Source organism: Pseudomonas sp. 06C 126 (genome assembly GCF_001855215.1).
Classification (GTDB): Bacteria; Pseudomonadota; Gammaproteobacteria; order Pseudomonadales; family Pseudomonadaceae; genus Aquipseudomonas; species Aquipseudomonas proteolytica.
This window is the reverse complement of sequence record NZ_MIFU01000140.1, coordinates 112,998-170,668: the sequence shown is the minus strand read 5'-3', so window position 1 is coordinate 170,668 and position 57,671 is coordinate 112,998. Positions and strand designations below refer to the sequence as shown.

General features: G+C 62.2%; 53 protein-coding genes (1 of these 53 only partly in view). 37 read left to right on the top strand and 16 right to left on the bottom strand.

What is annotated here, in order from left to right; all coding sequences use genetic code 11:
• Positions 1-272: 272 nt before the first annotated feature.
• Entirely contained in the window at positions 273-1,256 is a 984-nt protein-coding gene (locus BHC62_RS26045) for a phosphate ABC transporter substrate-binding protein PstS (RefSeq protein ID WP_029289939.1), read from the bottom strand.
• A gap of 283 nt (positions 1,257-1,539) precedes the next feature.
• Positions 1,540-2,820 (bottom strand): MFS transporter, encoded by a 1,281-nt coding sequence (locus BHC62_RS26040; protein ID WP_169851367.1) that lies wholly within the window; start codon positions 2,818-2,820, stop codon positions 1,540-1,542.
• Positions 2,821-3,382: 562 nt separating this feature from the next.
• On the opposite strand from BHC62_RS26040, the gene BHC62_RS26035 reads away from it, so the two are divergent.
• Positions 3,383-3,787: an acyl-CoA thioesterase gene (locus BHC62_RS26035; protein ID WP_003176975.1), complete on the top strand. Its 405-nt coding sequence runs from the start codon at positions 3,383-3,385 to the stop codon at positions 3,785-3,787.
• A gap of 57 nt (positions 3,788-3,844) precedes the next feature.
• Entirely contained in the window at positions 3,845-4,732 is an 888-nt protein-coding gene (locus tag BHC62_RS26030) for a D-hexose-6-phosphate mutarotase (RefSeq protein ID WP_070996694.1), read from the top strand.
• Positions 4,733-4,848: 116 nt separating this feature from the next.
• Here the strand turns inward: BHC62_RS26030 and BHC62_RS26025 are convergent, their stop codons facing one another.
• The 5 genes from BHC62_RS26025 to BHC62_RS26005 all read right to left on the bottom strand — a co-directional run bounded on the left by BHC62_RS26025 (position 4,849) and on the right by BHC62_RS26005 (position 8,640).
• Positions 4,849-5,385, bottom strand: coding sequence for a DUF3299 domain-containing protein (locus BHC62_RS26025; RefSeq protein ID WP_029289947.1), 537 nt, complete (start codon positions 5,383-5,385; stop codon positions 4,849-4,851).
• Between the two features lie 79 nt (positions 5,386-5,464).
• A complete protein-coding gene (locus BHC62_RS26020) occupies positions 5,465-5,710 on the bottom strand; it encodes a GlsB/YeaQ/YmgE family stress response membrane protein (RefSeq protein WP_029289950.1) in 246 nt (81 codons plus the stop codon).
• Positions 5,711-5,810: 100 nt separating this feature from the next.
• Positions 5,811-6,896: a 5-(carboxyamino)imidazole ribonucleotide synthase gene (locus tag BHC62_RS26015; protein ID WP_029289952.1), complete on the bottom strand. Its 1,086-nt coding sequence runs from the start codon at positions 6,894-6,896 to the stop codon at positions 5,811-5,813.
• A 12-nt stretch (positions 6,897-6,908) separates the two neighbouring features.
• Positions 6,909-7,400, bottom strand: coding sequence for a 5-(carboxyamino)imidazole ribonucleotide mutase (gene purE / locus BHC62_RS26010; RefSeq protein ID WP_029289954.1), 492 nt, complete (start codon positions 7,398-7,400; stop codon positions 6,909-6,911).
• Between the two features lie 316 nt (positions 7,401-7,716).
• Positions 7,717-8,640 carry a LysR substrate-binding domain-containing protein gene (locus BHC62_RS26005; RefSeq protein WP_029289957.1) on the bottom strand — a complete coding sequence of 308 codons (924 nt, stop codon included), beginning with the start codon at positions 8,638-8,640 and terminating at the stop codon, positions 7,717-7,719.
• Between the two features lie 180 nt (positions 8,641-8,820).
• Here BHC62_RS26005 and aspA point away from each other — a divergent pair, with 180 nt between their 5' ends.
• The 26 genes from aspA (at position 8,821) to BHC62_RS25875 (ending at position 38,974) form a co-directional block, all read left to right on the top strand.
• Complete coding sequence (gene aspA / locus BHC62_RS26000) at positions 8,821-10,245, top strand: aspartate ammonia-lyase (protein ID WP_038444539.1); 1,425 nt, start codon at positions 8,821-8,823, stop codon at positions 10,243-10,245.
• A gap of 548 nt (positions 10,246-10,793) precedes the next feature.
• A complete protein-coding gene (locus BHC62_RS25995; RefSeq protein ID WP_050492657.1) occupies positions 10,794-11,630 on the top strand; it encodes an ABC transporter ATP-binding protein in 837 nt (278 codons plus the stop codon).
• A gap of 39 nt (positions 11,631-11,669) precedes the next feature.
• Positions 11,670-12,662 (top strand): ABC transporter substrate-binding protein, encoded by a 993-nt coding sequence (locus BHC62_RS25990; RefSeq protein ID WP_029289963.1) that lies wholly within the window; start codon positions 11,670-11,672, stop codon positions 12,660-12,662.
• A gap of 28 nt (positions 12,663-12,690) precedes the next feature.
• Positions 12,691-13,464: an ABC transporter permease gene (locus BHC62_RS25985; RefSeq protein ID WP_029289965.1), complete on the top strand. Its 774-nt coding sequence runs from the start codon at positions 12,691-12,693 to the stop codon at positions 13,462-13,464.
• Entirely contained in the window at positions 13,464-14,228 is a 765-nt protein-coding gene (locus tag BHC62_RS25980) for an SDR family oxidoreductase (RefSeq protein WP_371128936.1), read from the top strand. Before BHC62_RS25985 ends, BHC62_RS25980 begins: the two co-directional genes overlap by 1 nt.
• A 13-nt stretch (positions 14,229-14,241) precedes the next feature.
• Positions 14,242-14,781 (top strand): cupin domain-containing protein, encoded by a 540-nt coding sequence (locus tag BHC62_RS25975; protein ID WP_029289969.1) that lies wholly within the window; start codon positions 14,242-14,244, stop codon positions 14,779-14,781.
• 4 nt (positions 14,782-14,785) lie between these two features.
• A complete protein-coding gene (locus tag BHC62_RS25970; RefSeq protein ID WP_070996691.1) occupies positions 14,786-15,664 on the top strand; it encodes an alpha/beta fold hydrolase in 879 nt (292 codons plus the stop codon).
• Positions 15,661-16,494 (top strand): IclR family transcriptional regulator, encoded by an 834-nt coding sequence (locus BHC62_RS25965; RefSeq protein ID WP_029289973.1) that lies wholly within the window; start codon positions 15,661-15,663, stop codon positions 16,492-16,494. Before BHC62_RS25970 ends, BHC62_RS25965 begins: the two co-directional genes overlap by 4 nt.
• A gap of 1 nt (position 16,495) precedes the next feature.
• On the top strand, positions 16,496-17,293 hold the full coding sequence (locus tag BHC62_RS25960) for an SDR family oxidoreductase (protein ID WP_070996690.1): 798 nt from the start codon (positions 16,496-16,498) through the stop codon (positions 17,291-17,293).
• A complete protein-coding gene (locus BHC62_RS25955; RefSeq protein WP_070996688.1) occupies positions 17,286-18,968 on the top strand; it encodes a thiamine pyrophosphate-binding protein in 1,683 nt (560 codons plus the stop codon). Before BHC62_RS25960 ends, BHC62_RS25955 begins: the two co-directional genes overlap by 8 nt.
• Positions 18,969-18,978: 10 nt before the next feature.
• Positions 18,979-19,782, top strand: coding sequence for an aspartate dehydrogenase (locus BHC62_RS25950; RefSeq protein ID WP_070996686.1), 804 nt, complete (start codon positions 18,979-18,981; stop codon positions 19,780-19,782).
• Between the two features lie 10 nt (positions 19,783-19,792).
• Positions 19,793-21,286: an aldehyde dehydrogenase gene (locus BHC62_RS25945; protein WP_029289982.1), complete on the top strand. Its 1,494-nt coding sequence runs from the start codon at positions 19,793-19,795 to the stop codon at positions 21,284-21,286.
• On the top strand, positions 21,286-22,251 hold the full coding sequence (locus BHC62_RS25940; RefSeq protein ID WP_029289984.1) for a VOC family protein: 966 nt from the start codon (positions 21,286-21,288) through the stop codon (positions 22,249-22,251). Before BHC62_RS25945 ends, BHC62_RS25940 begins: the two co-directional genes overlap by 1 nt.
• A 13-nt stretch (positions 22,252-22,264) precedes the next feature.
• A complete protein-coding gene (locus BHC62_RS25935) occupies positions 22,265-23,407 on the top strand; it encodes an FAD-dependent monooxygenase (RefSeq protein ID WP_070996685.1) in 1,143 nt (380 codons plus the stop codon).
• Positions 23,408-23,409: 2 nt separating this feature from the next.
• Complete coding sequence (locus tag BHC62_RS25930) at positions 23,410-23,727, top strand: hypothetical protein (RefSeq protein WP_029289988.1); 318 nt, start codon at positions 23,410-23,412, stop codon at positions 23,725-23,727.
• Position 23,728: 1 nt separating this feature from the next.
• Entirely contained in the window at positions 23,729-23,956 is a 228-nt protein-coding gene (locus BHC62_RS25925; RefSeq protein WP_029289990.1) for a recombinase-like helix-turn-helix domain-containing protein, read from the top strand.
• 21 nt (positions 23,957-23,977) lie between these two features.
• A complete protein-coding gene (locus BHC62_RS25920) occupies positions 23,978-25,012 on the top strand; it encodes an aromatic ring-hydroxylating dioxygenase subunit alpha (protein WP_029289992.1) in 1,035 nt (344 codons plus the stop codon).
• A complete protein-coding gene (locus BHC62_RS25915; RefSeq protein WP_070996683.1) occupies positions 25,009-25,440 on the top strand; it encodes a Rid family hydrolase in 432 nt (143 codons plus the stop codon). The genes BHC62_RS25920 and BHC62_RS25915 overlap by 4 nt, the downstream gene beginning before the upstream one ends.
• Positions 25,433-26,392 (top strand): PDR/VanB family oxidoreductase, encoded by a 960-nt coding sequence (locus BHC62_RS25910; RefSeq protein WP_029289996.1) that lies wholly within the window; start codon positions 25,433-25,435, stop codon positions 26,390-26,392. The genes BHC62_RS25915 and BHC62_RS25910 overlap by 8 nt, the downstream gene beginning before the upstream one ends.
• A 439-nt stretch (positions 26,393-26,831) precedes the next feature.
• Complete coding sequence (locus BHC62_RS25905; protein ID WP_070996681.1) at positions 26,832-28,058, top strand: hypothetical protein; 1,227 nt, start codon at positions 26,832-26,834, stop codon at positions 28,056-28,058.
• A 367-nt stretch (positions 28,059-28,425) separates the two neighbouring features.
• Positions 28,426-29,877, top strand: a complete 1,452-nt coding sequence (locus BHC62_RS25900; RefSeq protein WP_029290000.1) for a sodium:alanine symporter family protein — start codon at positions 28,426-28,428, stop codon at positions 29,875-29,877.
• Between the two features lie 77 nt (positions 29,878-29,954).
• The gene (locus tag BHC62_RS25895; RefSeq protein WP_070996679.1) at positions 29,955-30,932 is read left to right on the top strand and encodes an asparaginase; all 978 of its coding nucleotides are present in this window, start codon (positions 29,955-29,957) and stop codon (positions 30,930-30,932) included.
• A 50-nt stretch (positions 30,933-30,982) separates the two neighbouring features.
• On the top strand, positions 30,983-31,975 hold the full coding sequence (locus tag BHC62_RS25890) for an AraC family transcriptional regulator (protein ID WP_029290004.1): 993 nt from the start codon (positions 30,983-30,985) through the stop codon (positions 31,973-31,975).
• A gap of 136 nt (positions 31,976-32,111) precedes the next feature.
• Positions 32,112-33,146, top strand: a complete 1,035-nt coding sequence (locus BHC62_RS25885) for a histone deacetylase family protein (protein ID WP_070996677.1) — start codon at positions 32,112-32,114, stop codon at positions 33,144-33,146.
• The gene (locus BHC62_RS25880; RefSeq protein WP_070996675.1) at positions 33,143-34,234 is read left to right on the top strand and encodes a polyamine ABC transporter substrate-binding protein; all 1,092 of its coding nucleotides are present in this window, start codon (positions 33,143-33,145) and stop codon (positions 34,232-34,234) included. The genes BHC62_RS25885 and BHC62_RS25880 overlap by 4 nt, the downstream gene beginning before the upstream one ends.
• A gap of 120 nt (positions 34,235-34,354) precedes the next feature.
• Entirely contained in the window at positions 34,355-38,974 is a 4,620-nt protein-coding gene (locus BHC62_RS25875; protein ID WP_070996674.1) for a dermonecrotic toxin domain-containing protein, read from the top strand.
• A gap of 3 nt (positions 38,975-38,977) precedes the next feature.
• Here BHC62_RS25875 and BHC62_RS25870 read toward each other — a convergent pair whose 3' ends face one another.
• Positions 38,978-40,504, bottom strand: a complete 1,527-nt coding sequence (locus BHC62_RS25870; RefSeq protein ID WP_070996672.1) for a PLP-dependent aminotransferase family protein — start codon at positions 40,502-40,504, stop codon at positions 38,978-38,980.
• A 101-nt stretch (positions 40,505-40,605) separates the two neighbouring features.
• Here BHC62_RS25870 and BHC62_RS25865 point away from each other — a divergent pair, with 101 nt between their 5' ends.
• The 3 genes from BHC62_RS25865 to BHC62_RS25855 are packed head-to-tail and all read left to right on the top strand — an operon-like array spanning position 40,606 to position 42,394.
• Complete coding sequence (locus BHC62_RS25865) at positions 40,606-41,253, top strand: FMN-binding negative transcriptional regulator (RefSeq protein WP_070996670.1); 648 nt, start codon at positions 40,606-40,608, stop codon at positions 41,251-41,253.
• Entirely contained in the window at positions 41,240-41,686 is a 447-nt protein-coding gene (locus tag BHC62_RS25860) for a GNAT family N-acetyltransferase (protein WP_070996668.1), read from the top strand. The genes BHC62_RS25865 and BHC62_RS25860 overlap by 14 nt, the downstream gene beginning before the upstream one ends.
• Positions 41,687-41,722: 36 nt before the next feature.
• Positions 41,723-42,394, top strand: a complete 672-nt coding sequence (locus BHC62_RS25855; protein ID WP_070996666.1) for a GNAT family N-acetyltransferase — start codon at positions 41,723-41,725, stop codon at positions 42,392-42,394.
• Between the two features lie 101 nt (positions 42,395-42,495).
• Here the strand turns inward: BHC62_RS25855 and BHC62_RS25850 are convergent, their stop codons facing one another.
• A complete protein-coding gene (locus tag BHC62_RS25850; protein ID WP_070996664.1) occupies positions 42,496-43,395 on the bottom strand; it encodes a homocysteine S-methyltransferase family protein in 900 nt (299 codons plus the stop codon).
• Between the two features lie 113 nt (positions 43,396-43,508).
• Here BHC62_RS25850 and BHC62_RS25845 point away from each other — a divergent pair, with 113 nt between their 5' ends.
• Together BHC62_RS25845 and BHC62_RS25840 are read left to right on the top strand one after the other, a co-directional pair.
• On the top strand, positions 43,509-44,330 hold the full coding sequence (locus tag BHC62_RS25845) for an ABC transporter substrate-binding protein (protein WP_070996663.1): 822 nt from the start codon (positions 43,509-43,511) through the stop codon (positions 44,328-44,330).
• A complete protein-coding gene (locus BHC62_RS25840) occupies positions 44,327-45,157 on the top strand; it encodes an amino acid ABC transporter permease (RefSeq protein WP_029290023.1) in 831 nt (276 codons plus the stop codon). The genes BHC62_RS25845 and BHC62_RS25840 overlap by 4 nt, the downstream gene beginning before the upstream one ends.
• A gap of 3 nt (positions 45,158-45,160) precedes the next feature.
• Here BHC62_RS25840 and BHC62_RS25835 read toward each other — a convergent pair whose 3' ends face one another.
• Positions 45,161-45,427 (bottom strand): helix-turn-helix domain-containing protein, encoded by a 267-nt coding sequence (locus BHC62_RS25835; RefSeq protein ID WP_371128935.1) that lies wholly within the window; start codon positions 45,425-45,427, stop codon positions 45,161-45,163.
• Positions 45,428-45,435: 8 nt separating this feature from the next.
• The gene (locus BHC62_RS25830) at positions 45,436-46,710 is read right to left on the bottom strand and encodes a type II toxin-antitoxin system HipA family toxin (protein WP_083335490.1); all 1,275 of its coding nucleotides are present in this window, start codon (positions 46,708-46,710) and stop codon (positions 45,436-45,438) included.
• Here BHC62_RS25830 and BHC62_RS28680 point away from each other — a divergent pair.
• Together BHC62_RS28680 and BHC62_RS25825 are read left to right on the top strand one after the other, a co-directional pair.
• On the top strand, positions 46,609-46,863 hold the full coding sequence (locus BHC62_RS28680) for a hypothetical protein (RefSeq protein ID WP_169389581.1): 255 nt from the start codon (positions 46,609-46,611) through the stop codon (positions 46,861-46,863). The genes BHC62_RS25830 and BHC62_RS28680 overlap by 102 nt on opposite strands.
• 188 nt (positions 46,864-47,051) lie before the next feature.
• Positions 47,052-48,320 carry an autotransporter domain-containing protein gene (locus BHC62_RS25825; RefSeq protein ID WP_070996659.1) on the top strand — a complete coding sequence of 423 codons (1,269 nt, stop codon included), beginning with the start codon at positions 47,052-47,054 and terminating at the stop codon, positions 48,318-48,320.
• Positions 48,321-48,386: 66 nt separating this feature from the next.
• Here the strand turns inward: BHC62_RS25825 and oadA are convergent, their stop codons facing one another.
• Complete coding sequence (gene oadA, locus BHC62_RS25820; RefSeq protein WP_029290033.1) at positions 48,387-50,195, bottom strand: sodium-extruding oxaloacetate decarboxylase subunit alpha; 1,809 nt, start codon at positions 50,193-50,195, stop codon at positions 48,387-48,389.
• 11 nt (positions 50,196-50,206) lie between these two features.
• Positions 50,207-51,622 carry an acetyl-CoA carboxylase biotin carboxylase subunit gene (locus BHC62_RS25815; protein WP_029290035.1) on the bottom strand — a complete coding sequence of 472 codons (1,416 nt, stop codon included), beginning with the start codon at positions 51,620-51,622 and terminating at the stop codon, positions 50,207-50,209.
• 195 nt (positions 51,623-51,817) lie between these two features.
• Here BHC62_RS25815 and BHC62_RS25810 point away from each other — a divergent pair, with 195 nt between their 5' ends.
• Positions 51,818-52,792: a LysR family transcriptional regulator gene (locus BHC62_RS25810; protein ID WP_070996657.1), complete on the top strand. Its 975-nt coding sequence runs from the start codon at positions 51,818-51,820 to the stop codon at positions 52,790-52,792.
• Here BHC62_RS25810 and BHC62_RS29155 read toward each other — a convergent pair.
• The 3 genes from BHC62_RS29155 to BHC62_RS25800 form a co-directional block, all read right to left on the bottom strand.
• Complete coding sequence (locus BHC62_RS29155) at positions 52,722-52,919, bottom strand: PA3496 family putative envelope integrity protein (protein ID WP_071610068.1); 198 nt, start codon at positions 52,917-52,919, stop codon at positions 52,722-52,724. The two genes, BHC62_RS25810 and BHC62_RS29155, sit on opposite strands and share 71 nt — an antisense overlap.
• A gap of 178 nt (positions 52,920-53,097) precedes the next feature.
• On the bottom strand, positions 53,098-53,964 hold the full coding sequence (gene hexR / locus BHC62_RS25805; protein ID WP_029290040.1) for a transcriptional regulator HexR: 867 nt from the start codon (positions 53,962-53,964) through the stop codon (positions 53,098-53,100).
• Between the two features lie 153 nt (positions 53,965-54,117).
• A complete protein-coding gene (locus BHC62_RS25800) occupies positions 54,118-57,000 on the bottom strand; it encodes an EAL domain-containing protein (protein ID WP_070996656.1) in 2,883 nt (960 codons plus the stop codon).
• 279 nt (positions 57,001-57,279) lie between these two features.
• Between BHC62_RS25800 and uvrD the strand changes: the two genes are divergently transcribed.
• A protein-coding gene (uvrD, locus tag BHC62_RS25795; protein WP_029290045.1) for a DNA helicase II crosses the window boundary here: on the top strand, positions 57,280-57,671 show its beginning. The gene runs 1,792 nt beyond the window's last position; the window shows 392 of its 2,184 coding nt (coding positions 1-392); the start codon lies at positions 57,280-57,282; the stop codon falls past the right edge of the window.

Sequence of the window (57,671 nt, the reverse complement as noted above, 5' to 3'; positions counted from 1 at the left end):
AGAAGTCGTCGTCATGGTGGAATTGGCCAGATCATTCATGCGCACACCCTAGCGATCCTGTATGACAGAAAGATGACAATGCAGTGACGCAAGAAATCCGCCGCATAGCAGGGCTGGCAGCGGACCGAAAAATTAGGAGTTCTGTAGGAGCGAGCTTGCTCGCGAAAAACGTCAAGGCACCGCGTTGACTCAGAGACGGCGCGTGATCGTTAACGCTTTTCGCGAGCAAGCTCGCTCCTACAGAAAAGGCCGGCTTTACCCGGCCCCGTAGCTTACTTGCCTTCTTTCAGACCCAGGTCAGCCAGTGTCTTTTCGACCACTTTAGCTGGCAGTGGGATGTAGCCGTCCTTGACTACAACTTCCTGGCCCTGCTTGGACAGAACCAGTTTCACGAACTCGGCTTCCAGCGGGGCCAGAGGCTTGTTCGGGGCTTTGTTGATGTACACGTAGAGGAAGCGCGACAGCGGGTACTTGCCGTTCAGGGCGTTCTCTTCGGTGTCTTCGACGAACTCGCCGCCTTCTTTCTTGGCCAGGGCCACGGTTTTCACGCTGGCTGTCTTGTAGCCGATGCCCGAGTAACCGATACCGTTGAGCGAAGAGCTGATGGACTGCACGACCGAAGCCGAGCCTGGCTGTTCGTTGACGTTAGGCTTGTAGTCACCTTTGCACAGGGCTTCTTCCTTGAAGTAGCCGTAGGTGCCGGATACCGAGTTACGACCGAACAGTTGCACTGGCTTGTTGGCCAGGTCACCGGTCACACCCAGGTCGCCCCAGGTCTTGACGTCAGCCTTGGCGCCGCACAGGCGAGTCGACGAGAACACGGCATCGACTTGAGCCATGGTCAGGTGCTTGATCGGGTTGTCTTTGTGTACGAATACAGCCAGGGCGTCCACGGCCACCGGGATAGCAGTCGGCTTGTAGCCGTACTTCTGCTCGAAAGCCTGCAGTTCGTTGTCCTTCATCTTGCGGCTCATCGGGCCCAGGTTAGCGGTGCCTTCGGTGAGTGCAGGCGGCGCGGTGGAAGAACCGGCGGCTTGAATCTGGATGTTGACGTTCGGGTATTCTTTTTTGTAGTTCTCGGCCCACAGAGTCATGAGGTTGGCCAGAGTATCGGAGCCGACACTGGACAGGTTGCCCGATACACCAGAGGTCTTGGTGTAGGGCTTGATCGCAGGGTCAACAGCGGCGACCGCGTTGGCAGTGGCTACGCCAGCAGCGACAAAAGTCATTGCCGCCATCAAACGCTTCAGTTTCATGCCTTACTCCTAGCAGATAGGGATAGTTGGATCGGGGCCAAGTATCGGTAGGCCGTGTGAACACTCTATGTCTGGAATATGACAATTAGATGAAAGGCCAGTATTGGCAGCGCAAGCGGATACGGGAGAGGAGCTGAGTAAATGCGGGGGCGAGGCGAGGAATTGCGGTAATTCAGAAACACTCTGTAAACGTTGACTGCCTACAACACCTTGCCGGCGATGGAGCCCTTGAGTCGTACGCTGACCAAGGGACGCCATCGCCGGCAAGCCGGCGCCTACAGGTTCAGCGCCCGCGCTTCCACAGGTACCCGCCCACGACCATCCCCATCACACAGAGGATGGCAACGTAGTAAGCCGGGCCCATCGGGCTTTCTTTCATCAGCAGCGATACCACCAGCGGCGTCAGACCACCGAACACGGCGTAGGCAACGTTGTAGGAAAACGACAGGCCGCTGAAACGCACTACCGGCGGGAAGGCCTTGACCATCACGTAGGGCACCACGCCAATGGTGCCGACAAACAAACCCGTCAAGGCATACAGCGGGAACAGCCAGTCCGGGTGATCCAGCAGGCTGTGATACAGCGTCCACGAGGTCGCGAGCAGCAACGCGCAACCGGCGACCAGCACACGGCCCGCACCAAAACGGTCAGCCAGCGCGCCGGACGCGATACAGCCAAAGCTCAAGGTGACGATCGCCAGGCTGTTGGCCTGCAACGACACCGTCGGGCTGAAGTGGTAGATGGTCTGCAGCACCGTCGGAGTCATCAGGATGACAACGACAATGCCGGCCGACAGCAGCCACGTCAGCAACATCGACAGCACGATGGCGCCACGGTGGTCGCGCAATACCGCACGCAACGGCAACTCGGCCGCCAGGGTCTTGCGCTGCTGCATCTCGGCGAAGATCGGCGTTTCGTGCAACCAACGGCGCAGGTACACCGAAAACAGGCCGAATACACCGCCCAACAGGAACGGAATCCGCCAGGCGTAATCGGAGACCTGCTCCGGGGTGTAGGCCGTATTGATCGCGGTGGCGACCAGCGAGCCCAGCAAAATCCCGCCGGTCAGGCCGCTGGTCAGGGTGCCGCAGGCGTAGCCGATATGCCGTGGCGGTACGTGCTCGGACACAAACACCCACGCCCCCGGCACTTCGCCACCAATCGCCGCGCCCTGGATCACGCGCATCAGCAGCAACAGGATCGGTGCCCACAGGCCAATCTGCGCATAGGTTGGCAGCAGGCCCATGATCAGGGTCGGTACGGCCATCATGAAGATGCTCAGGGTGAACATCTTCTTGCGCCCCAGCAGGTCGCCGAAGTGCGCCATGATGATCCCGCCCAGCGGCCGCGCCAGGTAGCCGGCGGCGAAGATGCCGAAGGTCTGCATCATGCGCAGCCATTCAGGCATGTCGGCGGGGAAGAACAGCTTCCCGACCACCGTGGCGAAGAACACGAAGATGATGAAGTCGTAGAACTCCAGCGCACCGCCCAGGGCGGACAGCGACAGGGTCTTGTAATCGTTGCGGTTCAGCGGGCGGGCGGGCGGCGCAATGCTTGAAGGCACTGTGGTCATGGCAAGGCTTCTCTTATTAGGTCAGATCAGGAATCCGCAACGGCTTGGGTTTGGCCCGGCAGGTCCGGCAAGATAGCAAATTGCCCGGAAAAGCACAGTCTAAACGCCTGCACGGCGGTTGGCGCCAACTCGCAAAGTCACCCCCTTGCGAGGCCCGCCCGTTCCCTCTTCGAATTATTGTCGGGGACCGAAAACGCCAACAAATACTGGGGCGCCGGGTTCAAAATAAACAATGGTCAAACCCCTCAAGTTGCATGACTGTTTTGGCCATTTTATTGACGCCTGCCAAACCCTGTAGATAGATGTACAAAATCAGGACCCGGTGGTCGTCGTGCAGGCTATCGACCGATATACTCCCCACCTTGCACCGGCATATCAGTGGAAGTTGCGCGAAAACGTCGTTGGCACCGGCCAGCCGATTTCGCAGAGTTTCCCTTAAGGCGCCTTTCGAAAAACGTGACGAACGTAGTATGTTCGGGGCTGAATCGTTTTTCCAAGACGGCTATTCACCGATTACATATTCCAAGAGTCACGGGTCAGAGGCACCCCCGGCATGATCGAACTCGAACAAGAAGATCCTATCCCGCAAGGCGATCTCGCCCTGCAAATCACCGCACTTCCCCGTGAAACCAACGGTTTCGGCGATATTTTCGGCGGCTGGCTGGTCGCGCAGATGGACCTGGCCGGCACGGCAATGGCCAGCAAGGTCGCCGGCGGCCGCGTGGCTACCGTGGCGATCGATCGCATGGCGTTCCTGGTTCCGGTGGCGGTGGGCGCGCAGTTGTCCTTCTACACCCAGGCCCTGGAAATCGGCCGCAGCTCGATCCAGATGATGGTCGAAGTGTGGAGCGATGACCCGCTGTCCAGCGAATGGCGCAAAGTCACCGAGGCGGTGTTTGTGTTCGTCGCCATTGATGGCAGCGGTCGCACCCGCTCGGTTCCGTCACGGGCGCGTTAAACCTCACGGCGGTTTGACGGTCCATTGCCCCATTGCCTGTCATTAAGAGAGCCCTGTATGCCTACGCCCCACGTTGAAACCGTGAAAATGGATGAGCTGGACTGCTGGCGCATCCGCCACAACGGCGCCGAAGTGCTGGTGGCCCAACAGGGTGCGCACGTCTTCAGTTACCAGCCGGCCGATGCAAAACCGGTGATCTGGCCCAACGACAAGGCGGTGTTCAAGCAAGGCAAAGGCATCCGTACCGGCGTGCCGGTGTGCTGGCCGTGGTTTGGTGTATTCGAGCGCAACCCGCAAAGCGTCAAGGCGATGCGCCAGAGCGACCAGCCGGCCGGCGCCCATGGCTTTGCGCGTACCGCCATCTGGACCTTGGTCGGCGTGCAAGACAATCGCGTTGAATTGGCGCTCATTGCGCCAGCGGGCGGTTTCCCTGGCTGGCCGCATCAGGTCGATCTGAACATGAGCCTGCTGCTGGACGAGCAACTGCATATCCGCCTGACCAGCCACAACCGTGGCACCCACACGGTGACGATCAGCCAGGCGCTGCACAGCTACTTCGCCGTCAGCGATGTGCGCAACGTGCAGGTCGAAGGCCTGGATGGGCTGGACTATATCGATACCGCCGACGGTTGGGCGACCAAGAAGCAATCGGGCCTCCTGCACTTCACTGCCGAGACCGACCGCATCTACCTCGACACCCCGGCCCAATTGAACATCGTGGATAACGACTGGCAGCGGCGTATCCAACTCACCAGCGAAGGGTCGAAATCGACGGTGATCTGGAACCCCTGGACTGAACGCGCCAAGGCTTTCGATGACATGGCCGACGATGGCTGGCAGGGCATGCTGTGCATCGAAACGGCCAATGTGCTGGACGATGCAGTGGCGCTGGCACCGGGTGCGAGCCACACCATGGGCGTGAGCATCGCCAGCCTGCCCCTGTAGACCCAATGTGGGAGCGGGCTTGCCCGCGATAGCGGTGGGTCAGTTAACGAAATGTCGACTGATACACCGCCATCGCGAGCAAGCCCGCTCCCACAGGGGGGGATTTGTGGCGCTGGTTACAGGTCTGACTCCTGCACCACCCGCACCACACCCGCATCCAGCGCATACGCCGCATCCGCCAGGTCGTTGTTGACCGTCTCCACCTTCAACGTGCCGGTGACCCACAACGGCGTGTAGATATCATCGAGCTTCAAACCCTTGGGATAGCGCACCAACACCAACTGGTTGGGCGGTGGCGGCGGCACGTGGATGCAGGCGCCCGGGTACGGCACCAGGAAGAACAGGGTACTGCGGCCCTTGGCATCGGTTTCCAGGGGCACCGGATAGCCACCCAGGCGGATGTGCTTGCCATTCATGGCGCCCACGGTCTTGGTCGAATACATCACGGCCGGCAAGCCCTTGCTCTGCTTCAAGCCACCCTTTTCGGTAAAGGTGCCCAGGGCCTCTGGGGAGTTGTGGTCGATATCCGGCATTTGTTCGAGGGCTTTCTGGTCTGACTTGGGCATCAGTTCCAGCCAGTCGGTTTCCGGCAGCTCAGCGGCGTGGGCCAGGCTTGAACCCAGCAAAAGGACAGTCAACAGGAGGCGGCGCATGAAGGTGGCTCGGCAAATAAGAACAGTGCCGGCATTCTAGCCCCCTGCGCCTGCGCAGCGCAGAGGGCTTGTCGCTAAATCACTTCTTTTTCAGCAGACCGTAGATCACCAGCAACACAATGGCACCTACCAACGCGCCAATGAAGCCTGCGCCCTGGCCTGCCTGGTAGATACCCAGCGCCTGGCCACCATAGGTCGCCGCCAGGGAGCCGGCGATACCCAGCAGGATGGTCATGATCCAGCCCATGCTGTCGTCGCCTGGTTTCAGGAAACGCGCCAGCAGGCCGACGATCAAACCGATAAAGATGGTCCCAATGATACCCATGGCATTTCCCTCTGAATGAAAGTTAGCTGAAGCCTAGTCAGACTTTGGCATCCTGCAATCAGAGGATGGCGGTCACCAATGGTTCCCGCCGCTCCACGGGTTATTGCGCGGCAATCAGCGCCTGGACCTTGGCGATTTGCGCATCAAGCGTCGCGCGGTCCTTGCAACGCAGGTTGGCGTGACCGACCTTGCGCCCGACCTTGAAAGCCTTGCCATAGTGATGCAGGTGGCAGTCATCAATCGCAATGACCTGGTCAACCGGCGGCACCACGCCAATGAAGTTGAGCATCGCGCTCTCGCCGACCTTGGCCGTGGAACCCAGTGGCAAGCCCGCTACCGCCCGCAGGTGGTTTTCGAACTGGCTGCACTCAGCGCCTTCGGTGGTCCAGTGCCCGGAGTTGTGCACGCGCGGGGCGATTTCGTTGGCCTTGAGGCCACCGTCGACTTCAAAGAACTCGAACGCCATCACGCCGACATAATCCAGTTGCTTCAATACGCGGCTGGAATAGTCTTCGGCCAGGGCCTGCAACGGGTGATCGGTGCTGGCCACGGACAACTTGAGGATGCCGCTGTCGTGGGTGTTGTGCACCAACGGGTAGAAGCGGGTTTCGCCATCACGGGCGCGTACGGCCACCAGCGAGACTTCGCCGGTGAACGGCACAAAGCCTTCCAGCAGGCAGGCGACGCTGCCCAGCTCGGCGAACGTGCCGACCACATCGGCTTCGGTGCGCAAGACTTTCTGGCCCTTGCCGTCATAACCCAGGGTGCGGGTTTTCAGCACAGCCGGCAGGCCGATGCTGGCGACGGCAGCATCCAGGTCCGCCTGGGACTGGATATCGGCGAACGCCGGGGTCGGAATGCCCAGGTCCTTGAACATGCTCTTTTCGAACCAGCGGTCACGGGCAATGCGCAGCGCTTCGGCGCTTGGGTACACCGGCACGAATTGCGAGAGGAACGCCACGGTTTCAGCCGGCACGCTCTCGAACTCGAAGGTCACCAGGTCGACTTCATCGGCCAGTTGGCGCAAGTGGTCTGGGTCGCTGTAGTCCGCCCGCAGGTGTTCGCCCAGGGCCGCCGCACAGGCGTCCGGCGCCGGATCAAGAAACGCGAAGTTCATCCCCAGCGGAGTGCCCGCCAAGGCCAGCATGCGACCCAGTTGGCCGCCACCGATTACACCGATTTTCATCAATCAACAACCTCAGGCGATGCGTGGGTCTGGATTGTCCAGGACGCTGTCAGTCTGTTCGGCGCGGAATTTCTTCAGGGCCGCGTGGAACTGTGGATGCTTGGCGCCCAGGATACTGGCAGCCAGCAATGCCGCGTTGATCGCACCAGCCTTGCCGATCGCCAGGGTCGCTACCGGAATCCCGGCGGGCATCTGCACGATGGACAACAGCGAATCCACGCCCGAGAGCATCGACGACTGCACCGGCACGCCGAGTACCGGCAAGTGGGTCTTGGCCGCACACATGCCCGGCAAGTGGGCGGCGCCACCGGCACCGGCGATAATCACCTCGATGCCACGGGATTCTGCTTCATCGGCATACTGGAACAGCAGGTCTGGCGTGCGGTGGGCAGAGACCACCTTCACTTCAAACGCAATGCCGAGCTTTTCCAGCATATCGGCGGTGTGGCTAAGGGTGGACCAATCGGACTTGGAGCCCATGATCACGCCAACCAATGCACTCATCGTCGTGCCTCTTCTCTCTGGGCGCCCGCAGGCGCGTCAAAAAACAACAAGCCACGCGGGAAATCCGGCGTGGCTTGTTGTACGAATTAAGGCCGGTTGGACCGGCCGAAGGCCGCGCAGTATACCGTAATAATGCAGATAAACAGCCCCTTGGGTGACCATCTGTCTTACACCTCAAACAGGCGGTTTTATTGACTTCCAGGTCAGCGAAAACACCACAAAATACTGTGGGAGCTGGCTTGCCTGCGATGGCGGAGGGTCAGTGCCTGAAATGTCAGCCGATACACCGCTATCGCAGGCAAGCCAACTCCCACATTTAACCGCGCTCAGCCGCCGGGGACTGCGCCGCGCCGCCTTCCAGCTTGCGCCACAACAACCGCACGTTGGCCTTGCGCACCAACGCGCAGCGATACAGGCGAATCTCCAGCGGCACATGCCACTGCGCCCCGCCGCACACAACCAGCTCGCCGCGCGCCAGTTCGGCGCGCACGCTCAACTGTGGCACCCAGGCAATTCCCAATCCTTCCAGGGCCATGCTTTTCAGGCTATCGGCCATCGCGGTTTCGTAAATCGTGGTGAAGCGCAGGGCACGTTGGCGCAAGAGCAGATTGACCGAGCGCCCGAGAAACGCACCCGCACTGTAGGCCAGCAGCGGCACACTGCCCTCGCCCTCCAGGTCAAACAACGGCTTGCCATCGGCATCGGCGGCGCATACCGGGAGCATTTCGGTGTTGCCCAGGTGCAACGACGGGAAAATGTCCGGGTCCATCTGCATCGCCGCATCCGGGTCGTAGAACGCCAGCATCAGGTCGCACCCGCCTTCGCGAAGGGCATGCACGGCGTCGCCGACGTTGGTGGCCACCAGACGTGTGGCGATGTTCAGCCCTTCGTTGCGCAATTGCGCGATCCAGCGTGGGAAAAAGCCCAACGCCAGGGAGTGAGCGGCAGCCACTTGCATGACTTCGCCCTGACCACCTTCCAAATGATGCAAATGGCGCAGTACTTCGCCCAATTGCTCGACCACCGTGCGCGCGGTGACCAAAAACAACTGCCCCGCCGCGGTCAGTTCGACGGGCGTGCGCGAACGGTTGACCAACGTCAGCCCCAGGGCCGCCTCGAGGCTGCGGATGCGTCGACTGAAGGCCGGCTGGGTGACGAAGCGCCGCTCCGCTGCCTGGGAGAAGCTGCGGGTGGCCGCCAGGGCGCTAAAGTCTTCCAGCCATTTGCTTTCAAGGTTCATCTGATTCTCCAGGGCATGCACCATTTTGGCACACACGCCCGCCATGATAACCGGGTCACATCAACATTATGCCGTTTGTGCATAGGCCAGTGCTTAATAGCATTGGCCCAAAAACTCCCACAAGCCTAGCATTCACAGCGTTCCGGCCTAGCCCGGGTCCATATCGAGATGATTTCCGTCATGTCCTCCGCTGCATCATTCCGCACAGAAAAAGACCTGCTTGGCGTACTTGAAGTACCTGCTCAAGCGTATTACGGCATCCAGACCCTGCGAGCTGTGAATAACTTCCGTCTCTCCGGCGTTCCGATTTCGCATTACCCGAAATTGGTGGTCGGTCTGGCAATGGTCAAGCAAGCCGCCGCAGATGCCAACCGCGAGTTGGGCCAGCTCAGCGAAGCCAAGCACGCTGCCATCAGCGAAGCCTGCGCCCGCCTGATCCGCGGTGACTTCCACGAAGAGTTCGTGGTGGACATGATTCAAGGCGGCGCTGGCACTTCAACCAACATGAATGCCAACGAAGTCATCGCCAACATCGCGTTGGAGGCCATGGGCCACAACAAGGGCGAATACCAATACCTGCACCCCAACAACGACGTGAACATGGCGCAGTCGACCAACGACGCCTACCCGACCGCGATCCGCCTGGGTCTGCTGTTGGGCCATGACGCGCTGCTGGCCAGCCTCGACAGCCTGATCCAGGCGTTCGCCGCCAAAGGTGTCGAGTTCGGCCACGTCCTGAAAATGGGCCGCACCCAACTGCAAGACGCCGTGCCGATGACCCTCGGCCAGGAATTCCGCGCCTTCGCCACCACCCTGGGTGAAGACCTGGCACGCCTCAAAACCCTGGCTCCGGAGCTGCTGACCGAAGTCAACCTGGGCGGCACCGCCATCGGTACCGGCATCAACGCCGACCCGCGCTACCAGGCCCTGGCCGTACAACGCCTGGCCACCATCAGCGGCCAGCCGCTGGTACCGGCGGCCGACCTGATCGAAGCCACCTCCGACATGGGCGCTTTCGTGCTGTTCTCCGGGATGCTCAAGCGCACGGCGGTGAAGCTGTCGAAGATCTGCAACGACCTGCGCCTGCTGTCCAGCGGCCCACGTACCGGGATCAACGAGATCAACCTGCCAGCGCGTCAGCCAGGCAGCTCGATCATGCCCGGCAAGGTCAACCCGGTGATCCCGGAAGCCGTGAACCAGGTAGCGTTCCAGGTCATCGGTAACGACCTGGCCCTGACCATGGCGGCCGAAGGCGGCCAGCTGCAACTGAACGTGATGGAGCCGCTGATCGCTTTCAAGATCTTCGACTCGATCCGCCTGCTGCAACGCGCCATGGACATGCTGCGCGAGCACTGCATCGTCGGCATCACCGCCAACGAAGCCCGCTGCCGCGAACTGGTGGAGCACTCCATCGGCCTGGTCACTGCGCTGAACCCGTACATCGGCTATGAAAACGCCACCCGCATCGCGCGTATCGCCCTTGAAAGCGGCCGCGGCGTGCTGGAGCTGGTGCGCGAAGAAGGCTTGCTCGACGACGCCATGCTCGACGACATCCTGCGCCCGGAAAACATGATTGCCCCGCGTCTGGTGCCTTTGAAGGCCTGAACGCATGTAGCACCGCTCACCAGGTTGAGGGACTAGACACCTCTCACCCTTTTGAGGGCTTGAAGACTTGCTCTTCAGGCCCTTTTTTTTGCCTTTTTTAACGCCTGCCCCCTGTAGGAGCGAGCTTGGCTCCGGGCGGCGTTCCGACGAAAAACCCGAGACCGCCGCGCTTATCCAGGAAGCCCGCGTTTTCGTTAACGTTCTTCGCGAGCAAGCTCGCTCCTACAACTACCTATATAGAAACGCACAGCTGCGTTTTATATATAAAACAAATAAGCCCCTTCGTAACTTCTCCGCGTTACCCGAAAAAGCACCGAGTTCTCGCAACTTCCCAAAACATGCCCGGGCAGTGTGCAATTTCGTGCCATATAAGAACCAACGTTTCATATATGAAACATTAAGCCTGCAACTATTTATATCCAAACAACTGATATCAAAAGACATTTACTAAAAAACTGTAGGAAATAACCCCCTGGCATTGTTCATGCACTAAACGGCGTATCACCTATAAAACAGACCAGAGAACCTACCTGATGGCTGTGAAAGAGATGTACGCCGTGACGCCCCAATGGAATAACCCCGCTCTCAAGGAAGAGCTGGAGCCGACTGAAATTGAATTTCGCAATGTCGGTAAATGTTTCCCGGCCAAGGGTAAAGCGGACGCGCCCTTCGCCATTCGCGAGGTGAACTTCAAGATTCGCCGGGGTGAAGTGGTGTCGATCATCGGCCCATCCGGTTGTGGCAAGAGCACCATTTTGAATATGGGCTCGGGCCTGTACCGGCCCAGCGAAGGTGAAGTGTTCGTCGGTGGCGAGCCGGTCACCGGGCCCGTGCCGCAGGTCGCGTTCATGTTGCAAAAGGATCTGCTGATGCCTTGGCGCAGCATCCGCCGCAACGTGGAGCTGGGCCTGGAGATCCAGGGCGTGCCCGCCGCCACTCGGCAGAAGGTGGCCCTGGACCTGCTCGACCGCTGCCACCTCAACGGTTACGCCGATCACTACCCGTTCCAGCTCTCCGGCGGCATGCGCCAGCGCGCCGCCCTGGCTCGCACCCTGGCCATCGACCCACAGGTGCTGTTCCTCGACGAGCCGTTCTCGGCCCTCGATGCCCAGACCAAGATGATCCTGCAACAGGACATGGCACGGATGCTGTTCGACGAAAAGAAGACCGCCCTGTTCATCACCCATGACCTGATCGAAGGCATCGCCATGTCCGACCGCTTGCTGGTCATGAGCGCGCGCCCCGGCACGATCATCGAAGAAATCAGCATTGACCTGCCGTTTCGCGACAACCCCCTGGAGCGCCGCAAGCTGCCGGAAATCGGCCCGCTGGTAGGCCGCCTGATGGAGTTGCTCCAGGTCGGCGCCGACACCGAACTGCACTGATCACCGCCCTCGCGGCCCCCAACCGATTCAGGAGTCCCCATGCTCAAGTCTCTGTTTCAACGTCTTTGCGCCCTCAGCCTGGGCCTCGGTATGGCCTGCGCCGCCCAGGCACAGCCGACCAAGGTCACTTACCTGCTGCCGGCGCCGCCCAACTCGCCCGCGTTCGCACCGTGGATCATCGCCAAAGAAAAGGGCTACTACACGGCCCAGGACCTGGACCTGACCTTTATCGCCGCCAAAGGTGGCGTGGACGTGGCCAAGCAGATCGGCGCCGGTAACGCGCTGATCGGCGGCGCCATCGGTGACACGCCGATCGTGGTGCGGGCCAATGGCATCCCGGTGCGCGCCGTGGCGGTGCTGGGTGACGGCGGGGTGACGATGATCGCCACCAATGCCAAGGACAACATCAACAGCATCAGCGACCTCAAGGGCAAGACCATGACGGTGATGTCGTACTCCGACACCACTTACTACGCCCTGCTCGCCTCGCTGCGCAAAGCCGGGCTGGGCAAGAACGATGTGGACATCCAGGCCGCCGGCCCCGCCGGGGTCTGGCAGCTGTTCTCCGCCAACAAGGCCCAGGCCATGGCCGGCGTACCGGACTGGGTGATCAACGCCCAGGAAGCCGGGGTGCAGATCAAGCTGATCCCCCAGGACCAGATCTTCGAAAGCATGGCCCAGGCGATTCTCGCCTCGGACGACGCCATCAAGAACCAGCCCCAGGTTGTGCGTGGCGTGGTGCAGGGCACCCTGCAAGGCATGCGCGACATCATCCAGGACCCGCGCGCCGCCGCCGTGACCTTCGCCAAGGCGGTACCGGCCTACGCCGGCAAGGAAGACTCGCTGGAGAAGATCTTCAAGCTCTACGTCGAACACGTCTACGCCAAGCAAGCCGTGCTCGGCCACATCGATCCGGAGCATCTGGACAAGGTGCGCCAGTTCTATGTCAGCGAAGGCATCGTCACCCAGGCGACCCCGCTTGAAGAGCTCTTCACCAACCAATTCGTCGACAGCCCGGTCGCCGCACAGTGAAGCACCGGGACATTGAGGTACGCACACGATGAAAAACAACAACTCCGTGCTCGGTAGCGTCGCGCTGCTGATCCTGTTCCTGGTGCTGTGGCAATGGGGTCCGGGCCTGCTCGGCATGCCCGAGTTCGTCATGCCCAAACTCAGCCGCGTGGCCCAGGAAAGCCTGGTGATGTGGCAAACCGGCGGCCTGCTGCAACACACCCTGATCACCGCCCTGGAGATCGTCGTCGGCTTCGCCCTCGGCGCCCTGCTGGGGGTGATGATCGGCGTATCACTGGGCCTGTCGCCGGCCGCCGAAGCCATGTTGTCGCCGTACATCCTGGCGTTGCAGATCGCCCCCAAAGTCGCCTTTGCGCCGCTGTTCGTGATGTGGCTGGGCTACACCATCTACCCGAAGATCCTGATCGCCATCCTGATTGTGTTTTTCCCGGTGATGATCAACGTGCTCTCGGCGATCCGCACCGTCGACCCGGACATGATCAACCTGGTACGCACCATGAACGCCAGCCGCTGGCAGATCTTCCGCCTGGTGGAGTTCCCGTCGGCCATGGCCGCGCTGTTTTCCGGCCTGCGCATCGCCTCGACCCTGGCGGTGATTGGCGTCACCGTCGGTGAGTTGGTGGGCGGCAACCAGGGCCTGGGCTTCTTGCTGGTGGACGCCGAGGGCCAGGGCAACACCGCCGGGGTGTTCGTCGCCATTGTGGCGCTGACCCTGATTGGGGTGATCGCCTACGGTGCGGTGGTGTGGGCGGAAAAACGCGTCCTGCACTACATGCCCAAAGCCATGTTGAGCACTCAATGATGAGCGGCCATGACCTTTTGCTTGCAGGCCGCCGCGTGCTGGTCACCGGTGGTGCCCGTGGCCTGGGCTATGCCTTTGCCCAGGCCATCGGCCAGGCCGGCGCCCGTGTGGTGATCGCCGATGTGCTGCACGAACGTGTGCAGCAGGCCGCCGCCGAATTACGGGCGCTGGGCCTGGACGTACAGGCCGTGACAGTGGACCTGGCGCAACCCGCATCGATCCAGGCCTGTATCGACGCGACGATCAGCCTGCTCGGCGGCCTCGACGGCCTGGTCAACAACGCCTCGATCACCAACTCCGGCGGCAAGAGCTGCGAAGAGCTGAGCATCGACACCTGGGACCAGGTGATGCAAGTCAACGTGCGCGGCACCTGGCTGATGACCACCGCCTGCCTGCCGGCCCTGCGCGACAGCGGTCAGGGCGCCATCGTCAACCTGGCCTCGGACACCCCGCTGTGGGGCGCGCCGAACCTGTTGGCGTATGTCGCCAGCAAAGGCGCAATCATCGCCATGACCCGCAGCCTGGCGCGGGAACTGGGCAGCGACAACATCACCGTCAACGCCATCGCCCCCGGCCTGGTGCTGGTGGAAGCCACCGCCTACGTGCCCGAGGCGCGCCACCGTTTTTACAACGACCAGCGGGCCCTGCAGCGCCCGCAATTGCCCGAAGACGTCAGCGGCGCCGTGCTGTTCGCGCTGTCCGACCTTGCCCGCTTTATCACTGGACAAACCCTGCCGGTCAACGGCGGGTTCGTCATGCCTTGATCTGGAGACTGTCATGACTGATCTATCTGCCCAAAACGACACCCCAAAAAGCTGGGATCGCCCTGCCGGCGCCAGCCTGGAAAGCTGGATGAGCACGCGTATCGCCCGCTACGAGACGCGCAAGTACGACTGGGATGCGCTGAAGTTCCAGGCCGACTACGACCCCAAGTTCCGCCGCGCGCAAATGCGCTACATCGGCACCGGCGGTACCGGCATCAGCACCGACATGAACACCATCCCGTCGGAGCACTTCACCTTTTCCACCATGGTCATCCCGGCCGGCCACGAGGGCCCGCCACACCTGCACATTGACGTCGAAGAAGTGTTCTTCGTGCTGCGCGGCAAACTCAAAGTGGTGCTGGAAAAGGACGGCGAACGCTTCGAAACCATCCTCACCGACCGCGACGTGATTTCCGTGCCGCCTGGCGTGTACCGCGAAGAGATCAACATCGGCGACGAAGACGCGCTGATGTGCGTGATGCTCGGCGCGAAAAAGCCGATCACCCCGACCTATCCGCCAGAGCACCCTCTGGCCTCGATCAAGCGCGGGTAAGCCCATGTTGCCAGGACTCACTCAAGCCGCGCCGACGGCCCACCTGCAAGCCCAACTGCAGCGCGATTTCCCCCAGCAGCTGGTCGCCTCAGCAGGTGGCCAGCAGGCCCTGCGTGTCTGTGGCACGGGGCCTGCGGTGGTGTTGCTGCACGGCATCGGCTCCGGGGCGGCGTCCTGGCTGCAGGTGGCACAGCATCTGGCGGCCCAGGCTCGGGTCATCGCCTGGGATGCACCGGGTTATGGCGACTCCAGCCCCCTGGAGTCGCAAGTGCCCAAGGCCGAGCAATACGCCGCGCGCCTGGTGCAGATGCTCGATGCGCTGCAGGTGGATGAGTGCGTGCTGGTCGGCCATTCCCTGGGCGCGCTGACCGCCCTGGCATTGGCCCGCAGTGCCCAGGCCAAACGCGTGAGCCGCCTGGTGCTGATCAGCCCCGCTCGCGGCTATGGCGCGCCCGAACGTAGCCCGCAGCGCAAGCAAGTACGCCAGCAACGCCTGGACAACCTGCAACGCCTGGGCATCGCCGGGCTGGCCGCACAACGCAGCGCGCACATGCTGTCACCCCGTGCCCAGCCCGAAGCACTGGCCTGGGTCCACTGGAACATGGCGCGCCTGAACCCGCTGGGTTATCGCCAGGCCATCGAATTGCTGTGCGGCGACGACCTGCTGCGCCACGGCCAACCGGCGATGCCCTGCGACGTGCATTGCGGCGAAGCCGACGCCATCACCACCCCCGACACCTGCCTGGGCGTGGCCAAGGCCCTGGGTGCCAGCTTCAACCTGATCGCCGACGCAGGCCATGCCAGCCCCATCGAACAACCGCTGGTGGTTGCCGGTCGCCTGGCCTACGCCCTCAAACAATCCCTGACAGGTAGAACCTTATGAACGACTCAGATCTGCTGAAGGATGCCCAGGACAAATACATCGTGCCGGGCCTGGAGCGCGGCTTGCTGCTGCTCTGCGAGTTCAGCCGGCGCAACCGCACCCTGACGGCGCCGGAGCTGGCACGGCGCCTGGCGCTGCCGCGCTCGACCATCTTCCGCCTGCTGACCACCCTGGAAACCATGGGCTTCGTCACCCGCAGCGGCAACGAATACCGCCTGGGCATGTCGGTGCTGCGCCTGGGCTTCGAGTACCTCGCGTCGCTGGAGCTGACCGAACTGGGGCAGCCACTGCTGGCGCGGTTGTGCGACCGGGTGAACTACCCCAGCAACCTGGTGGTGCGCGATGGACGTTCCATCGTGTACGTGGCCAAGGTCTCGCCGCCGTCGGTGTTCTCCAATGCGGTCAACGTCGGCACCCGGTTGCCGGCCCATGCCACGGTGCTGGGGCGCATCCTCCTCGAAGACCTGTCCCTGGCCGAACTGCGCGAGCTGTACCCCGAGGAGCATCTGGAACAGCACTCCCATTGCACACCCAAAACCGTGATGGAGCTGTTCGACTTGCTCCAGGCTGACCGCCAACGCGGTTTTGTCAGCGGCGAAGGATTCTTTGAGTCGGCGATTTCCACCGTCGCCGCCCCCGTACGCGACCAGAGCGGCGACATCGTGGCGGCCCTTGGCGTGACCATCCCCACCACGCAAATCGGTCATGTGAATTTTGAAGAGCTGTTGACCCAGGTCCGGCGCAGCGCCGACGAGTTGTCGCGCCTGCTCAACTACAACGGCGGCGCCCACAGCGGCCAGCCCCGCGTCACTGCCTTGATGAGAGATTGAGATGAGCCTTTATCCATTGCAGGGCCGCACCGCAATCGTCACCGGAGGCTCCTCGGGCATTGGCCTGGCGTGCGTCGAACTGCTGCTGGAAGCCGGCGCAGCCGTCGCGTTCTGCGGCCGCGATGCAGAGCGCCTGCAACGTGCCGAAAACGACCTGCGCCAACGTTTCCCCCAAGGCCACCTGCTGGCCCAGGTGTGCGATGTGCTCGATGGCGAAGCGGTCAACGCCTTTGCCAGCGCCAGCCAGGCCGCGCTTGGCGCCGCCAGCGTGCTGATCAACAACGCCGGGCAAGGCCGGGTCTCGACCTTTGCCGACACCACCGACAGCGCCTGGACCGAAGAACTGAACCTGAAGTTTTTTTCGGTGATCAACCCGGTCCGTGCCTTCAAGCCCCAGCTGCAAAACCAGGCCGACGCCGCCATCGTCTGCGTCAACTCACTGCTGGCCAGCCAGCCGGAGCCGCACATGGTCGCCACCTCGGCCGCCCGCGCCGGGATCAAGAACCTGGTGCGCTCGATGGCTACCGAATTCGCCCCCCAGGGCATCCGCGTCAACGGCATCCTGATTGGCCTGGTGGAATCGGGGCAATGGCGCCGGCGCTTCGAAGCGCGTGAAGAACGCGACCTCGACTGGGCGCAATGGACCGCCCGCCTGGCCCAACAAAAACATATTCCCCTGGGGCGCCTGGGCCTGCCGCTTGAAGCGGCCCGCGCGATCCTGTTTCTGGCCTCGCCTCTGTCGGCTTACACCACAGGCAGCCATATCGATGTATCCGGAGGCCTGTCCCGCCATGCGTAATGAAAACACTGTCACCGTGGGCGCTGCCATCACCGCCTTTCTCGAACAATGCGACGTCAAGGCTGCGTTTGGCGTGATCTCGATCCACAACATGCCAATCCTCGATGCCTTCGCCGTGCGCGGCAACATCCGCTTTGTCATGGCCCGGGGTGAAGCCGGCGCCGCCAACATGGCCGATGCCTATGCCCGCACCACCGGAGGCCTGGGCGTGTGCCTGACCTCCACCGGCACCGCCGCCGGCAATGCCGCTGGCGCCATGGTTGAAGCACAGACCGCCGGCACGCCGCTGCTGCACATCACCGGGCAGATCGAGACGCCGTACCTGGACCAGGAGCTGGCCTATATCCACGAAGCCCGCGACCAGTTGAACATGCTCAAGGCGGTGTCCAAGGCCGCCTTCCGCGTGCGCAGCGTCGAGACCGCCATCAGCACCCTCAAGCTCGCGGTGCAGACCGCCCTCACCGCCCCCACCGGCCCGGTCAGCGTCGAGATCCCGATCGACATCCAGTCGACCTTTATCCCGATGCCCACCGACCTGTCGCCGCTGCCGATCCCGGTCGCCGTGCCACCGCCGGAAGCCCTCGACCTGGTGGCCGCGCGCCTGGCCAATGCCAAGCGCCCAATGCTCTGGCTCGGTGGCGGCGCACGGCATGCCGGGCCGCAGGTCAAACGCCTGCTGGCGATGGGTGTGGGCGTGATCACGTCGACCCAGGGCCGTGGCGTGGTCAATGAAGACGACGAGCGTTGCCTGGGGGCCTTTTCGCAAAACAAGCGGGTCGAGCAGTTCCTGCAAACCTGCGATGCCCTGCTGATCGCCGGCTCACGCCTGCGCAGCAACGAGACCTTCAAGTACGCGCTCAAGCTGCCGCAGAACACCCTGCGCATCGACGCCAACCCGGCCATCGAAGGCCGCAGCTATGCCAGCGAACTGTTTATCTGCGGCGATGCAGCCCTGGCCCTGGCCGGCTTGGCTGATCGCCTGGAAGGCCGCCTGCACACCGACCCGCAGTTTCTCAGCGAACTCAAGGCCGTGCGCGAGCAGTCGCGCAGCCAACTGGTGGCGGACCTGGGACCGTACTCGGCGATGGTCGAGCAATTGCAGGCGAGCACCGGGCGCAACTTCTCCTGGGTGCGCGATGTGACCCTGTCCAACAGCATCTGGGGCAACCGCCTGCTCAACCTGTACCACCCGCGTGCCGGGGTGCACGCCCTCGGTGGCGGCATCGGCCAGGGTTTGGCGATGGGTATCGGTGCGGCCGTGGCAGCGGCTGAAACCGCGCCCGAGCGCAAGGTGTTTGCCTTGGCGGGCGACGGCGGGTTCATCCTCAACCTCGGTGAGCTGGCGACCCTGGTGCAGGAGCGCGCCAACCTGGTGATCCTGCTGATGAACGACCAGCGCTACGGGGTGATCCGCAATATCCAGGACGCGGTCTACGGCAGCCGCCATTGCTACGTCGACCTGCACACCCCGGACTACACCAAGCTCGCCGAATCCATGGGCCTGCGCCATGGCCTGGTCACCGACCTCAAGGACTTCGGCAAGGTGGTCGACAGCGCCCTGAGTCAGCCCGGCCCGTTCCTGCTGGAAGTGGACATGCTCAGCGTGGGCAACTTCGCCACCCAGTTCGCCGGCCCGCCCAACAGCGAAACCAAAGCCCAGAAGGCCACCGCCTGAGGATCGTCGCATGTTGCATATCACCATGATCGGCTGCGGCGCCATTGGCGTCGGCGTGCTGGAGTTGCTGGAGAACGATCCGCAGCTGTGCGTGGATTACGTCATTGCGTCCCAGGGCTCCGAAGCTCTGGTGCGTCAGCGCCTGGCCAGTTTCAAACAGCCGCCGCAGGTGCTCACGGCATTGCCCGCCGACGCCCGCCCGGACTTGCTGGTGGAGTGCGCCGGCCACCGGGCCATCGAGGAACATGTGCTGCCGGCCCTGGAGCGCGGCATTGCCTGCCTGATCGTCTCGGTCGGCGCCTTGTCCGAAGTGGGCCTGGTAGAACGCCTGGAAGCCGCCGCTGAACGCGGCAAGACCCGCATCGAGCTGCTGCCCGGCGCGATTGGCGGCATTGATGCGTTGTCGGCGGCCAAGGTCGGCGGCCTGGACTCGGTCAACTACACCGGGCGCAAGCCGGCCCGGGCCTGGAAGAACACCCCCGGCGAGCAGGCCTGCGATCTGGATTCCATCAGCCAAGCCACGGTGATCTTCCAGGGCAGTGCCCGCGAAGCGGCGCGGCTGTACCCGAAAAACGCCAACGTCGCCGCCACCCTGTCCCTGGCCGGGCTGGGCCTGGATCGCACCCATGTGACGTTGATCGCCGACCCCCACAGCGACGAAAACGTCCACCACTTCGAAGCCCGTGGCGCCTTTGGCCGCTTCGAGTTGAGCCTGCGCGGCAAGCCGCTGCTGGCCAACCCCAAGACCTCGGCGCTGACCGTGTACAGCGTGGTCCGTGCCTTGGGCAACCACGCCCATGCCATCTCAATCTAGGAGCCCGTCGATGACACTCGAACAGACTTTACCGATCTGCATCGCCGGCCACTGGCGCCAGGGCCGTGGCGAGCGCTACGCCAGCCACTACCCGGCCACCGGCGAACCCGTAGCCTGGCTCAATGCCGCCGATCTACAGGATGTGGAAGACGCCATCCAAGGCGCGCACCAGGCGTTCCTGCACAGCGGCTGGGCCCAACGCAAACCCCACGAACGGGCCGCCGTGCTGTACCGCATTGCCGAGCTGATCCGCCTGCACAGTGAAGAGCTGGCGCAGTTGCAACGCCAGGACAATGGCAAGCCGATCAATGAAACCCGGGCGCTGGTAGCGAGTGCTGCCGGTACCTTCCAGTTCTTCGCCGCTGCCTGCGAAACCCTGGAAGAAACCATCACCCCGTCGCGCGGTGATTTCGTCAGCATGAGCGTGTACGAGCCGATGGGCGTGGTCGCCGCGATCACCCCATGGAACTCGCCGATTGCCAGCGAGGCGCAAAAGGTCGCCCCGGCCCTGGCCGCGGGCAATGCGGTGGTGATCAAGCCGGCAGAAATCACCCCGCTGCTGGCCCTGCGCCTGGCGCGCCTGTGTGAAGAGGCCGGCCTGCCCAAGGGCCTGATCAGCGTGTTGCCGGGCAAGGGTTCATTGCTCGGTGATGCGCTGACCCGCCACCCGCTGGTCAAGCGCGTGTCGTTCACCGGCGGCACCCGCACCGGCAAGCACATCGCCCATATCGCCGCCGACAAGATGATGCCGGTGTCTTTGGAGTTGGGCGGCAAGTCGCCAACCATCGTCCTGGATGACGCCGACCTCGACCACGCAGTGGCCGGTGTGCTGTACGGCATTTTCAGCTCCTCGGGCGAGGCGTGTATTGCCGGTTCGCGGCTGTTTGTTGCGCGCGCCTTGTACGAACCTTTCATGCAACGTTTGGTGGCCGCCGCCGCGAACCTGCGCATGGGCGACCCGGCCGACGAAAACACGCAGATGGGCCCCCTGATCAGCGCCGGCCATCGTGAATCGGTGGAGCGTTATGTCGCCCTCGGCCTGGCCGAAGGTGGGCGCCTGCGCCTGGGCGGGCAGCGCCCCAGCGGTGGGCTGTATGACCAGGGTTACTTCTACCCGCCAACCATCCTCGAGGGCCTGCACAACCAACAGCAGGTGTGCCAGGAAGAAATCTTCGGCCCGGTGCTGGTGGCCATGCCATTCGACGATGAAGAGCAACTGCTGGAGCAGGCCAACGACAGCCTGTACGCCCTCGCGGCCGGCATCTGGAGCCGTGACTACAAGCGCGCCTGGGCCCTGGGCCGGCGCTTGCAGGCCGGCACGGTGTGGATCAACACCTACAAGCAGTTCTCGATCTCCACGCCGTTCGGCGGTTGGCGCGACAGTGGCCTGGGCCGCGAAAAAGGGCGCCTGGGGATCCTGCAATACATGGAACAGAAGAGCCTCTACTGGGGCATGAACCAACAGCCACTGGCCTGGGCCGGTGTGCCACACGAGGTAGCGTGATGAGCGTTTTAGGTATTGATGAAGTCACCTATGGCGTCGAGGACCTCGACACCTGCGTGCGGTTTTTCAGCGACTGGGGCTTGAAGCAGGTCAGCACCCAGGCGGACGAAGTGATCTTCGAAACGCTCAACGGCTGCCGCGTAGTACTCGCCGACCTGAACAAACCGAGCCTGCCGCCCGCCATCGAAGCCGGCTCCACCGTGCGCGAAGTGGTATGGGGCGTGGCCGACGCAGCGGACCTTGCGCTGTACGCCGAACGCATCGCCAACGATCCGGGTTTTGTCGAAGGTAACGGGCGCATCGGCTGCACCGACCCCAACGGCCTGGCGATCCGCCTGCAAGTGACGCGCAAGCGCGAGCTGCAGATCGAGTGCAGCGGCCACAACACCTGGCAGACCAAGGGCCGGATCAACAAGGCCGCGCCGATCTATGAACGCGCCACGCCGATTGAAGTCGGCCACGTGGTGTTTTTCGTCAAGGATGTGAACGCCTGCGAAGCCTTCTACCACGAGCGTTTCGGCTTCCAGGCCTCGGATCGCTACCCGGATCGCGGGGCGTTCTTGCGCACCGCCGAAGAAGGCGGCCATCACGACCTGTTCATGCTGCAACTGCCGGCGCCACGGGCCGGCCTGAACCATGTGGCCTTTACCGTACGCGACGTACACGAGGTGTTCGGCGGTGGCATGCATGTATCGCGCAGCGGCTGGCCGACCGAAATCGGCCCGGGGCGCCACCCGGTGTCTTCAGCGTTTTTCTGGTACTTCAAGAACCCCGCCGGCGCGCTGGTGGAGTACTACGCCGACGAAGACCAACTGACCGGCGAATGGCAGCCACGCACCTTTGAGCCGGGCCCCACGGTGTTCGCCGAGTGGGCGATTGCCGGTGGCATCGACGGCAATACCCGACGCCAGCAACACGTCGAGGCGCCGCAAGGCAAGTTCCTCACCGACAAACCCAAATCCTGAGCAGGAGTCGCCCATGCCTTCCCTGAATATTGCTATCGCCGGTGCCGGTATCGGCGGCCTGACCGCCGCCATCGCCCTGCACCGCGCCGGCCACCAGGTCACCGTGTTCGAACAGTCCAAGGCCTTTTTGCGGGTCGGTGCCGATATCAACCTCACCCCCAACGCGGTACGGGCGCTGGATGGCCTGGGCATTGGCGCCGCCGTGCGCATCCCTGCCGCGCGGCCGACCCACCGCATCAGCCGGATGTGGGACAGCGGCGAAGAGACTTCGCGCCTGGAAATGTCCGATGCCGCCGAGCAGAAATACGGCGCCCCGCAATTGACCATCCACCGCGCCGATCTGCTGGCGGCCCTGGCCGAGGTGTTCCCGCTGGAGCAGGTGCAGTTTGCCAAGCGCGCCGAACGGGTCGAGCAGACTGACGACGGCATCCACCTGCATTTCAAGGATGGCAGCCAGCACCGCTGTGATGTGCTGATCGGCGCCGACGGCATTCATTCGGTGGTGCGCAACGCGCTGTTCGGCGAAGAGCATCCGCGCTTTACCGGAGTGGTGGCGTACCGCGCCGTAGTGCCGGCCGAGTTGGTGGCCCATGTGCCGAATATCCAGGCGTTCACCAAGTGGTGGGGCCCCAACCCGCAGAGCCAGATCGTCACGTTCCCGCTCAACCAGGGTAAAGACATTTTTATCTTCGCCACCACCGCCCAGGACAGCTGGCACGAAGAATCGTGGACCAGCGCTGGCGATGCCGACGAGCTGCGCAGCCACTATCAAGCGTTCCATCCGGACGCCCGCGCCCTGCTGGAGGCGTGCAGCGATGTACTCAAGACCGCGTTGTATGAGCGTGACCCGCTGCCGTTCTGGTCCAAGGGCGCGATCACCCTGCTGGGCGATGCCTGTCACCCGATGATGCCGTTCATGGCCCAGGGTGCCGGCCAGGCCATCGAGGATGCAGTGGTACTCGGTCGCTACCTGCAAGACCTCGACAGCCCGGCCCAGGTCGCGCAGGCATTGCAGGCGTACCAGCAGGCGCGCCTGGAACGTACCAGCCAGATCCAGATCGGCTCGCGCGGCAACCAGTGGCTCAAGGACGGCGGTAATGCCGACTGGGTCTATGGCTACGACGCCTGGACCGTGCCAACACAAAGCGCGGCCTGAACATGAACGAAACCTTGCTGGTGACTGTGCTGCTCAAGCACGACCAATCGAAGAACCTCGAAGACATTCAGCGCCATATGAAGCAGCAAGAGTGGTGGGAGCGTTTTCCGCCCCAAGGCGTGGAACTGGTGAGCTGGACCGTGGCCATGGGCCTGGGCCAGATCGTCACCCTGCGCTTGCCGCCGAGCCTGCTGCCCGCGCTGAACGTGGAGCTGGAACGCTCGGCGTGGGGCGTGTTCAGCACTGAAGTTTTCCCGACATACGACTTTATCCCGGTACGCGAAACGATCCGCGAACGGGTACGCAACGGAGGTCAATGACATGAGCACTACCGAACGATTCCTCGAGCCCCATCAGGCGCGCAAACGGCCCAATACCCAGTTTGAAGAGCTGCTGGGCGATTCCATCGAACGCGCCTTCGGCAACGGCGTGACTGAGCTTGCGGCGCTGCTCGCCCACCTCAACCTGGCCGGCCCGCCCTGCCCGCTGACCAGCGGCGAGTGGACGGCAGATGCCTATCAAACCCTGATGGCCCGGCTGGGCGAATGACCCGGCAGAAGGAATAAAAAAATGACTATGCAATTGACCGTCGACCCTGTTGAAAACCATCTGGCCAATGGCCTAAAAGACCTCTGGTTCCCGGTATTACCCTCGGACCTGCTCGGCGAAAAGCCGGTGTCGGTGCGCCGCCTCGGCTACAAGATCGCCCTGTGGCGCGATAACGATGGCCGCGTACATGCCCTGGAAGATCACTGCCCCCATCGCGGTGCGCCGCTGTCCCAGGGACCGATCCTGGGCGATCGCCTGCAGTGCCCGTATCACGGCATCGAAGTGCGCTGTGACGGCACGGTGACCAAGGTCCCCGGCAGCCCCGGCTGCAAACTTGAAGGCAGCCGCCCGACCCGTATGTTCCATACCCGCGAAGCAGCGGGTGCGATCTTTCTGTTCAACGCCGCCGACCCGCACCTGGAGACGCCGCCCGAGTTGGTGTTGCCCGAGCAGTTGACCTCGCCCGAGTGGAGCAGCTTCGTCTGCTACACCGAGTGGAAAGGTGACTATCGCTACGTGATCGACAACGTCATGGACCCGATGCACGGCACCTACCTGCACAAGATGTCGCACTCGATGAGCGAAGGCGAAGCCACCGCCAAGTTCGTCACCCGCGACACCGACAACGGGTTCTTTTTCGAGAAGGAAGGCCAGCGCGGGGTGAACTTCGACTGGACCGAATTCATGGACAACGGCTGCCACTGGCTGCGCCTGGAAATCCCCTACCCGAAAACCGGCGGCCCGGGCGGTAATTTCACCATTATCGGCAGCTACACGCCGAGCAGCCGCGCGTTGTCAGCGGTGTTCCACTGGCGTTGCCGGCCGCTGACCGGCTGGCAGCGCGACACTTGGCGCTTCCTCTACAAGAACCGCCTGGAAGCGCGGCACTGGGCAGTGCTGGAGCAGGATCGGGTGCTGCTGGAGTTCATGGAGCCGGACGCCAACCAGCGCGAAAACCTCTACCAGCACGACCTGGGTGTGGTGCGCATGCGCCGTTACCTGAAGAACGCGGCCAAGGCCCAGCTTGAACTGATCGACGCGAAGCAACTGTCATGAGCCAGGCCGTGCGACGGGTTGAATGCCAAGGCGTGGCCGAGCCGGCCGGCGCCAGTTGGTCCAACGCCCTGCTGATCGGCCGCGAAGTGGTGATGTCAGGGATGACCGCGCACCCCGCCAGCCGCGAGGCGAACCTGGATTGCTACGCCCAGACCCTGGTGGTGCTGGGCAAGATCCAGGCGCTGGTGACAGCGGCCGGCGGGCATATCGGCAATATCCACCGGTTGACCGTGTACCTCACCGATATCGCCGACAAGGACCAGGTGGGCCGCGCCCGGCGGGATTTTTTCGCCGGCCAGGCAGTGTTTCCCACGTCGACCCTGGTGGCCGTCAGCGCGCTGGTGTTTCCTGAACTACGGGTCGAGATCGAGGCCAGCGCCCGGCTCGATGTCGACCTGCGTACCGTCACAGAGGTGAATGATGTCTAAGCCTTCCCTGCTCACCGCCCGCGTGCACACTTTGCGCTATGAAGCCGAAGGCATCATCAGCGTGGAGCTGCGGCCGTTGGGCGATACCGTGTTCCCACCGTTCGAGGCCGGCTCGCACATCGACCTGCACCTGGCCAACGGCCTGGTGCGCAGCTACTCGCTGCTCAACGCTCCCAGCGACCAGGGGCGCTACACCGTGGGCATCCTGCGTGACCGCAACAGCCGCGGCGGCTCGGAATATGTGCACAGCCAACTGCGGGTCGGCATGCCGCTATCGATCTCGGTACCGCGCAACAACTTCGCACTGGACCTGAGCGCCAGCCACAGCGTGCTGGTGGCCGGTGGCATTGGCATTACGCCGATCTACTGCATGTTCCGCCAACTGCTGGCCCAGGGAAAATCCGCCGAGCTGATCTACTGCGCGCGCTCGCGCCAGGAAGCGGCGCTGGTGGAAGCCTTGAACGGGCTCGATGCGCGGGTGGTGTACCACTTCAACGACGAAAAAGGCGTGCCGCCAGACCTCGCCGCCTACCTCGCCGGCCAGCCTGCGGACACGCACTTCTATTGCTGCGGCCCAACGCCGATGCTGGATGCCTTCGAGAGCACCTGTGAACGCCTGGGTTATCCCCACGCCCATATCGAACGGTTTACCGCCGCCGAACTGCCGCCCAGCGCAGATGCCCAGAACCGCTACAGCGTCGAATTGAAAAAGTCCGGGAAGACTCTGTCGGTGGAGCCTGGTTTGAGCTTGCTGGATGTACTGCTCGAAGCCGGCTGCGATATCGATCACAGCTGCCGTGAGGGTGTTTGCGGTTCCTGTGAAACCCGGGTGGTGGAAGGCGAGATCGACCATCGCGATGGGGTGCTGACCAAGGCCGAGCGTGCGGCGAACAAGTCGATGATGGTGTGTGTTTCCGGCTGCAAGAGCCAACGGTTGGTGCTCGACCTCTAACCCCCTCCTGTAGGAGCGAGCTTGCTCGCGAAGAACGTTAACGATAACGCGGTTTATCCTGAATAACCGCGTTACCCTCAAGTTCTTCGCTCGCGCCTACAGGATCACCCGCAAAGTGCCCGCTTGATTGGCAGCGTGCAATAAAGACGCACCTATCACGGGCAACTTTGTTACCGCACTTGCGGGTTGTTTCATGGGTTATACAAACAGCTTTGTTTCCCATATAAACAATTGTTTTTAATGATATTTTTATAAAAAACAAACTAACACGCCGCCTGGCACACTTCCTGCTCTACTCCTGTGCATTCACTGATTAAACGGCGTTTCGCCGATAAAACAATAATAACCAACACTTAAACCCGGTAAGACCCGCTCCCTCCTTAGTTGCCTTTAAAGGCAAGCGGACGAGTGTTGCCGATCACCCGGTAGAGAGGTCTCTATGAAGCGCGTCTTGTGTGCAGGATTGATGTTTGCCAGTTTCAGCAGTTTCGCCGCAGAACCCATTCCGTCCGAGCCGGTGCGGGCCAACGCGGCCAAAAAACCTTTCCCGCATATTTCCTGGCGCAGCGATAGCGGTGACAGCAGCCTGGATATCGGCGGTGCGCTGCGTACCAACTATCGCGACGAGCATTGGGACACCACCGAGAACAATGGCCGGTTTCTCTTCGACACGTTCCGCCTGGATGTGCAGGCCACCTACAAGAGCCTCTATAGCGATATCGGCTACTGGTTCCAGGACGACGGCAAGCGCTCCATCGACCGTGGCTTTGTCGGTTATCGACTCAACGCCAACTCCAACCTGCAACTGGGGGCGCCGTTCAAGCCGTTCGGCCTGGAGCCCTATCCGCAATTTGGCTGGAGTTACCACCTGCCGTTTTTCATGGGTTATGCGGTGAGCGCCGGCACCGGCCTCAAGTACAGCTACAAGGACCAGGACTGGGACGTGCAGCTTGGCTTCTTCCCGCGCATGTTGCCCAGCGACATTCGCTATTCGCCGGAAGTCGGACGCTATGCCGACTTGAAGGACAATGCGATTGCCTTCACCCAATCGCGCCAGGACAACGAGAAGCGCAACCAGCTCAACGCGCGGGTGGCACGCACCTTCAACAGCGATGGCTGGAAAACCGAAATCGGTGCCTCGCTGGTGACCGCCCAGCTGTACAACGCCACCACCAAGGATGATGGCGACTACTGGGCTGCCGGCGTACACGCCATCATCAACAAGGGGCTGTGGACGGTCACCAGCCAGGCTATCCGCTATGAGTACGACCCCGAAAACCCCACCGGCGTCAGCAAGGATTCGGTGCTGATGGGCGGCAACGGCCTGACCCCGGCGTACCTGATCGCCTCCAAGGCCAGCCTGGCCTCGGTCAACCTCGGTTATGACGTCTACACCCCGACCCTGGGGCAGTTGAAGAAGGTCAAGCTGTACACCGACTACAGTCGGATGATGAAAGACAAGAGCGCCTGGGATGATTCGCAGATGTTCACCGTGGGCGCGCAGTTCCTCGCGATGCCGGTGATGGCCTGGGTCGACTTTACCTGGGCGCGCAACGCCAACCCCTATGGCGGTGCAGAGAATGGCAGCGGTTTTACCAACACCAGTTCGGTGGGCAGCAACGAATGGTATTACCGCACCAATGTGAATATTGGTTATTACTTCTGACGCCCCCTTGTAGGAGCGAGCTTGCTCGCGAAGATCGCCAACGATGACGCCGGCGCCCTGAAAAACGCGGTGCCTGGGCGTTTTTCGCGAGCAAGCTCGCTCCTACAATAGTGAAACGGTTCAGCCCTTTGCCCGCCTACCATTCCTCGCCCAGTTGCGCTGCTTGCAGACGGCTGGCGCGCACCTAGGTATAGTGCCGCCCCTCTTCGCATGCACGGCCGCCAGCCGCATGCGAACGCCGAACTAATAACAACCCGCGACTTGGAACCGGGACGACCACTCGCCCCACCTATCGTGCTGTCTGCGAAATGGGTTGGAGTCGAGCCGTCCGGCTTTTGCTTTTACAAAAAACAGCGAGGAATACTCCATGCTAGAAGTCATTAACGACTTCCTCTCAGGAAAAGTACTGATCGTGCTCATTGTCGGGCTCGGTGGTTACTTCACGATCCGCTCGCGTTTCGTTCAGTTTCGTCACTTCTTTCACATGTTCGCGGTGTTTCGCGACAGCCTGAAAAGCAGTGCCGGCCAACTCAGTTCGTTCCAGGCGCTGATGCTCAGCCTGGCCGGGCGGGTGGGCGCCGGTAACATCGCCGGCGTCGGCATTGCCGTGACCCTGGGCGGGCCGGGTGCCGTGTTCTGGATGTGGGTCACCGCGCTGGTGGGCATGTCCTCGAGCTTTATCGAGTGCTCCCTCGGCCAGCTCTACAAACGCACCGACGCCGAAGGCACCTACCGTGGCGGCCCGGCCTATTACATCCAGCACGGCCTGCAGAAACGCTGGCTGGGCATGGTGATGGCGTTCCTGCTGCTGGTGACCTTCGGGTTCGCCTTCAACGGCCTGCAAGCCCATGCCGTGACCCACTCGCTGAACAACGCGTTTGGCTTTGACACCACCTACACCGGCCTGGCCCTCGCGGTCTTGCTGGGCCTGGTGTTTATCGGCGGGATCAAGCGCATCGCCTCGATCGCCGACCTGCTGGTGCCGGTCAAGACCCTGGTGTACATCGCCGTGACGGTCTACGTGATCGTGCTGCAATTCGACCAGGTACCGGCCATGCTCGCGACTATCGTCAAGAGCGCCTTCGGTCTGGACCAGGCCTTCGGCGGCCTGGTGGGCAGTGCGATCATCATGGGCGTGAAGCGCGGCGTGTTCGCCAACGAAGCAGGCCTGGGCAGCGCGCCCAACGTGGCAGCCGTGGCCTCGGTGGAACACCCCGTTGCCCAGGGCGTGGTGCAGGCGTTCAGCGTGTTCCTCGACACCTTTATCATCTGCACCTGCACCGCACTGCTGATCCTGCTGTCGGGCTTCTACACCCCAGGTTTTGAAGGCGACGGCATTGCCCTGACCCAGAACTCCCTGGCGGCCGTGGTGGGTGACTGGGGGCGGATGTTTATCTCGGTAGCCCTGGCGTTGTTCGTGTTCACCTCGATCATGTACAACTACTACCTGGGCGAGAGCAACCTGCGCTTTTTGGTGGGTAACAACCGCAAAGTGCTGATCGGTTATCGCGCGTTGGTGCTGGTCCTGATTTTCTGGGGCTCGATCGAGAACCTCAGCACGGTGTTTGCCTTCGCCGACATCACCATGACCATGCTGGCGTTCGTCAACCTGTTCGCCCTGGCGTTCCTGTTCAAGATCGCCATGCGCATCCTCAACGACTACGACAACCAGCGCGCGGCGGGCATCAAGACCCCGGTGTTCGACTCCAGCCAGTTCCCCGATCTGGACCTGGACCGCAAGGCCTGGCCGGCCAACCCGGTGCAGCCTGAGCCAACCGCTCAAGCAACCGCGCCACTGAACGCCCAAGTGCAACGCTGAGCGTAGACAGATGACACGCCGCCCGGCCTTGGGCATGCTCTGGGCCCGGCGGCGTTTTTCGTTCAGGAGATTCTTCGATGTCCAAAGCCAATCACATCATGGTGCTCTACACCGGCGGCACCATCGGCATGCAGGCCAGCGCCAACGGCCTGGCGCCCGCTTCGGGTTTTGAAGCGCGCATGCGCGAACAACTTGCCCACCTGCCAGCGCCCACTTGGCGTTTCAGGGAAATGGCGCCGCTGATCGACAGCGCCAATATGACGCCCGCCTACTGGCAGCGCCTGCGCAGCGCCGTGGTCGAAGCCGTGGACGAAGGCTGCGACGCCGTACTGATCCTGCATGGCACTGACACCCTGGCCTACAGCGCGGCGGCCATGAGCTTCCAACTGCTGGGCCTGCCGGCGCCGGTGGTGTTCACCGGCTCGATGCTGCCAGCCGGCGTGCCCGACAGCGATGCCTGGGAAAACGTCAGCGGCGCCCTGGCGGCGTTGGGCGAAGGCCTGGCACCGGGTGTGCACCTGTACTTCCACGGCGCACTGATGGCGCCGACCCGTTGCGCGAAGATCCGCAGTTTTGGCCGGCATCCGTTTGCCGCGTTGCAGCGCAACGGTGGCGTGGCCAAGGCCCAGGCGTTGCCCGCCGCCCTGGACTACCGCCAGCCCAAGGCCCTGGCCAATGTCGGCGTACTACCGCTGGTGCCGGGCATTGATGCCGGGCAACTGGATGCATTGGTGGACAGCGGCATCCAGGCGCTGGTGCTGGAATGCTTTGGCAGTGGCACCGGGCCGAGCGATAACCCGGCGTTCCTCGCCAGCCTGCAGCGTGCGCAGGATCGGCACGTCATGGTCGTGGCAATCACCCAATGCCATGAAGGTGGCGTGGAACTGGACGTGTATGAAGCGGGCAGCCGCTTGCGTGGAGTCGGCGTGTTGTCCGGTGGTGGCATGACCCGCGAAGCCGTGTTCGGCAAACTGCAGGCCCTGCTCGGCGCCGGACTGTCCAACGACCAAGTGCGGCGCCTGGTCGAACTGGACCTGTGCGGCGAACTGCGCTGAGCGGCATATAACTTGCTCCACTTCCAGCCATCCCCTGGCTGGAAGTTCCCATGCTGCACTCCCACCTGACCACCCTCAATGCCGTTTCCCTGGTGCTCAGCACCTTCAAGGCCGAAGGCTTGCCCGCCGAAGCGCTGCTGGCCGGCAGCGGTATCTGTGCGGCGGACTTGAGCCGCGCCGACACACGCATCGCCACGCACCAGGAGATGCAGGTGTGCGCCAATGCGGTGGCCTTGCAGCGCGATATCGGGCTGATCGTGGGACGGCGCATGCACGTATCGGCCTACGGCATGCTCGGCTATGCCCTGCTCACCAGTGCCACTTTCGGTGACGCTTTGCGCCTGGCCCTGCGTTATCCGGCGCTGTTGGGAACACTGTTCGAACTGAGCCTTGTGGAAGACGGCGAGCGTATCTGGTTCACCGCCAGCGATTACCGAGAGAGCCCGGCGCTGACCGCGTTCAATGTGGAGCTGTGCCTGGGGTCGTTGAAGGTGATCTGCGACGACCTGCTCGGTCACCCGCTGCCCTTGTTGGGTGCACGCTTCGAGCATGCTGCGCCGGATTATCAGGCGCGCTACGCCGAGTGCTTCGACTGCCGTTTGCAGTTCCAGGCCACGGCCAATGCGTTCGCCTTTGACCAGCGCTGGCTCGCCCAACCTTTGCCCCTGGCCGACACCGTGACCCACCGGGCCATGGCCGAGCGCTGCCGCAAACAGAACACCGAATTCACCGGGCGCGAGGCCTGGCTGGGGCGGGTCCGCCAATTGCTCACGGCGCAACTGCACGCCGCACCGGGGCTTGATGGCCTGGCCCAGCAGATGAACTGTTCGCCGCGCACCCTACGCCGCCGCTTGCACGACCTGGGCTGCAGCTATCAGGAGTTGCTGGACGAACTGCGCTTTGAGCGCGCCAAGCAACTGTTGGCACAAGACCAGTGGCCGATCTACCGCATCGCCGAGCAGTTGGGTTTCAGCGAGACCGCGAGCTTCCGGCATGCCTTTGTACGCTGGAGCGGCGTGGCGCCGAGTCAATTTCGAGCATGACGCTCCATGGAGGGGCGAATTACGGACAGATAATCTGGCCATATTTATCCCCTTTTGGCCGCTCCTGCCGTTCTCCAAACCGGTGTACCCCGCAACACTGCAAGGCATCCCAAGCAGCCTGCGGAGCACAACAAAAATGCTGACGATCTACTCGGACGATCACCACCTGCACCACGGCCGTTGCGAATTGATGGAAGGGCAATTGATGCCCTGCTTTGAAATGCCCTCGCGCGCCGATCACGTGCTGCAACGGGTCAAGGAGCGTGAACTGGGCCCGGTGCAAGCGCCCCAGGACTTTGGCCTGGCGCCACTGCAACGCATCCACAGCCGCGACTACCTCGACTTCTTCCAGGGTGCGTGGGCCCGCTGGGTAGAAATGCGCCAGGACGGCGACCTGCTGCCCTACACCTGGCCCGCCCGCACCTTGCGCCGCGTGCTGCCCACCAGCCTGCACGGCCAACTGGGCTATTACAGCTTCGACGGCGGCGCGCCGATTACCGCCGGTACCTGGCAAGCGGCCTACAGCGCGGCGCAGGTCGCACTGACGGCGCAACAGGCGATCCAACAGGGCGCCCACAGCGCTTTCGCTTTGTGCCGACCGCCAGGGCATCACGCCGCCGGCGACTTGATGGGCGGTTATTGCTACCTCAACAACGCCGCCATCGCCGCCCAGGCCTTTATCGACCAGGGCTGTAAAAAGGTCGCGATCCTCGATGTGGATTACCACCATGGCAACGGCACCCAGTCGATCTTCTACGCGCGCAGCGATGTGCTGTTCACTTCGATCCATGGAGATCCGCAGGCCGAGTTTCCGTTCTTCCTCGGGTATGCCGATGAGTTGGGCGAAGGTGCCGGCGAGGGCTTCAACTTCAATTACCCGCTGCCGGCCGGTTCCGCCTGGGACACCTGGAGCGCTGCGCTGGAACAGGCCTGCCGCAAGATCGAGAGCTATGGCGCCGAGATCATCGTGGTGTCCCTGGGCGTGGACACGTTCAAGGACGATCCCATCTCGCAATTTTTGCTCGACAGCCCGGACTACCTGGCCATGGGCGCGCGTATCGCGCGCCTGGGCAAGCCGACGCTGTTTGTGATGGAAGGCGGCTACGCAGTGGCAGAAATCGGCATCAACGCCGTCAACGTGCTCGAAGGTTTTGAGGGGGCAGCCCAATGAACATGCTCAAGTCGCTTATGCTCTGCGCTGCCGTGTTCAGCACCGCCGCCCACGCCGACGAAAAAACCCTGCGGGTCTACAACTGGTTCGACTACATCACGCCCAAGGCCCTGGAAGAGTTCAAGGCGCAGAACCCGGCGATCAAACTGGTGTACGACATCTTCGACACCAACGAGGCCCTGGAAGCCAAGCTGCTGACCGGCAACTCCGGGTATGACGTGGTGGTGCCGTCCAATGTGTTCCTGGCCAAGCAGATCGAGGCCGGGGTGTTCCAGCCCCTGGACCGCAGCCAGTTGCCCAACTGGAACCACCTCGATCCCAAGCTGATGAAGCTGATCGAGGCCAACGATCCCGGCAACAAACACGCGGTGCCCTACATGTACGGCACCATCCTCATCGGCTTCAACCCGGACAAGGTCAAGGCCGCCCTGGGCGCCGATGCACCGGTGGACAGCTGGGACCTGATCTTCAAGCAAGAGAACATCAGCAAACTCAAGCAGTGCGGCGTCGCCCTGCTGGACTCGCCGTCCGAGATCCTGCCACTGGCCCTGCAGCACCTGGGCCTGGACCCCAACAGCAACAAGCCTGCGGACTATGAAAAAGCCCAGGCCCTGCTGCTCGAGATCCGCCCGTACATCACCTACTTTCATTCATCCAAGTACATGGCCGATATCGCCAACGGCGACATCTGCGTGGCGGTCGGTTATTCCGGCAGCTTTTCCCAGGCCGCCAACCGCGCCAAGGAAGCCAACAATGGCGTGACCGTCGACATGCGCCTGCCCAAGGAAGGCGCGCCGATCTGGTTCGACATGCTTGCCATTCCCAAGGGGGCGAAGAATCCGCAGGACGCCTACACCTTTATCAACTACCTGCTACAGCCCCAGGTGATTGCGCCCATCAGTGACTTTGTCGGTTACCCCAACCCCAATAAGGACGCCACCGCGCAGGTTGCCCCGGCCATACGCAACAACCCCAACCTGTACCCCACCGAAGCCGCCATGGCGACGCTCTATACCCTCAAGCCTCTGGACAGCAAGGCAGAACGCGCCAGGACCCGCGCCTGGACGCGGATCAAGTCCGGCACCTGAGGTTGCCCCCTTGCCGCCCACCGCCGAACCGGGGTGGGCCGCAACTATCTACCGTCATCGCAGCGCCTGCGGTCAGTACCTTGCGCCTCTGAAGGTCTGTCCACCATCAAGGAGCTGAAGATGCCCAATCAATCCCCTACCGCTAACCAGAGCAACGCGATCAATCGCCCCCCCAGTACCTACGACCTGCTCACCCAACTGACGACCGGCCCTTCGAGCCGGGACGTTGCCGCCGCCACCTTGCGCTCGGCGCTCAAGGAGCAATACCCGCTGCTGGATATCGACCCGGACCTGGCGGTGGTGGTCACCCCCCGCTGGCGTATTACCCTCAGCGACATACAACCGCTTGCGCCCCTTTGCGAGTCGTTGACCAGTATTCTGGCGCGCCAGGCGTTGTCGCCCGAACCGGTGGACTATATCGACGGCGAGCATTTCCTCACGCTGACCCCTTCGGCACAGCCTCCCGTTCACCTGCCGGTGCAAATCGATGCCATCGCACGCCTGATAAACGAGCTGTCCAACCTGTTGTTCAGTGCCTTTCAAGAGCAGCAACTGGACTACTGGAATACCTCCAACACCGGTACAGGCCCACGCTGGAAAGCCTTCTCCAACATGTTGCGCAGAGTCTGGAACGTCACCGAGCATGAAGGCTGGAGCGCGCAGGAATGCGCGATGGCCAGAATATTTTTCCAGTACCCCGAGCACGCCACACGCACCGCTCAAGATCCGTACAAATCCCGCGCCTACCTGATCGACATCGATACCCTGAGTAACGGGCAAACACGCCACCTCGGCCTCTCGGGCACGGCGGTGCTGATCGGCGAGCACGAGCAACGCCCTCTGATTCTGATGCACTCGCTGGCGCAAGGTTATCAACGGTTCGACTCCCTCGAACAACTGGAGCAAACCCTACCCGCCACACTGTCCCGCACCCACCCGGACCTGTCCTTGCACTGGCGGTTGTACGAACCCCCGGCAAACTATTTCGACCACCAGGCCTGTGCCTTGATCGCCATGCAGATCGGGGTGATTGGCGCTTTGGTCGACACCGATTCGCCAGGCAGCGCAGACGATGGCGAGCCAAGCCCGATCATCGCCCGCATCCTGCCGGGCATTGAAGAGTTGAGCGATCACGAACTGTCCAATATCCGCCACATCCATGAGCGTATTCCACCTTGGCTGGCTGATGCGTCAGACCTCGACGTGTCCCTTTACAGCCACCTGTTGGTAGGCCTGGCCGAACTGCACACCCATAACCAAGGCCGGTTGTTCAACGACGGCATTGCGCCAATCCGCACCTACGCCCGGCAACAGTTGCAGGACCGCATTCAGGCCCATCGAGAGGGTGCCCATCTTGAGGTGGACGACATCGAGATCATCATCGAAAGCCCGCAAGTGTGGGGCACCTTTGTCGTGCCCGGCCCCAACACCACGACCCGCCGCGGCCTGATAGACCTGGCGCTGGAAAACCTTGCCGGCCTTCCCACCGGCCAGGCCCGTGTGCTCCACAAGGGCAGCCAGGCACCCGCGTGGTTGTCTTACCGCTACCTCAAAGGCGTGATCGAAGACCTCGACATCGGCAAGCACTACCCGGCCTTGATTAAACAGAAGCTGCTGGATGCCCCCCTGGAATCCAAGCGCCGGCAGACGCTGTACGCCATGCACCTGCGGGTGCAATTGCCCCTGCAGGCCCTGCAATGGAAGGTTCAGCACAAGCATGGCATCGACGGCCAGGGCTTTCGCTACGTTGCCGCTGCCATGCAGGTGGAGCCACATGAGCGCAAGGTCGAAGGGCAAGAGATCGTCATCCGGGCGCTGGGCTTTGTGCCGACACTGCGCCCCACCCGCGAACAGGATGTCGTCGCCAACATGTTTGTGATCGGCCCCCGTGATCACACGCGTGGCCCCTGCCTGCTGTACCGGCCGTTGCTGAACCCGTCGCTCATTCAATTCCCGTCCCGGCAAAACCTGCTTTACGCCATCAAACATGACCACGACTTGCGCGAATCGGTACTGGCCTGGCTACCGGAGGGCGCACGCTTCAACTACGCCCAATACGTGTTCCCCTATAAATTGCCCTCGCCCTGGACGGTGGTGAGGGGGCTGATCGAGTCGCAGACCCTGTTGTATATGAGTGGCCCCATCGCCTTGAGCGATGAGGTGCTGGGCAATGACACCCTGCACACGCTATTCACCGCCAATGCCAACGCGCTGGTCGAACTGGCGACCCGGCAATCGGTGTCCAATGTGCAGAAACGCTGGGCGTCTTACCGCCAGGCGGCCTGGCAGATTTTCAGCGCGGTGTTGCCTTTTTTCGGGCGCACGCTGGGAATCGCCGCGTGGATCTGGCAAATCATGGACGACTTGCAGACCATCGAGCAGGCTCAGGAGCTCGACGACCCGCAGGCCTCCTGGGCTGCCGAGGCCGATCTGTTGCTGAACCTGGGTATGGCGCTGATCCTGCACGTCGCCCTGCGCCATCCGCCCAAGCAGGTCGAACCCCTCAAACGTCTACCGGCAACGCCACCGGTGCCGGTCGAAGAACCCGCCACACCGGTTCGCAAGGTGGTAGTGGTGAAACAGCCCAACCTCAGCGAACCCGAGCTGCAGGCGCGGCATCAAGACACGCTGTACACCAGCGGTGCCCTGAACAGCCTTCCCACAAGGCTGGCCGCGACGCTCGACGGTTTCAAAGTCAGCAGGCCCACAGGGCTGGGCGCCCAGAACAAGACGCCGGGCCTGCACCTGCACCTCTATCCGCAGGGGGAAAAGTGGTATGCGCCGGTGGCAGAGCGCTGGTTCGAAGTCAACGTCGACAGCCATTCCAACGTGGTGATCATCGACCCCAACACGCCTTCGCGCACCGGCCCCTTGCTGCAGTCCAACCTGGCCGGCCAGTGGTTTATCGATACCCGCCTGCGCCTGCGCGGGGGTGGCTTCAGGAACCGCCGACGCGCCGCCCAGGCCGAAAAACCTTCGCGCATCAGCGACCTGAAGGACAAACTCAATCGCTTTGACGCCACTGAAAATCTCCGCCAATCGCAGATCTCTGCAGCCTACGCCGAGATCGGCACCGGAGCGGGCCCTTCCACCGGGGAGCGCCGCGAGTCCTTCATCGAAAAGGCCGACGAGCGCAGGGCCGAATACGAGGTCCCGATCCGTCAACTGCGGTCGCTGAACATTATCGACACCGTGCCCAATTATCAGGGCTACATGATCGATTACCTGAACAAGCAGGTGCTGCTGACCCGTTCCGTCATCGCCGAACGCCTGGAGCCGTTTCGCGCCCTGCTGTCCTCGACCTTGGCCGCGATAGAGACCGAGGGAGCGCCCAACCCCAGGGAGCAAGCCGCGCAGGCACAGGCCATGTCGACCTTGACCGTGGATATGATCCAGCGCCTGGAATACATCGACACCCGTTTTCGCCAACTGGAAAACCTCGGGATCGAAGGCGCCAGGGTGATCCAGGCCACGATGCAGGCGCTGCCCAACCTCGCCCTGCCGGACCTGAAGGCTTACAACATCACCCTGCAGCGCTACCTGTGCATCAAGGAAGGCAAGGGCGAGGCCTTTGTCGATGCGCGCGCGCGCCTGCATGACATCAGCGAGGCGGCGGACATTCACATCCAGAGCCTGATCGAAATGGTCAGCACCATCAGTGAAAGCTCCCTGGATGAGCGCATCGAAGCGCTCAACAGCCTGCTCGACCAGTTTGCGATCAACGACCAGCGCTTGCTGGACCTGCACGCCGAGCACCCGGAGCAGGTGCTGCGCGAGCCGCTGGAGAGCCTGCGCCAGCACATCGACGAGTTCGCCCGCCGCGCGGAGCAGAATCTGGCGCAATGCTTGCGCGAAAGAAAAGCCCTGGAACCCAAGCCCGAGACCGCCAAGGTTGTGCAAACGCCGAAAAAGAAAATCATCAAGACCCGCTTCGACGGCGTGGTGGTGGGCGAGCCTCGGGAAATCCAAAGCGATCTGGTGGACGTGAAGGAACCCATGACGGGCAAGGTGATTGCCACCTTCCACGAAAAAACCCCAGGGGTCTGGGTCGAGCGCGAGCAGCAGGCCAGCACCTCGCGGCCGCCTCCGGCGGTGGACCTGGGCGTCAGCATCAACGCGGGCAAAAGCGTGCTCGAAGGCGAGCCCGAGGCGACCCAGCGCATCATCTCCCACTCAAAAAAAGCCGGGCGGATCCCGGTGGAAATCGAAGAGATGTTCCACCAGTATGCCGCCCGCCTGGAGCGTGCGGTCAGCACGATTGAACAGGCGCTCACCGAACTCAATCTGACCGAAAGTGACCGCCCTTCCGCTGCCACCCTCAACAAACAGCTCAACGACACGGCCGAGCGCCTTTACGAAAAGGGCACACAGACGCGCATCAGCATGACCAAGCAACAACCGCCCACGGCCGCCCGAGTCGAATGGCTGTACGACAAGGGGCTGGTGGAAATTGCCAAGGTCGTCAACCGCCGGCGGCTCAAAGGACCGGGCAAGAACTACCTGGACGAATACGAGGTACGTGACCATCAAACCCACGAGGTGCTGTGGTACGCGCACTTTCACTACGGGTCACCACAAGCGGCGCTGCCTGACTACACCGCCGGGCATCTGAAGACCCGTGAGCAGCAGAAACTCGGCGGCGCCTTCCAGGCCACGAGCAGCAATGACCGTGACCAGATCGCGATTTATCGCAGCGAAATCCGCCTGCCATTGGCCAACAAGCTGTTTTTCAACACCTGACCCTCAGTCGGCCCGCCAGGCCTTGCGCAGCCGCGCCAGGGCCTGGGTGATGGCCTCTTCAGGCACGGCGGCAAAACCCAGCACCAGGCCGGCACGCTGGTCCTGCGGCTCAAGGGAGTCGGGCAGCCAATAGCTGCTCAAGCCGTTGATTTCGACATCGGCTTTGGCGGCCAGGTCCAGCAATTCCCGCTCCCGCGCCAGGCTGTCCACCCGCACGGTCAGGTGCAGCCCCGCCGTGACAACAGGCAGGCTGCCCATGCCGGGCACACCCTGCGGCCAGCCCGCCAACAGGGCATTGCGCCGACTCAACGCAGCACGGCGCATGCGCCGGATATGTCGCTGGAAATGCCCGCTGGCCATAAATTCAGCCATGACTGCCTGGGTGCTGACTTCCGAATGGCGCACGTCCACCGCACGGCGCCGGGCGAACGCGTCCACCAGCCCCGGCGGCAATACCAGATAGCCCAGGCGCAACGCCGGAAACGCAACCTTGCCAAAGGTGCCGACGTACAGCACCCGACCACTGCGATCCAGCGCGGCCAAGGGTGCCAGGGGGGCGCCGCTGTAGCGGTATTCGCCGTCGTAATCATCCTCGACGATCCAACCGTCGCTGCGCTCGGACCAGGCCAGCAACTCCAGGCGCCGCGCCAGACTCATGACCACCCCCAGCGGGTATTGATGGGAGGGCGTGACGTAGACCACACGATTGTCCCCCAGCGCGGTGCAGTCGATACCTTCTGCATCCACCGTCACACCCTGCATCTGTGCGCCAGCAATGGCGAAGGCGTGCCCGGCAGCGCGGTAGCCGGGATTTTCAATCGCTACGCCATCTCCCGGCCGCACCAGCAACTGTGCACAAAGGCTGATTGCCTGTTGCGCGCCACTGGTGATCACTATTTGCGCAGCGTTGCACTGCAGGCCCCGGGCGTTGCGCAAATAGGCGGCAATCAAGCCCCGCAGGCGCTCATCGCCGGCCGGGTCGCCATAGCACAGTTGCTGCAAGTCCGGCTTGCGCCAGAAAGCCGCATTCAGCTTGGCCCACACGTCAAAAGGGAACAGGTCAAATGCCGGCACGCCCACCCGAAAAGCCCGGGGCGGCCCACTGGGAGGCAGGGGTAAATGATGGGTTTGCAAACGATCCAAAGCCGGGCTGTGGATAACTTTTTTGCGAGAATTTGCCGCCGGATCGGCATCAATTGTGGATAAAGCTGGGGATAAGCCTGTTGAAAACCCTGTGGACAGTTTTGTGGATAATTTTTCCGGCAACTGCGCCACATACGTCCCATCCCCTACCCGGCCCTCGATAAAACCTTCGGCATACAGCTGATCGTAGGCCCGCACCACGCTGTTGCGGGAAATCCCCAGCGCCGCCGCCAGATCACGGCTGGCTGGCAGCCGCGTACCGCTGACCAGGCGTGCATCGAGGATGCGCTGGCGCAAGGCCAGGTAAAGCTGGCGCGTCAGGCCCTGCCGGCGGTCCAGCTCAATGCCTGCCGGGTTGAAAGACAGCGGGGGCTCGATGGGCGGCATGTGGCAGCTCCGGCATTGGTCCTATGAAATGAGCACAAGATGGCTCTTACAACGAACCATTAGCCTGCCTAGGATGCTGGCATTCGCCAAGGAAAATCTCCATGTACACACCCCGCGCCTTTGCCCTCGACGATTTGCCTGAACTGCACCAACTGATCCAACACACGCGCTTGGCCCAGTTGGTGACCGTTGGCGAACAAGGCCTGCAAGCCAGCCACCTACCGCTGCTGCTCAAGCCCGACGAGGGCCCCCATGGCACCCTCTACGGGCACCTGGCCAAGGCCAACCGGCAATGGCAGGACCTGCAGAGCGGCAGCCAGGCCCTGGTGATTTTTGCCAGTGCCGAGGCCTATGTCAGCCCGAGCTTTTACCCGGCCAAGGCGGAACACGGCAAAGTGGTGCCGACCTGGAATTACCTCGCGGTGCATGCTTACGGCCAGGCCGATGTGTTCACCGACGCCGAGCGCCTGCTGGCACTGGTCAGCGCCCTGACCGACCGCCATGAATCGGCGCGCGCGCAGCCCTGGAAAGTCAGCGACGCGCCGGACGACTACATTCAAGGCATGCTCAAGGCCATCGTCGGTTTCGCCCTGCCCATCGAGCGTTTGCTGGGCAAGCGCAAACTCAGCCAGAACTGCAGCGCAGCAGACATTGCCGGCGTGCGTGACGGTCTGGCCGCCAGCCCCGATGTACGCGACCAGACCCTCGCCCGCTTCATTCCCCAAGGAGCCCCCCATGCACCCGATTGAAATCCGCCCGGTCAGCGCAGCCGATCATGCCGCCTGGTTGCCGCTGTGGCAGGCGTACCTGCGTTTCTACAACAGCGAGCTGCCAGACACGGTCAGCGCCAGCACCTGGCAACGCCTGATCGACCCCAACGAGCCGACGCACTCGGCCCTGGCCTGGCAGGATGGCAAGGCGCTGGGCATGGTCAATTTCATCTACCATCGCTCCAACTGGAGCATCGAGAACTCCTGCTACCTGCAGGATTTGCTGGTAGAACCGGCGCAACGCGGCAGTGGGATCGGCCGCAAACTGATCGAATACGTCTACACCACCGCCAAGGCCGATGGTTGCTGCAAGGTCCACTGGTTGACCCATGAGAGCAATGCCACGGCGATTGCGTTATACGAACGTATTGCTGAGCGCCCTGGTTTTATCCAGTTTCGCAAAGGCCTCTGAAGCCAAGGCCTCAATACAACTCCCCTGGAGAACAGCATGTCGACTTCACTTGCAGACTGGAAAGGCGTCGCGGCGCCCAGCGTTCAACTGATCGAGGGGCGTTTCATTCGCCTGGAAAAACTCGATCCGTCTCGGCACGCCGATGGCTTGTGGCACGCCCTGCAAGGCCCGGGCGCCGACCCCAAGCTGTGGGACTATTTGCCCTACGGCCCATTTCTCGAGCGCGCGGCCTTCGATGCCTGGCTGAACAATCACGCGCTCAACAGTGACCCGTACTTTTTCAGCGTGATCGACCGTGCCAGCGGTGAGGTACAAGGGATTCTGAGCCTGATGTCCATCGTCCCGGCCCAGGGCCGCATCGAAATCGGCCACGTCACCTTTGGCGCCCCGATGCAGCGTTCACCGAAAAGCACCGAAGCGGTGTACCTGCTGGCCAGGCATTCCTTTGAACTGGGCTACCGCCGCCTGGAATGGAAGTGCAACAACGCCAATGCCCGCTCCAAATACGCAGCCGAACGCCTGGGCTTCAGTTTTGAAGGGGTGTTCCGCCAGCACATGGTGGTCAAGGGACAGAACCGCGATACGGCGTGGTATTCGATTTTGGATGGGGAGTGGCCGACAGTGGGTGCCGGGTTTGAAGCGTGGCTTGCCGATGCCAACCAGACGACAGATGGGCAGGTGAGAAGCCTGGCAGAGTGCCGGGCCTGATCCCACCTCAAGGCAGTACAGATCAAAGCTGTCGAGCTTCGACGAGGCTGCTATGGCGGTGGGTCAGGCACCCACAAGGGTTTCGTTGGATGGCGCTGGGGTCAGGCCAGCTTTTGCGCCAACACCGCGATGTGTTCCGGGCCAATCCCGCAGCAACCGCCCAAATGGCTGGCACCGCGCGCCTGCCAGTCAGCCGCCCAATGCAGGTAACCGGGCGGGTCGAGGTCTTCGCGCAGCGGGTCCAGGCCATCGTTGGCCGTGGCTTGCTTGGGTTGCGGCGGGAAGGCGTTGGCGTAGGCGCCGATATGGATATCGCGCCCCAGGCGCTCAAAGGTCTGCCGCGCAGCGTCAATCGCGGCGCCAATCACCTCCGGCTGGCTGCAGTTGAACAACAACACCTGCACACCCAACTGCGCCGCCGCTTCTGCTGCGTCTGTCACGGGTTCGCCCGAACGCAGGCGCGGCACCTCATCGGTGTCTTCGTCGCGCAAGGTAAACGACAGCCAAAACGGTTTGCCGTCATCGGGCAGGCCGGCGTGAATGGCCCGGGCTTCGACGATGGAGCTTTGGGTTTCCGCCAGCCACAGATCGACATGAGGCCCCAGGCCCGCTACCAGCGGCGCCAGCAGCTCAAGGGCGCGATCGGCTTCAAACAGGTCAGGGCGATAGGAGCCAAACAACGGCGGCAAGGAGCCCGCCACACGTACCGCCTTGCCCGAGGCATCCACCGCCCGGCGCGCGAGTTCGCCCGCCAAGGCCGCCAGGGCCTGGCCTTCGGCGGCAAACCGCGCCTCGCCGATATGGAACGGCACCACCGCATAGCTATTGCTGGTGATGACATTGGCGCCGCTCTCGATATACGCCGCGTGCACCGCTTCCACCGCTTGCGGGGCTTCGCTCAAGGCCAGCGCAGACCACTCCGGCTGGCGAAACGGCGCGCCACGGCGCTGCAGTTCGCGGCCCATGCCACCGTCGAGAATCACTGTGTGTACTGAGCCCATATGCCTTTTACTCATATGCTTATGAAAATAACTCACTATCAGAGTCGTTCTTATAACTATTTAATACGCACCTTCTGGTTATTAACAACCTCTTTTTTATTCAGGTATTCATCGTGAAATTTCCACCGCTGCTGGCCCTCGGCCTGACGATTCTGGCCGCCTCTACCCAAGCCTTTGGCGGTGCCACTCTGGAGCGCATCGAGAAAAAGCAGGAACTGGTCGGCGTGCTGATGGAAAGCTACCCGCCGTTCTCATTTCTCAATGAGCAGAACCAACTCGATGGCTTCGACGTCGATGTGGCCAAGGCGGTCGCGCAAAAACTGGGCGTGAAGCTGCGTCTGGAAACGCCCTCCTGGGATGTGATCGCAGCCGGTCGCTGGAGCGGCCGTTACGATATATGCATCTGTTCGATGACCCCGAGCAAAGCCCGCGCCGAGGTATTTGACTTTCCGGTGCAGTACTACGCCTCACCGGCGGTGATCGTGGTCAATGCCCAAGACAATCGCATTCATGGCGCCAAGGACTTGAGCGGCAAGAAGGTCGGGCTTACCAGCGCCTCCAGCTATGAAAGCTACCTGAACAAAAACCTGGTGATCGAAGGCGCCGAAGACACGCAATTGCAGTACCCCTTCGAGGACGTGCAGATCGCGCCCTACGACACCGATAACGTAGCCTTCCAGGACCTCGGCCTGGGTGCAGGGGTACGCCTGGATGCAATCCTCACCAACCTGGTCACCGCCCAGCCGCGCTTGACCGAGGACAAACGCTTCAAGCTCGCTGGCGAAGCGCTGTACTCAGAACCCAATTCAGTGGCGATCGAGAAAGGCGACCCGCAGTGGGACAGCAAAGTGCGTGAAGTCTTCGCCCAGCTGAAACAGGACGGCACCTTGAGCAAGCTGTCGCAGAAATGGATCGGCGCCGATATCAGCCAATGACCGCCTTTCCCCCACCTCCCAAGCCGGTGGCTAGCGAATCGCGGCTACAACGCCTCTTCGGTTTCCGCACCCGCCTGTACCTGACCTGGGCGGTGCTGTTCGCCCTGTTCGCGAGTTTTTTCCTGAGCTTTGACCTGAAGTTCTCGATCATCCTCGACAAGCTGCCCAACCTGCTGGGCCTGAGCCTGGCGCCCAGCGGCTTCCTGCAAGGCGCAGCGCTGACGTTGTTTCTGTGCCTGTGTTCGATCGCGGCTTCGTCAGTGCTGGGGTTTGTCACCGCGCTGGGACGCCTGTCGAAAAGCGCCGTGGCCTTTGGCATTGCCAGCTTCTATGCGTCGTTCTTTCGCGGCACACCGTTGCTGATCCAGATCCTGTTGATCTACCTGGGCCTGCCGCAACTGGGCCTGGTCCCGGGCGCCATCGCCGCCGGGATCATCGCCTTGTCGCTCAACTACGGGGCTTACCTGAGCGAGATCTTCCGTGCCGGTATTCTCGGCGTGCCCCATGGCCAACGTGAGGCCGCCCTGGCCCTGGGCATGCGTGACAGCCTGATCTTCTGGCATGTCACCCTGCCACAAGCCATGCGTACGATCATTCCACCCACCACTAACCAGTTCATCTCGATGCTCAAGGACTCGTCGCTGATTTCGGTGATGGGTGTCTGGGAAGTGATGTTTCTGGCGCAATCCTATGGCCGCTCCAGTTATCGCTACATCGAGATGCTGACCACTGCGGCGATCATTTACTGGGTGTTGTCCATCGGCCTGGAACTGATCCAGGCCCGTATGGAGCGCCACTACGGCAAGGGTTATGTACGACGCGGCTAAGCTTCAGCCCAGCGAACGTCGTACCCTGACCACCCCCATCTGCAAGCCGAACGGACGGAACACGGCGTTCAACGACTTGAGCGTCTGATTGCCCTCGCCATGCTCGATATGCACCAGCGTGCGCACGGAAATCTTGCACATCCTGGCAAATTGGCTCTGGTGCAGGCCCGTGACTTCAACGCGAAGGCGGCGTACCGCTTCGCCGATTTGCAGGGTGCCTTGGGCCAGGCCCTGCTCGATGCCCTGGATCAGCAGGGCGCGTGTATCCATGCTGACAGTCATCGCAGCCCCCATTGCTGTAGACGTTGATCCAGTTTGCCGAGCGCGATCGCGGGGTGCTTCCAGGTTTCCTGGGGCAAACCACTGTTCACCAGAATGTCCGGCAACGCCCGCAAGTGTTCGGCGTCGGCGCGCAGTCGTTCAAAGGCTTGCTGCGGATCAACCAGGCCCTCGAGTGCGCCGCAAACCCCTTGCCAGTCAATTTCACCGGCCACTTCCAGGCCCTTGGGCCACTTGGTGGTGCGGGTGATGCCTTCGGCATCCATGACCATGGGGGCCAAGTCATAAATCGGCGCCAGACGCATGGAGTTGCGCTCGCGGATAATCGAAGTGTTACGCCCGTGGTTATCCGAGTTGCCGAGGATTTTGTTGAGCAAGTCTCGCCGCAAATACTCGGCGACCAAGTCGGCAATGCCGTCACCCTGCCCGACCTGTCGCCAGTGTTCGGCGAGCATCTGCACGACGTGCAGATGATCCAAATAGCTGCCCGGCGTAACGACCCCCGCCAGTGAATAGATCGACTCGACGGCCAGCCGCTCGACGCCCGCCGACGTGACGTTACGGTCAAAACGCTGCATCCACAGGCTGGGTTTGTGCGCCTCTTCCAACGCCAGCCCTTGGGCGGCGACGGTTTCGATACCCAGCGCCTGCAGCGCCTTGTAGTAGTGAAATTCGCTCCTGAGGATCGCTTGGTCGTTGAGGGTCGCGCCATTGCGGGCAAACTTGATAAACCAGTGTTGGGCGACCTCGGCGTCGGGAAGAACAGCGTCCGGATACAGCAGGCCGTCGCGATGCTCGGCCATCAACAACTTCGGCGCTTCGCCGCCCGCCCCGGTCGCGCCGCCAATGGCCGCGCCTTGCTCATAGGCGTATTCCAGAAAGCCATTGTCGCGACTGACCACATCGTGACGGCTGAAGCCCACGGCGGGCCTGACACCCAATGCCTCGACGGACTCCTTGATGCGCAGGTTGCCAATAGGCGACGGTGTGCAGCGGCCCAGCAGAAACAAGTCGACGCTGACATCGTCCGGCTTGTCGGCGCCCATTCGCTGCAGCAGGAAGCGTTTCGCCGCACCCGCCGGTGCGATGTCATGCAAGAAGGCAGGAGCCGTCTTGAGGAAGGTGACATCCCACTCCAGAGGAAACCGCCCACTCACAGCAGAACAAAAACCTTGTTCAATATCGTCCAGGTGCTCCACGAGATAGTCCTGCCGATAATGAAACCGACAGGGTCCATCAAAACCATTTTGAGGCTCGGAAAACTCCAGCCGCATTGCGTCGTGCCAATGGCCGGCATTAAAGATTTGCAACATCAGGGAGTGAATGGCTTCCGTTGGCAATTTAATGCACCTTCGGCGAATGAAGCAGGCTTGATTACGCAATATAGTGCATGCGCGATTGCCAAGCCCGCTTTATTTACGCAATAAAATGCATTTATTGCGCTTAAGCGGGTTAAAAAACGCAATAAAATGCAAACCAGCTCACCTACATTGAGCACGCGTACATTCGCTCCGGACTAAAGACATCTCCCGCGCACTACGCACGCCGCCGCTGACAGTGGTACGCCGGCCACCTCGCTAAATTCCCTGCCTCACATATCAGAGGTTGGGACCGTATGCCCTACACATCCAAGCGACTTGCCATAGTCATGACCTTCGCGCTGAACGCTGCCAGTATTTCAATGGTTGCCGCACGCGGGGATATGGAGCCACCCAGCGACAGCGAGCAGGCACATCCCGTACCTGCCAGCGCTTTTTATTTCGCCGACTACGCCACCACCCACAACGGCCGCAGCGTCGCCCAGGTACTGGACAACGCCATAGACGCATTGTGGGAGCCAGGCGTTCTGAGCGATTACGATCTGGAGCGGATTACCCATGACTACCACTACTTCAGCAACCTGGCGCCCAACAGGCTCGGCGCGGTGCTTGAACAACTGGCCGGCAGCCAGAACGCCAACCTGGGCAGCGCCACCCAGAACAGCCTGGCCCCGCTGAACGCCAGCCTGCTGTCAGTGATGCGCGAGGGGAACGGCGATGCCCCCGGGCGTTTCTGGTTCCAGGGCCTGGGCAGCGGCGCCAGCCTGGGCGGGCAGCACGGCAGCGCTGGCCTGCAGCAACGTACCCGAGGCCTGGTGCTGGGGGCCGATTGGGCCGTGGACCCTGCCTGGCGCGTGGGTGTCGTGGGCGCCAAATCCACCAGCGACCTGAGCGCCAAACGCTTCAAGGCCGGGCTGGACAGCTGGCACCTGGGGGCTTACGCAGTGCGCGAGGACGGGCCACTGGCGCTGCGCCTGGGAGCGATCCATAGCAGCCACGCCGGCCAGAACAAACGCAGTGTCGACTTTGATTTCATCGACTATCGGGAGCAGCTCAAGGGCAAGTACACCGCGCAAAGCCAGACGCTTCTCAGCGAGCTGGGCTATCGCGTGGACCACGGCAGTTTCACCGTCGAACCGTTCGCCGGCGTAGGCTATCAGCGCTACCAGCGCGAACGCTTCAAAGAAAAAGGCGGCATGAGCGCCCTCAACGTCGGCGAGCAAACCCAGCAGAATCTGAGCACCACCCTCGGTCTGCGCATGAGCAGCCTCTACACGCTGGACAACCAGATGAGCCTCAAACCTCACGTCAGCGCGAGCTGGAAGCATCTGTACGGCGATGTAGGTAGCAGCGTGCGCCAGTCCTCCGCATGGGTGGACAAGGACGCGTTCAACAGCGATTTCACCATCCAGGGCACCGCGCTGAACCGCGACAGCCTGGCCTTGCAGGCCGGGCTGGGGCTGGCAGTGTCGGCCACGCAGAGCGTCGGCCTGACTTACACCGGTGACGTTGGCGCGCGCAGCACCAGCCAGGCAGTCATGGGCCAATGGACCCTGACCTTCTGAATTTTGCGCAAAAAAAAGGGGGCACATGCCCCCCGAGGATTAAGCGGTAGTGTCGAAGGCTGTGTATCAGCCTTCGATTTCGATCAGGATTTCGCCCGGGTTGACCCGGTCGCCCTTGGCCACGTGAACGGCGCTGACCTTGCCGGCGATGGCCGCCTGCACTTCGGTCTCCATCTTCATCGCTTCGGTGATCAGCACAGCCTGGCCGGCCTTGACCACGTCGCCTTCCTTGACCAGCACATCCACGATATTGCCCGGCATGGCCGTACTCACATGGCCCGGCTCGCTGGCTTGCTTGCGTTTGCTGGTGCCGCCGCCGACGAATTCGTTGAGCGGTTCGAACACCACTTCTTCCGGCATGCCGTCGATGGACAGGTAGAAGTGACGCTTGCCTTCGGCCTTGACGCCGACACCGGTGATATCGACGCGGTAGCTTTCGCCGTGTACGTCGATGACGAACTCGGTCGGCACGCCTTCACCGCCGGCACGGGCCACGCCGCCGGCTTCAGGGATTGGCAACAGCACTTCAGGGCTCAGGGTCCCGGCTTCACGCTCTTCGAGGAACTTGCGTCCGATATCGGGGAACATGGCGTAGGTCAGCACGTCTTCTTCAGACTTGGCCAGCGCGCCGATTTCGCCACGCAGCTTGGTCATTTCCGGCTTGAGCAGGTCGGCCGGGCGCACGTCGATCACGTCTTCGCTGCCGATGGCCTGGCGCCGCAGTTTCTCGTCCACGGTGCCCGGCGCCTTGCCGTAGCCGCCCTGCAGGTAGAGCTTCACTTCATTGGTGATGGTCTTGTAGCGCTCGCCGGCCAGCACGTTGAAGAACGCCTGGGTGCCGACGATCTGCGAGGTTGGCGTCACCAGCGGCGGGAAGCCGAGGTCTTCGCGCACCCGCGGGATTTCGGCCAGCACTTCGCTCATGCGGTTGAGGGCGCCCTGCTCTTTCAACTGGTTGGCCAGGTTGGAAATCATCCCGCCCGGTACCTGGTTGACTTGCACGCGGGTGTCGACGGCGGTGAATTCGCTTTCGAACTGGTGGTACTTCTTGCGCACGGCGTAGAAGTACAGGCCAATTTCCTGCAGCAGTTCCAGGTCCAGGCCGGTGTCGAATTCGCTGCCTTTAAGGGCGGCGACCATCGACTCGGTGCCCGGGTGGCTGGTGCCCCAGGCGAAGCTGGAGATGGCGGTGTCGATATGGTCGGCACCGTTTTCGATGGCCTTGAGTTGGCACATCGCGGCCAGGCCAGCGGTGTCGTGGGAGTGGATAAAGATCGGCAGGCTCTGCTCGGCCTTCAGCGCCTTGACCAGCTCGCCGGTGGCGTACGGGGTCAGCAGGCCGGCCATGTCCTTGATTGCCACCGAGTCGCAACCCATGGCTTCCATTTGCTTGGCCTGGGCCACGAATGCCTCGATGGTGTGCACCGGGCTGGTGGTGTAGGCGATGGTGCCCTGGGCGTGCTTGCCCGCCGCTTTCACCGCTTCGATGGCCACGCGCAGGTTACGCACGTCGTTCATGGCATCGAAGATGCGGAACACGTCGATGCCATTCACGGCGGCCTTGGCGACGAAGGCCTTGACCACATCGTCGCTGTAGTGGCGGTAGCCCAGCAGGTTCTGGCCACGCAGAAGCATTTGCAGGCGCGTGTTAGGCAACGCGGCGCGCAGTTTGCGCAGGCGCTCCCACGGGTCTTCTTTCAAGAAACGTACGCAGGCGTCGAAGGTCGCGCCGCCCCAGACTTCCAGGGACCAGTAGCCGACTTTGTCGAGCTTGTCGCAGATCGGCAGCATGTCGTCAGTGCGCATGCGGGTCGCCAGCAACGATTGGTGGGCGTCGCGCAGGATGGTGTCGGTTACGAAGATTTTCTTAGACATTGGAATGTTCCTCACAGGCCTGCGTGGGCGGCGATGGCGGCGGCGATGGCCAGGGCCAGCTCTTCGGGTTTGCGCTTGATCGAGTAGTTGGTCAGCTCAGGGTGGCTTTCCACAAAACTGGTGTTGAACTGGCCGCTGCGGAATTCCGGATTGCGCAGGATTTCCTGGTAGTAGGCGGCGGTGGTCTTCACGCCTTGCAGGCGCATGTCGTCCAGGGCACGCAGGCCGCGGTCCATGGCTTCTTCCCAGGTCAGCGCCCACACCACCAGTTTCAGGCACATGGAGTCGTAGAACGGTGGGATGGTGTAGCCGGTGTAGATCGCCGTATCGGTCCGCACACCCGGGCCGCCGGGGGCGTAGTAACGGGTGATCTTGCCGAAGCTGGGCAAAAAGTTGTTCTTCGGGTCTTCGGCGTTGATGCGGAACTGCAACGCAAAGCCACGGTGCTGGATATCTTCCTGTTTTACCGACAGCGGCAGGCCGGACGCGATGCGGATCTGCTCGCGGACGATGTCGATCCCGGTGATTTCTTCGGTGATGGTGTGTTCTACCTGCACCCGGGTGTTCATCTCCATGAAGTACACCTCGCCCTCGGCGAGCAGGAACTCCACGGTGCCGGCGTTCTCGTAACCCACGGCCTTGGCCGCGCGCACCGACAGGTCGCCGATATAGGCGCGCTGCTCGGGGGTCAGTTGCGGGCTTGGGGCAATTTCGATGAGTTTCTGGTTACGGCGCTGGATCGAGCAGTCGCGCTCGAACAGATGCACCACGTTGCCAAAACTGTCGCCGAGGATCTGCGCCTCGATGTGCTTGGGATTGACGATGCATTTTTCCAGGAACACTTCCGCCGAGCCGAAGGCCTTGGTGGCCTCGGAGATCACGCGGGGGAAGGCTTGTTCGAGTTCTTCACGGCTGTTGCAGCGACGAATGCCGCGCCCGCCACCACCGGAGGTGGCCTTGAGCATCACCGGGTAGCCGATGCGGTCACCTTCGGTCAGTGCTTCGGCGATGTCGGCAACGTTGCCTTCGGTGCCGGGGGTGACCGGCACACCCGCCTTGATCATGCTGCGGCGCGCTTCGGTCTTGTCGCCCATGCGGCGAATCACTTCGGCCGATGGACCAATGAATTTGATACCGCGTTCGGCGCAGATATCCGCCAGTTCGGCGTTTTCCGACAGGAAGCCGTAGCCGGGGTGCAATGCGTCGCAGCCGGTTTCCACCGCCAGGTTCACCAGCTTGCGCGGGTTCAGGTAGCCGGCCAGGGGCTCGGCGCCAATGCTGTGGGCCTCGTCGGCGCGCTTGACGTGCAAGGCATGCCGGTCTGCGTCGGAATAGACCGCCACTGAACGGATACCCATTTCGGCACAGGCCCGCACGATGCGGACGGCAATCTCACCACGGTTGGCGATCAGGATCTTTGTTATCACTTGGAATTTCCCTTGAGCCGATTGCTGCATTCATCGACCTGCTAGACCAGGTCGGCGCGTGACCAAATGTTTCAAGCCAGTCGCGAGATACACACTATGCGCACTTAGGGATTAACAAAAATCAATAATTATTGGGTTGTGTATAAGTAAAGACTTATAGTTGAGCGCACAGACCCCGGCGAGCCCTTTTTAATTATGCGTAAGTCATTGATGCGTATGACATTACGTCAATTGCAGATCTTTAATGAGGTCTGCGATTTGCGTTCCTACAGCCGCGCAGCTGAAGAAATGTCCCTCACTCAACCGGCGGTCAGCCTGCAAATTCGCCAGCTCGAAGAGCTGGTCGGCCAGCCGCTGTTCGACTACGTGGGCAAAAAGCTCTACATGACCGAAGCGGCCGAAGCCCTGCAACGGGCCAGCCGGGACATTTTCGGGCGCCTGGAAAACCTCGATATGCAGCTCTCGGACATGCAGGGCTCGCTGCAGGGGCAATTGAAGCTGGCGGTGGAGTCCAGCGCCAAATACTTCGTGCCGCACTTGTTCGCCGCCTTCAAGCGCCAGCACCCGGAGGTGCAGTTGCACCTGACAGTGGTCAACCGCGCCCAGGTGATCCGCCGGCTGTCGGACAACCGTGACGACCTGGTGATCATGTCCATGGTGCCTCAGGACATGGGCCTGGAATTCCTGCCGTTTCTCAATAACCCGATTGTGGCGGTGGCCCCACCGGACCATCCGCTGAGCCTGCAAGGGCCGCTGCGCCTGCAAGACCTGGAGCCTTACACCCTGTTGCTGCGCGAACCCGGCTCCGGGACGCGTTTGGCCTGCGAGGAATACTTCAAGGAAAAGCGCGTGCACTTCACCCAGACGGTGGAAGTGGCCTCGGCCGAGGCACAGCGCGAGTGCGTGGTGGCGGGGTTGGGCGTGGCGCTTTTGACACGCCACGCCCTGAACCTGGAACTGGCCACCGGCGGGCTCAAGGAGCTGCCGGTGGAAGAGCTGCCGCTGTACCGCAGTTGGTGCCTGGTGCAGGCCAAGGCCAAACGCCTGTCACCGGTGGCCCATGCGTTCCTGGGCTTTATCCGCGGCGAGCGGGTGCAGATCAGCGCGCTGGCTGAACGCTTCGCTGGGCAGCCGCGGGTGCCTGCCAGTGCAACTCCGGGTAGTCACTGATGCTCTGCAGCAGTTGACGCTGCTCGCAGCGATCTTCAATTGCACGCCGGAACGCCATGCGGCGCTGGTCTTCCTGCTGACGACGGGTCTTGACGGTGCTGGTGCTGTCTTCGTAGTGCCGGGCCATTTCGAGTCTCCCAATGCGAGTACGGGGAGTTCAGGATGGGCACGGGGGATGACGGTTTGGCGGCGCGGGGGTTACAGGACGATGAATACTGACCTGTGGTGAGCGGGCTTACTGTGATGAAAAGGTTTGTTGTGGCGAGCGGGCTTGTCACAGCAAGCCTGTTTGCCAGGGGGTCGAGTCAGTCGTCGAGGGCTTTGACGGACTTGGGTGACAACCGCAGGCTGCGCAAGCTGCGCTTGACGCTCTTGAGGTGGTTGACCAGGCTCGGGCCACGCGCCATTGCCACGCCCATCGCCAGCACGTCGATCACCACCAGGTGGGCGATACGCGAGGTCAGCGGGGTGTAGATTTCGGTGTCTTCGTGTACATCGATCGCCAGGTTGACCGTGGACAGTTCCGCCAAGGGCGTCTGGCTCGGGCACAGGGTGATCAACGAAGCGCCGCTTTCACGCACCAGGTTGGCGGTGATCAGCAAATCCTTGGAACGACCCGACTGGGAAATACAGATCGCCACGTCGGTGGGCTTCAACGTCACCGCCGACATTGCCTGCATATGCGGGTCGCTGTAGGCCGCCGCTGTCAGCAGCAAACGGAAGAATTTGTGCTGGGCATCCGCCGCCACCGCGCCGGACGCACCAAAGCCGTAGAACTCCACACGCTGGGCCTGGGACATGGCGGTCACGGCTTTTTGCAGCTCGATCGGGTCGAGCTTCTCCCGCACTTCCATCAGGGTGTGCAGGGTGGTGTCGAAAATTTTCAGGCTGTAGTCGGCGACGGAGTCGTCTTCGTGAATCGCGAACTGGCCGAAGCTGGCACCGGCCGCCAGGCTCTGGGCCAGCTTCAGCTTCAAGTCCTGGAACCCCGAGCAACCGATGGCGCGGCAGAAGCGCACGATGGTCGGCTCGCTGATGCCTACGCTGTGGGCCAGGTCAGCCATGGAACTGTGCATCACGGCCGCAGGGTCAAGCAGCACGTGATCGGCAACCTTGAGTTCCGATTTGCGTAACAGGTGGCGCGACTGGGCGATATGTTGCAACAGGTTCAAAGGGCAGGACTCTTGTTATTGGCAGACGCCAGGGATGTAGCAAGCTTGTAGTTATACTACAAGAATTGTTGATTTGCCCGTTCGATGCATCACTAAATCGCCCTACTGCCCCCTGAATCAGCGGGCATATGCCATGTAGCACCCGATGGCGCCTCACTGGCAGTCAGGAAAATCTGCATTTTTTCGTAACAAATCCGCCAACCCTTCGGCCTCGATCGGCCGACTGATCAAATAGCCCTGCACTTCATCGCAATTTTCGGCGCGCAGGAAATCCAACTGCTGCTGGTCCTCCACGCCCTCAGCGACCACCTTGAGTGCCAGGCCGTGGGCCATGGCGATGATCGCCCGGGTAATCGCCAAGTCTTCGCGCCCCTGGCCCAGGCCCCGAATAAAGGTCTGGTCGATCTTCACGTAATCCACCGGGATGCGCTTGAGGTAACTGAGGGACGAATAGCCGGTGCCAAAGTCGTCAATGGCCAGTTTCACCCCCAGGTCGCGCAATTGCTGGAAGGTGGCGATGATGTGCTCGACGCTGTCGAGCAGTTGGCTTTCGGTGAGTTCCAGCTCCAGGTACTGGGGGGCCAGCCCGGTTTCGTCCAGCACCTGGCGCACCAGGCTGACTAATTTGCCCTGGCGCAACTGGTGCACCGACAGGTTGACCGATACGCGAATCGGCGCCAGGCCTTGGCGCTGCCATTCACACGCCTGCCAGCAGGCCTGGCGCAGCACGAACTCGCCCAATGGCACGATCAACCCGGTTTCTTCTGCCAACCCGATAAAATCACCGGGCGGCACACTGCCCCATTGCGGGTGGTCCCAACGCACCAGCGCCTCGGCGGCGTTCATCTTGCCGGTGGCCAGGCACAGCTTGGGTTGGTAGAACACCTTCAATTGGCGCTCATCGATAGCCTTGCGCAGTTGGTTTTCCAACTGCAGACGCTCCAGGGTGCTGGCCTGCAGGCTGTCGGTGTAGAACTGGAAGTTATTGCCGCCCAAATGCTTGGCGTGCTGCATGGCCATGTTCGATTGGCTGACCAGCGCGGAAATTTCCCGGGCGTTATCCGGTAACAGGCTGACACCGATTGAGGCGCTGACCACCAATTCGTGGCCCTCCACCGCCACCGGCACCCGCAGTTTGGCCAACAACCGGGTAGCCACGCGCGCCAGGCTCGACAAGCTGCCATAAGCATCGAACAACACCGCGAATTCGTCACCGGACAACCGCGCGATGGTGTCGGCTTCCGGTAAGGCGTTGATCAGGCGCCGGGCCATTTTCTGCAGCAATTGGTCGGCGATTTCATGGCCCAGGCTGTCATTGAGCAGCTTGAAGCGGTCCAGGTTGATATGCAGCAACGCCAGGCTACGACCGCCCTGACGTACCCGTTGATGGGCTTCGCGCAGGCGTTCGCGGAACAGCGAGCGGTTGGCCAGCCCCGTCAGTTCGTCGTAATGGGTGAGGTAGCGCATGCGCTCCTCGGACTCGCGGCGCGCCGACAAATCAGCGAAGAAGCCCACGATATGGCTCACATTTCCCCGAACATCACGCACCACGCTCAGTTGTAGCCATTGCGGGTACAGTTCGCCGTTCTTGCGTGCCTCTACCAGTTCACCCTGCCAACTGCCGTGGCTCAACAGGGCCTGGCGAATCACCGGGAAGTGTCGGCGCGCATCGCGGCTGCACGGCAATTCCACGACGTTGCGCCCGAGCATGTCGTCGATATCAAAGCCGGTGACGCGGCTGAAGGCCTGGTTGACCGCAATCAGCACATATTCCGGATCCAGGATCACAATGCCTTCGCTGGCCGCCTCGAACACCGTGGACGCCAGCCGCAACTGCTCCTCCACCGCCTTGCCGGCGCTGATGTCGCGCCGGGTACCGAGCATGCGTGTCACGCGTCCGCTGGCGGTACGCTCCACGGCCCGCCCGCGATCTTCGATCCACACCCAGCGCCCGTCGCCGTGGCGCACGCGGTACTCCACCTGATAGTCCTCGCTGCGACCTTTCAGGTGCTCCACCAATGCGCGCTTGAGCAGTGGCAGGTCGTCCGGGTGCAGGCGAGGCTTGAGGTCGCGCAGCATCGCCGTGACGTATTCAGGCTCCAGGCCGAACAGTTCCTTGAGCTGGGTGTGATGGACTTCATCGGTTTGCAGGTTCCAGTCCCACAATCCCAGTTCACTGGCCTGCAATGCCATGGCCAGGCGCGCCTCGCTCTTGCTCAGGGCGAGGCTGGCGGCGTCCAGTTGCTGGCCGCGCTGTTCGACACGGTGTTGCAGGCCGATTTGGGCCTCGCGCAACTCCTGCTCGACCTGGCGCCGCTGCTCGACCTCGCGCACCAGGTCCTGATTCAACTGCTCGCTGCGTTGGCGGGCCTGCTGCAGGTGCTCGATCAGGGCCTGGTTCTGGAAGCGCCGCAGCAAGCCGCGCTGGATCAGGCGATTGACCTGCCATGCCACCAGGCTCAAGGACGCCAGCAGGATCAGGCCCAGGTAACTCCAACCCTGCAATTGCGGTTCGCCGCTGCAGAAGAGATAGAGGATGGTGGGGACCAGGCAGGGCAAGGCAAACGACAAAAACGCCGGCAGGCTCACTGCGTAGGCCACGCTGGCCGATAAAGTGGCCGCGCCAATCAGGCCAAACACCCAGGCCTGCTGCACGAAGCTGTCCAGTGGTACCAGGGCAATGGCCGCGCTTGCCAGGGTCAGGCCACTGGCTGCCGAGCCCAGCATGAACATCCGTCGCCAGATCGGCTGCGCCTGCCGGCTGGGCAGGGCGCTATCGAAGGCCGCCACCTGGATCACGCGCAACGCCACGAGGGCCAGCAACCACACCAGCCAACTACCGACTTGCACATAGCGCTGCGGGCTCCAGAGCAACCAGGCGCAGACCAGGCCGTTAACCAGCATCAATAAGGTGGGCAGCAACGAACCTTGATACAACAGACGCGTGCGCTCGACCGCCATCTCCATGGCGTAGTGCTTGCGGACAACCTGCGCCGGCGCGAGAGAAGGTCCAGGCAGGTCAGTGCTGAGGGTCATAGGCAGTGTTCTTATAATGGTGAGCCCGAAACGTCGACGGAGCATACACAAGCAGGCGTGCAGACCAAACTGCTCTGGATCATAAAAATCCGCGAATAAACCCGCGCAAACCTTTGGCCCAGAGGGGCTGAACAAGACAGGGCGCGGGCTGCAGGCGATGACTTACCGGTCATCCCTGTGGATCGATTATTTGCCGATTGTAGATCGCCGCTGTTTTTTTGTGCCGACCATCCGGCAATGGGATTTGCCCCCCTTCCCCCGGCACCCTAGAATGCGCCGATGCGCGATGATCTCTCCCTTTTGCTGAACTCCCTCAACGATGCCCAACGCCAGGCCGTAGCAGCCCCCGTTGGCCGTCAGTTGGTCCTGGCCGGTGCTGGCTCCGGTAAAACCCGAGTGCTGGTGCACCGTATCGCCTGGTTGATCCAGGTCGAGAACGCGTCCCCGCATTCCATCCTGTCGGTGACCTTCACCAACAAGGCCGCTGCCGAGATGCGCCACCGCATCGAGCAGTTGATGGGCATCAGCCCGGCCGGGATGTGGGTCGGCACCTTCCACGGCCTGGCGCACCGCTTGTTGCGGGCCCACTGGCAGGAAGCGGGCCTGGCCCAGACCTTCCAGATTCTCGACAGCGATGACCAGCAACGCCTGGTCAAGCGGGTGATCCGCGA

Coding starts and splice junctions, on each gene's coding strand:
- BHC62_RS26045 (WP_029289939.1), bottom strand. CDS start 1,256: ATGAAACTGAAGCGTTTGATGGCGGCAATGACTTTTGTCGCTGCTGGC.
- BHC62_RS26035 (WP_003176975.1), top strand. CDS start 3,383: ATGATCGAACTCGAACAAGAAGATCCTATCCCGCAAGGCGATCTCGCC.
- BHC62_RS26030 (WP_070996694.1), top strand. CDS start 3,845: ATGCCTACGCCCCACGTTGAAACCGTGAAAATGGATGAGCTGGACTGC.
- BHC62_RS26025 (WP_029289947.1), bottom strand. CDS start 5,385: ATGCGCCGCCTCCTGTTGACTGTCCTTTTGCTGGGTTCAAGCCTGGCC.
- BHC62_RS26020 (WP_029289950.1), bottom strand. CDS start 5,710: ATGGGTATCATTGGGACCATCTTTATCGGTTTGATCGTCGGCCTGCTG.
- BHC62_RS26015 (WP_029289952.1), bottom strand. CDS start 6,896: ATGAAAATCGGTGTAATCGGTGGCGGCCAACTGGGTCGCATGCTGGCC.
- purE (WP_029289954.1), bottom strand. CDS start 7,400: ATGAGTGCATTGGTTGGCGTGATCATGGGCTCCAAGTCCGATTGGTCC.
- BHC62_RS26005 (WP_029289957.1), bottom strand. CDS start 8,640: ATGAACCTTGAAAGCAAATGGCTGGAAGACTTTAGCGCCCTGGCGGCC.
- aspA (WP_038444539.1), top strand. CDS start 8,821: ATGTCCTCCGCTGCATCATTCCGCACAGAAAAAGACCTGCTTGGCGTA.
- BHC62_RS25995 (WP_050492657.1), top strand. CDS start 10,794: ATGTACGCCGTGACGCCCCAATGGAATAACCCCGCTCTCAAGGAAGAG.
- BHC62_RS25990 (WP_029289963.1), top strand. CDS start 11,670: ATGCTCAAGTCTCTGTTTCAACGTCTTTGCGCCCTCAGCCTGGGCCTC.
- BHC62_RS25985 (WP_029289965.1), top strand. CDS start 12,691: ATGAAAAACAACAACTCCGTGCTCGGTAGCGTCGCGCTGCTGATCCTG.
- BHC62_RS25980 (WP_371128936.1), top strand. CDS start 13,464: ATGAGCGGCCATGACCTTTTGCTTGCAGGCCGCCGCGTGCTGGTCACC.
- BHC62_RS25975 (WP_029289969.1), top strand. CDS start 14,242: ATGACTGATCTATCTGCCCAAAACGACACCCCAAAAAGCTGGGATCGC.
- BHC62_RS25970 (WP_070996691.1), top strand. CDS start 14,786: ATGTTGCCAGGACTCACTCAAGCCGCGCCGACGGCCCACCTGCAAGCC.
- BHC62_RS25965 (WP_029289973.1), top strand. CDS start 15,661: ATGAACGACTCAGATCTGCTGAAGGATGCCCAGGACAAATACATCGTG.
- BHC62_RS25960 (WP_070996690.1), top strand. CDS start 16,496: ATGAGCCTTTATCCATTGCAGGGCCGCACCGCAATCGTCACCGGAGGC.
- BHC62_RS25955 (WP_070996688.1), top strand. CDS start 17,286: ATGCGTAATGAAAACACTGTCACCGTGGGCGCTGCCATCACCGCCTTT.
- BHC62_RS25950 (WP_070996686.1), top strand. CDS start 18,979: ATGTTGCATATCACCATGATCGGCTGCGGCGCCATTGGCGTCGGCGTG.
- BHC62_RS25945 (WP_029289982.1), top strand. CDS start 19,793: ATGACACTCGAACAGACTTTACCGATCTGCATCGCCGGCCACTGGCGC.
- BHC62_RS25940 (WP_029289984.1), top strand. CDS start 21,286: ATGAGCGTTTTAGGTATTGATGAAGTCACCTATGGCGTCGAGGACCTC.
- BHC62_RS25935 (WP_070996685.1), top strand. CDS start 22,265: ATGCCTTCCCTGAATATTGCTATCGCCGGTGCCGGTATCGGCGGCCTG.
- BHC62_RS25930 (WP_029289988.1), top strand. CDS start 23,410: ATGAACGAAACCTTGCTGGTGACTGTGCTGCTCAAGCACGACCAATCG.
- BHC62_RS25925 (WP_029289990.1), top strand. CDS start 23,729: ATGAGCACTACCGAACGATTCCTCGAGCCCCATCAGGCGCGCAAACGG.
- BHC62_RS25920 (WP_029289992.1), top strand. CDS start 23,978: ATGACTATGCAATTGACCGTCGACCCTGTTGAAAACCATCTGGCCAAT.
- BHC62_RS25915 (WP_070996683.1), top strand. CDS start 25,009: ATGAGCCAGGCCGTGCGACGGGTTGAATGCCAAGGCGTGGCCGAGCCG.
- BHC62_RS25910 (WP_029289996.1), top strand. CDS start 25,433: ATGTCTAAGCCTTCCCTGCTCACCGCCCGCGTGCACACTTTGCGCTAT.
- BHC62_RS25905 (WP_070996681.1), top strand. CDS start 26,832: ATGAAGCGCGTCTTGTGTGCAGGATTGATGTTTGCCAGTTTCAGCAGT.
- BHC62_RS25900 (WP_029290000.1), top strand. CDS start 28,426: ATGCTAGAAGTCATTAACGACTTCCTCTCAGGAAAAGTACTGATCGTG.
- BHC62_RS25895 (WP_070996679.1), top strand. CDS start 29,955: ATGTCCAAAGCCAATCACATCATGGTGCTCTACACCGGCGGCACCATC.
- BHC62_RS25890 (WP_029290004.1), top strand. CDS start 30,983: ATGCTGCACTCCCACCTGACCACCCTCAATGCCGTTTCCCTGGTGCTC.
- BHC62_RS25885 (WP_070996677.1), top strand. CDS start 32,112: ATGCTGACGATCTACTCGGACGATCACCACCTGCACCACGGCCGTTGC.
- BHC62_RS25880 (WP_070996675.1), top strand. CDS start 33,143: ATGAACATGCTCAAGTCGCTTATGCTCTGCGCTGCCGTGTTCAGCACC.
- BHC62_RS25875 (WP_070996674.1), top strand. CDS start 34,355: ATGCCCAATCAATCCCCTACCGCTAACCAGAGCAACGCGATCAATCGC.
- BHC62_RS25870 (WP_070996672.1), bottom strand. CDS start 40,504: ATGCCGCCCATCGAGCCCCCGCTGTCTTTCAACCCGGCAGGCATTGAG.
- BHC62_RS25865 (WP_070996670.1), top strand. CDS start 40,606: ATGTACACACCCCGCGCCTTTGCCCTCGACGATTTGCCTGAACTGCAC.
- BHC62_RS25860 (WP_070996668.1), top strand. CDS start 41,240: ATGCACCCGATTGAAATCCGCCCGGTCAGCGCAGCCGATCATGCCGCC.
- BHC62_RS25855 (WP_070996666.1), top strand. CDS start 41,723: ATGTCGACTTCACTTGCAGACTGGAAAGGCGTCGCGGCGCCCAGCGTT.
- BHC62_RS25850 (WP_070996664.1), bottom strand. CDS start 43,395: ATGGGCTCAGTACACACAGTGATTCTCGACGGTGGCATGGGCCGCGAA.
- BHC62_RS25840 (WP_029290023.1), top strand. CDS start 44,327: ATGACCGCCTTTCCCCCACCTCCCAAGCCGGTGGCTAGCGAATCGCGG.
- BHC62_RS25835 (WP_371128935.1), bottom strand. CDS start 45,427: ATGGATACACGCGCCCTGCTGATCCAGGGCATCGAGCAGGGCCTGGCC.
- BHC62_RS25830 (WP_083335490.1), bottom strand. CDS start 46,710: ATGCGGCTGGAGTTTTCCGAGCCTCAAAATGGTTTTGATGGACCCTGT.
- BHC62_RS25825 (WP_070996659.1), top strand. CDS start 47,052: ATGCCCTACACATCCAAGCGACTTGCCATAGTCATGACCTTCGCGCTG.
- oadA (WP_029290033.1), bottom strand. CDS start 50,195: ATGTCTAAGAAAATCTTCGTAACCGACACCATCCTGCGCGACGCCCAC.
- BHC62_RS25810 (WP_070996657.1), top strand. CDS start 51,818: ATGCGTAAGTCATTGATGCGTATGACATTACGTCAATTGCAGATCTTT.
- BHC62_RS29155 (WP_071610068.1), bottom strand. CDS start 52,919: ATGGCCCGGCACTACGAAGACAGCACCAGCACCGTCAAGACCCGTCGT.
- BHC62_RS25800 (WP_070996656.1), bottom strand. CDS start 57,000: ATGACCCTCAGCACTGACCTGCCTGGACCTTCTCTCGCGCCGGCGCAG.